General features: G+C 58.4%; 51 protein-coding genes, 1 tRNA gene and 6 pseudogenes (1 of these 58 cut by a window edge). 32 read left to right on the top strand and 26 right to left on the bottom strand.

All coding sequences use genetic code 11. The features are described from left to right. The 3 genes from FHX16_RS24705 to FHX16_RS24695 form a co-directional block, all read left to right on the top strand. On the top strand, window positions 1-856 hold the 3' portion of the coding sequence (locus tag FHX16_RS24705) for an FGGY-family carbohydrate kinase (protein WP_183757551.1). It extends 524 nt beyond the left edge of the window; the window shows 856 of its 1380 coding nt (coding positions 525-1380); the start codon falls outside the window, past its left edge; the stop codon is at window positions 854-856. A gap of 79 nt (window positions 857-935) precedes the next feature. After that, window positions 936-1700: a fumarylacetoacetate hydrolase family protein gene (locus tag FHX16_RS24700; RefSeq protein WP_183757552.1), complete on the top strand. Its 765-nt coding sequence runs from the start codon at window positions 936-938 to the stop codon at window positions 1698-1700. 322 nt (window positions 1701-2022) lie between these two features. Further along, window positions 2023-2214, top strand: a complete 192-nt coding sequence (locus FHX16_RS24695) for a hypothetical protein (RefSeq protein WP_183757553.1) — start codon at window positions 2023-2025, stop codon at window positions 2212-2214. A 95-nt stretch (window positions 2215-2309) separates the two neighbouring features. On the opposite strand, the gene FHX16_RS24690 is transcribed toward FHX16_RS24695, so the two are convergent. Continuing rightward, window positions 2310-2858 carry a cupin domain-containing protein gene (locus tag FHX16_RS24690; RefSeq protein WP_183757554.1) on the bottom strand — a complete coding sequence of 183 codons (549 nt, stop codon included), beginning with the start codon at window positions 2856-2858 and terminating at the stop codon, window positions 2310-2312. A 143-nt stretch (window positions 2859-3001) separates the two neighbouring features. Between FHX16_RS24690 and FHX16_RS24685 the strand changes: the two genes are divergently transcribed. Further along, the gene (locus tag FHX16_RS24685) at window positions 3002-4336 is read left to right on the top strand and encodes an aspartate aminotransferase family protein (RefSeq protein WP_183757555.1); all 1335 of its coding nucleotides are present in this window, start codon (window positions 3002-3004) and stop codon (window positions 4334-4336) included. A 171-nt stretch (window positions 4337-4507) separates the two neighbouring features. Here FHX16_RS24685 and FHX16_RS24680 read toward each other — a convergent pair whose 3' ends face one another. Then, window positions 4508-4972, bottom strand: coding sequence for an Lrp/AsnC family transcriptional regulator (locus tag FHX16_RS24680; protein ID WP_183757556.1), 465 nt, complete (start codon window positions 4970-4972; stop codon window positions 4508-4510). Window positions 4973-5102: 130 nt separating this feature from the next. Between FHX16_RS24680 and alr the strand changes: the two genes are divergently transcribed. Next, entirely contained in the window at window positions 5103-6227 is a 1125-nt protein-coding gene (alr, locus tag FHX16_RS24675) for an alanine racemase (RefSeq protein WP_183757557.1), read from the top strand. 29 nt (window positions 6228-6256) lie between these two features. Then, window positions 6257-7507, top strand: coding sequence for a D-amino acid dehydrogenase (locus tag FHX16_RS24670; protein WP_183863848.1), 1251 nt, complete (start codon window positions 6257-6259; stop codon window positions 7505-7507). 501 nt (window positions 7508-8008) lie between these two features. On the opposite strand, the gene FHX16_RS24665 is transcribed toward FHX16_RS24670, so the two are convergent. The 3 genes from FHX16_RS24665 to FHX16_RS24655 all read right to left on the bottom strand — a co-directional run bounded on the left by FHX16_RS24665 (window position 8009) and on the right by FHX16_RS24655 (window position 11052). After that, entirely contained in the window at window positions 8009-8392 is a 384-nt protein-coding gene (locus FHX16_RS24665; protein ID WP_259130882.1) for a VOC family protein, read from the bottom strand. 305 nt (window positions 8393-8697) lie between these two features. Next, entirely contained in the window at window positions 8698-9063 is a 366-nt protein-coding gene (locus FHX16_RS24660) for a hypothetical protein (protein WP_183863912.1), read from the bottom strand. 3 nt (window positions 9064-9066) lie between these two features. Then, window positions 9067-11052 (bottom strand): SUMF1/EgtB/PvdO family nonheme iron enzyme, encoded by a 1986-nt coding sequence (locus tag FHX16_RS24655; RefSeq protein ID WP_183863846.1) that lies wholly within the window; start codon window positions 11050-11052, stop codon window positions 9067-9069. 687 nt (window positions 11053-11739) lie between these two features. On the opposite strand from FHX16_RS24655, the gene FHX16_RS24650 reads away from it, so the two are divergent. From FHX16_RS24650 to FHX16_RS24640, 3 genes are read left to right on the top strand one after another with little or no spacing between them, the layout of a single operon-like run. Continuing rightward, the gene (locus tag FHX16_RS24650) at window positions 11740-12186 is read left to right on the top strand and encodes a hypothetical protein (RefSeq protein WP_183863845.1); all 447 of its coding nucleotides are present in this window, start codon (window positions 11740-11742) and stop codon (window positions 12184-12186) included. A gap of 10 nt (window positions 12187-12196) precedes the next feature. Then, the gene (locus tag FHX16_RS24645; RefSeq protein WP_183863844.1) at window positions 12197-13480 is read left to right on the top strand and encodes a hypothetical protein; all 1284 of its coding nucleotides are present in this window, start codon (window positions 12197-12199) and stop codon (window positions 13478-13480) included. A 2-nt stretch (window positions 13481-13482) separates the two neighbouring features. Next, on the top strand, window positions 13483-14952 hold the full coding sequence (locus tag FHX16_RS24640) for a Dyp-type peroxidase (RefSeq protein WP_183863843.1): 1470 nt from the start codon (window positions 13483-13485) through the stop codon (window positions 14950-14952). Between the two features lie 38 nt (window positions 14953-14990). Here FHX16_RS24640 and FHX16_RS24635 read toward each other — a convergent pair whose 3' ends face one another. From FHX16_RS24635 to FHX16_RS24625, 3 genes are read right to left on the bottom strand one after another with little or no spacing between them, the layout of a single operon-like run. Continuing rightward, a complete protein-coding gene (locus FHX16_RS24635; RefSeq protein WP_183757558.1) occupies window positions 14991-16169 on the bottom strand; it encodes a catalase family protein in 1179 nt (392 codons plus the stop codon). Then, window positions 16166-18001, bottom strand: coding sequence for a GMC family oxidoreductase (locus FHX16_RS24630; protein WP_183757559.1), 1836 nt, complete (start codon window positions 17999-18001; stop codon window positions 16166-16168). The genes FHX16_RS24635 and FHX16_RS24630 overlap by 4 nt, the downstream gene beginning before the upstream one ends. Window positions 18002-18011: 10 nt before the next feature. Then, complete coding sequence (locus tag FHX16_RS24625) at window positions 18012-20501, bottom strand: hypothetical protein (protein ID WP_259130881.1); 2490 nt, start codon at window positions 20499-20501, stop codon at window positions 18012-18014. Between the two features lie 263 nt (window positions 20502-20764). On the opposite strand from FHX16_RS24625, the gene FHX16_RS24620 reads away from it, so the two are divergent. The 3 genes from FHX16_RS24620 (at window position 20765) to FHX16_RS24610 (ending at window position 22653) form a co-directional block, all read left to right on the top strand. Continuing rightward, window positions 20765-21451, top strand: a complete 687-nt coding sequence (locus FHX16_RS24620; RefSeq protein WP_259130880.1) for a dihydrofolate reductase family protein — start codon at window positions 20765-20767, stop codon at window positions 21449-21451. Window positions 21452-21572: 121 nt separating this feature from the next. Next, window positions 21573-21728: a hypothetical protein gene (locus FHX16_RS24615; protein WP_183757562.1), complete on the top strand. Its 156-nt coding sequence runs from the start codon at window positions 21573-21575 to the stop codon at window positions 21726-21728. 91 nt (window positions 21729-21819) lie between these two features. Then, the gene (locus FHX16_RS24610) at window positions 21820-22653 is read left to right on the top strand and encodes a cyclopropane-fatty-acyl-phospholipid synthase family protein (protein ID WP_259130879.1); all 834 of its coding nucleotides are present in this window, start codon (window positions 21820-21822) and stop codon (window positions 22651-22653) included. Between the two features lie 283 nt (window positions 22654-22936). On the opposite strand, the gene doeB is transcribed toward FHX16_RS24610, so the two are convergent. The 10 genes from doeB to FHX16_RS24560 all read right to left on the bottom strand — a co-directional run bounded on the left by doeB (window position 22937) and on the right by FHX16_RS24560 (window position 32497). Further along, a complete protein-coding gene (gene doeB / locus FHX16_RS24605) occupies window positions 22937-23935 on the bottom strand; it encodes a N(2)-acetyl-L-2,4-diaminobutanoate deacetylase DoeB (protein ID WP_259130878.1) in 999 nt (332 codons plus the stop codon). A 6-nt stretch (window positions 23936-23941) separates the two neighbouring features. Next, on the bottom strand, window positions 23942-25123 hold the full coding sequence (doeA, locus tag FHX16_RS24600; RefSeq protein ID WP_183757565.1) for an ectoine hydrolase DoeA: 1182 nt from the start codon (window positions 25121-25123) through the stop codon (window positions 23942-23944). A 32-nt stretch (window positions 25124-25155) separates the two neighbouring features. Next, window positions 25156-26148 (bottom strand): ectoine utilization protein EutC, encoded by a 993-nt coding sequence (gene eutC, locus FHX16_RS24595; RefSeq protein ID WP_259130877.1) that lies wholly within the window; start codon window positions 26146-26148, stop codon window positions 25156-25158. Further along, window positions 26145-27146, bottom strand: a complete 1002-nt coding sequence (gene eutB / locus FHX16_RS24590; protein ID WP_183757567.1) for a hydroxyectoine utilization dehydratase EutB — start codon at window positions 27144-27146, stop codon at window positions 26145-26147. Before eutB ends, eutC begins: the two co-directional genes overlap by 4 nt. Window positions 27147-27150: 4 nt before the next feature. Next, window positions 27151-27930, bottom strand: coding sequence for an ectoine utilization protein EutA (gene eutA, locus FHX16_RS24585; protein WP_183757568.1), 780 nt, complete (start codon window positions 27928-27930; stop codon window positions 27151-27153). A gap of 1 nt (window position 27931) precedes the next feature. Next, a complete protein-coding gene (gene ehuD / locus FHX16_RS24580; protein ID WP_183757569.1) occupies window positions 27932-28591 on the bottom strand; it encodes an ectoine/hydroxyectoine ABC transporter permease subunit EhuD in 660 nt (219 codons plus the stop codon). A 2-nt stretch (window positions 28592-28593) separates the two neighbouring features. Further along, window positions 28594-29253, bottom strand: coding sequence for an ectoine/hydroxyectoine ABC transporter permease subunit EhuC (gene ehuC, locus FHX16_RS24575; RefSeq protein ID WP_183757570.1), 660 nt, complete (start codon window positions 29251-29253; stop codon window positions 28594-28596). 66 nt (window positions 29254-29319) lie between these two features. Beyond that, window positions 29320-30159 (bottom strand): ectoine/hydroxyectoine ABC transporter substrate-binding protein EhuB, encoded by an 840-nt coding sequence (ehuB, locus tag FHX16_RS24570; protein ID WP_183757571.1) that lies wholly within the window; start codon window positions 30157-30159, stop codon window positions 29320-29322. A 45-nt stretch (window positions 30160-30204) separates the two neighbouring features. Then, window positions 30205-30990 carry an ectoine/hydroxyectoine ABC transporter ATP-binding protein EhuA gene (gene ehuA / locus FHX16_RS24565; protein ID WP_183757572.1) on the bottom strand — a complete coding sequence of 262 codons (786 nt, stop codon included), beginning with the start codon at window positions 30988-30990 and terminating at the stop codon, window positions 30205-30207. Window positions 30991-31111: 121 nt separating this feature from the next. Continuing rightward, window positions 31112-32497 carry a PLP-dependent aminotransferase family protein gene (locus FHX16_RS24560; RefSeq protein ID WP_259130872.1) on the bottom strand — a complete coding sequence of 462 codons (1386 nt, stop codon included), beginning with the start codon at window positions 32495-32497 and terminating at the stop codon, window positions 31112-31114. Between the two features lie 100 nt (window positions 32498-32597). Between FHX16_RS24560 and FHX16_RS24555 the strand changes: the two genes are divergently transcribed. From FHX16_RS24555 to FHX16_RS24490, 14 genes and pseudogenes are all read left to right on the top strand, one after another. Next, window positions 32598-33095, top strand: coding sequence for an Lrp/AsnC family transcriptional regulator (locus tag FHX16_RS24555; protein ID WP_183863837.1), 498 nt, complete (start codon window positions 32598-32600; stop codon window positions 33093-33095). A gap of 120 nt (window positions 33096-33215) precedes the next feature. Beyond that, complete coding sequence (locus FHX16_RS24550) at window positions 33216-34712, top strand: NAD-dependent succinate-semialdehyde dehydrogenase (RefSeq protein WP_183863836.1); 1497 nt, start codon at window positions 33216-33218, stop codon at window positions 34710-34712. Window positions 34713-34758: 46 nt separating this feature from the next. After that, window positions 34759-36138 (top strand): aspartate aminotransferase family protein, encoded by a 1380-nt coding sequence (locus FHX16_RS24545; RefSeq protein ID WP_259130869.1) that lies wholly within the window; start codon window positions 34759-34761, stop codon window positions 36136-36138. 9 nt (window positions 36139-36147) lie between these two features. After that, on the top strand, window positions 36148-37245 hold the full coding sequence (locus tag FHX16_RS24540) for an alcohol dehydrogenase family protein (RefSeq protein ID WP_183757577.1): 1098 nt from the start codon (window positions 36148-36150) through the stop codon (window positions 37243-37245). Window positions 37246-37252: 7 nt separating this feature from the next. Continuing rightward, window positions 37253-37865 (top strand): annotated as a pseudogene (locus FHX16_RS24535) (STAS domain-containing protein); the annotation flags it as partial. Between the two features lie 153 nt (window positions 37866-38018). Further along, window positions 38019-38242, top strand: a pseudogene (locus FHX16_RS24530) (hypothetical protein). A 184-nt stretch (window positions 38243-38426) separates the two neighbouring features. Then, window positions 38427-38933, top strand: a complete 507-nt coding sequence (locus FHX16_RS24525; RefSeq protein WP_259130866.1) for a hypothetical protein — start codon at window positions 38427-38429, stop codon at window positions 38931-38933. A gap of 99 nt (window positions 38934-39032) precedes the next feature. After that, entirely contained in the window at window positions 39033-39947 is a 915-nt protein-coding gene (locus FHX16_RS24520; RefSeq protein ID WP_183757579.1) for a DnaJ C-terminal domain-containing protein, read from the top strand. A gap of 2 nt (window positions 39948-39949) precedes the next feature. Further along, window positions 39950-40282 carry a chaperone modulator CbpM gene (locus FHX16_RS24515; RefSeq protein WP_183757580.1) on the top strand — a complete coding sequence of 111 codons (333 nt, stop codon included), beginning with the start codon at window positions 39950-39952 and terminating at the stop codon, window positions 40280-40282. 855 nt (window positions 40283-41137) lie between these two features. After that, window positions 41138-41470 (top strand): helix-turn-helix transcriptional regulator, encoded by a 333-nt coding sequence (locus tag FHX16_RS24510; protein ID WP_183757582.1) that lies wholly within the window; start codon window positions 41138-41140, stop codon window positions 41468-41470. Then, complete coding sequence (locus tag FHX16_RS24505) at window positions 41463-41942, top strand: SRPBCC domain-containing protein (protein WP_183757583.1); 480 nt, start codon at window positions 41463-41465, stop codon at window positions 41940-41942. Before FHX16_RS24510 ends, FHX16_RS24505 begins: the two co-directional genes overlap by 8 nt. 15 nt (window positions 41943-41957) lie before the next feature. Next, complete coding sequence (locus FHX16_RS24500) at window positions 41958-42371, top strand: GFA family protein (protein ID WP_259130863.1); 414 nt, start codon at window positions 41958-41960, stop codon at window positions 42369-42371. Window positions 42372-42697: 326 nt separating this feature from the next. Further along, window positions 42698-42773 (top strand) — tRNA-Val (locus FHX16_RS24495). A 294-nt stretch (window positions 42774-43067) separates the two neighbouring features. Continuing rightward, the gene (locus FHX16_RS24490; RefSeq protein ID WP_028828150.1) at window positions 43068-43295 is read left to right on the top strand and encodes a hypothetical protein; all 228 of its coding nucleotides are present in this window, start codon (window positions 43068-43070) and stop codon (window positions 43293-43295) included. Window positions 43296-43809: 514 nt separating this feature from the next. Here the strand turns inward: FHX16_RS24490 and tkt are convergent. Then, a complete protein-coding gene (gene tkt, locus FHX16_RS24485) occupies window positions 43810-45840 on the bottom strand; it encodes a transketolase (RefSeq protein ID WP_183757587.1) in 2031 nt (676 codons plus the stop codon). 549 nt (window positions 45841-46389) lie between these two features. Between tkt and FHX16_RS24480 the strand changes: the two genes are divergently transcribed. Beyond that, the gene (locus FHX16_RS24480) at window positions 46390-46590 is read left to right on the top strand and encodes a hypothetical protein (protein WP_259130860.1); all 201 of its coding nucleotides are present in this window, start codon (window positions 46390-46392) and stop codon (window positions 46588-46590) included. 307 nt (window positions 46591-46897) lie between these two features. Here the strand turns inward: FHX16_RS24480 and FHX16_RS24475 are convergent, their stop codons facing one another. Continuing rightward, a complete protein-coding gene (locus FHX16_RS24475; protein ID WP_259130858.1) occupies window positions 46898-47752 on the bottom strand; it encodes an LssY C-terminal domain-containing protein in 855 nt (284 codons plus the stop codon). A 399-nt stretch (window positions 47753-48151) separates the two neighbouring features. Between FHX16_RS24475 and FHX16_RS24470 the strand changes: the two genes are divergently transcribed. Further along, on the top strand, window positions 48152-48379 hold the full coding sequence (locus FHX16_RS24470; RefSeq protein ID WP_183757591.1) for a hypothetical protein: 228 nt from the start codon (window positions 48152-48154) through the stop codon (window positions 48377-48379). 99 nt (window positions 48380-48478) lie between these two features. On the opposite strand, the gene FHX16_RS24465 is transcribed toward FHX16_RS24470, so the two are convergent. Beyond that, window positions 48479-49231 (bottom strand): hypothetical protein, encoded by a 753-nt coding sequence (locus tag FHX16_RS24465; RefSeq protein WP_259130856.1) that lies wholly within the window; start codon window positions 49229-49231, stop codon window positions 48479-48481. 185 nt (window positions 49232-49416) lie between these two features. Here FHX16_RS24465 and FHX16_RS31490 point away from each other — a divergent pair, with 185 nt between their 5' ends. From FHX16_RS31490 to folE, 3 genes and pseudogenes are all read left to right on the top strand, one after another. Further along, window positions 49417-50307: a sigma factor gene (locus tag FHX16_RS31490; protein ID WP_310503150.1), complete on the top strand. Its 891-nt coding sequence runs from the start codon at window positions 49417-49419 to the stop codon at window positions 50305-50307. Next, window positions 50274-50408, top strand: coding sequence for a sigma factor-like helix-turn-helix DNA-binding protein (locus FHX16_RS31650; RefSeq protein ID WP_405049317.1), 135 nt, complete (start codon window positions 50274-50276; stop codon window positions 50406-50408). Before FHX16_RS31490 ends, FHX16_RS31650 begins: the two co-directional genes overlap by 34 nt. A 131-nt stretch (window positions 50409-50539) precedes the next feature. Continuing rightward, window positions 50540-51044 (top strand): annotated as a pseudogene (gene folE, locus FHX16_RS24455) (GTP cyclohydrolase I). Window positions 51045-51862: 818 nt separating this feature from the next. On the opposite strand, the gene FHX16_RS24450 reads toward folE, so the two are convergent. The 5 genes and pseudogenes from FHX16_RS24450 to FHX16_RS24430 all read right to left on the bottom strand — a co-directional run bounded on the left by FHX16_RS24450 (window position 51863) and on the right by FHX16_RS24430 (window position 56702). Beyond that, window positions 51863-52102 carry a hypothetical protein gene (locus FHX16_RS24450; protein ID WP_183757593.1) on the bottom strand — a complete coding sequence of 80 codons (240 nt, stop codon included), beginning with the start codon at window positions 52100-52102 and terminating at the stop codon, window positions 51863-51865. 424 nt (window positions 52103-52526) lie between these two features. Next, a pseudogene (locus FHX16_RS24445) lies at window positions 52527-53021 on the bottom strand (ATP-binding protein); the annotation flags it as partial. Between the two features lie 204 nt (window positions 53022-53225). Then, a pseudogene (locus FHX16_RS24440) lies at window positions 53226-53549 on the bottom strand (helix-turn-helix domain-containing protein); the annotation flags it as partial. Window positions 53550-53922: 373 nt separating this feature from the next. Beyond that, window positions 53923-55911: a peptidoglycan-binding domain-containing protein gene (locus tag FHX16_RS24435; RefSeq protein WP_183757594.1), complete on the bottom strand. Its 1989-nt coding sequence runs from the start codon at window positions 55909-55911 to the stop codon at window positions 53923-53925. 299 nt (window positions 55912-56210) lie between these two features. After that, a complete protein-coding gene (locus FHX16_RS24430; protein ID WP_259130853.1) occupies window positions 56211-56702 on the bottom strand; it encodes a hypothetical protein in 492 nt (163 codons plus the stop codon). A gap of 104 nt (window positions 56703-56806) precedes the next feature. Here FHX16_RS24430 and FHX16_RS24425 point away from each other — a divergent pair. After that, window positions 56807-56976, top strand: a pseudogene (locus tag FHX16_RS24425) (transposase); the annotation flags it as partial. Window positions 56977-57280: the final 304 nt, after the last annotated feature.

Here is a 57280-nt window from a genome sequence, read left to right as displayed (position 1 = left end):
ACTCGGCTGCCATACCGACCTGTGGGATCCCCGTCACGGACGATATTCCTCGCTCGTCGATACGCTTGGCATTCGGGAGCTGATGGCACCGATCCGGTCTGCCTTCGACCCGCTCGGCATGGTCCTCCCTGGTGTCGCGCGGGAGATTGGCCTGCGATCGGATATTCCCGTCTATTGCGGCATCCACGATTCCAACGCCTCCCTGCTCCCGCACCTAGTGGCTCGTGCCGCGCCGTTCGCCGTCGTATCGACCGGAACCTGGGTCGTCACGTTCGGCGTTGGAGGTAACTTCGATCGTCTCGATCCCGGCCGCGATACGCTTGCCAATGTCGATGCCTATGGCCGCGCCGTTCCTTCGTCACGGTTCATGGGAGGCCGCGAGTTCGAAACCATATTACGCGAGATCGGAAGTACCAGCGAAGAATATGTTCGCCGCGCCGTCGAGCACGTGATTTCGGAGGGCGTCATGCTGCTTCCCAATGTCGTGTCGGGCTCCGGTCCGTTTCCGGGCAAAAAGGGCAGATGGCTCAACGCCGAGGGCGCCAGCGCCGAACAACGCTACGCGGCCCTGTGCCTGTATCTTGCTCTGATGAGCCAGACCTGCCTCGACCTCGTCGTCGCAGACGGCCCCGTCATCGTCGAAGGGCCGTTTGCCCTCAACGAAACCTATCTCGTCCTGCTTGCAGCGCTGACCGGGAGGACAATCGTTGCAATTCCCGGATCAACGGGCACGAGCCAAGGCGCGGCGCTGTTGACCGGCATCACCCCCCACCCCGGAACCGAGCGCCGCATCAAGCCGGCCACAATTCCCGGGCTTCTGGACTATCGCCAGAACTGGTATTCTGCCCTGGCATAACTGTCTTTCCATCGAGGCTCTCGCGCCAGCCTTTCTCGGCCGATAAACTCGCGACTCAGATCAAAATGGAGAAGACCACATGGCAGATCCAGCCACCACATTCGATCCACGTGCCCTTGCATCGAAGCTTCACGCGCTGCATCGCGCCGGAGACCAGGCGCCGACCTCGGCTTTCGTCCTCCCCACTGATCTTCGCCATGCAATGGACGTGCAGAATTTTCTGGCAGCCGATGAGGCGATCTCCAGTAATGCTTGGAAGGTAACCGTGTCACCCGATGGGCAGGCGGTCACAGCTCCTCTCCACCCCTATGTTCAGGGTGATTCCGGCGCGCAGATCCCGTGGAAGCGGGGTACGAAGTTCGAGGCGGAGATCGCCGTCCGTCTGGGGCATGATCTTCCGATCCGTGCTGCTGCGGACTACACACGTGCGGACCTCGTCGAGGCAATCGCTGCGGTGCATCTCGGCGCAGAATTTCTTTTGAGCGCCATCGAGGAGAGCGGGAAGGTTTCATTCCTGCTGTTCCTCGCGGACCGCCTCGGCAACAGTGGCTATGTGCTCGGCCCGAACGTTGCGAAATCTGTGATCGACACAGCCAGTGGCACGCCGCTTCTGGTGACGTTGAACGGCCAATCGATCTATGACGCTCCCGCCCAGCATCCAAAGGGCGACGTCCTGTCTTGGCTCCTGGACTATGCGAATGACAAGCTGCGGCCAGCGACATCGCTCAAGGCCGGCGCTGTCATCACCACAGGCACGCTTTGTGGTGCGATCGAGCTTCTTACACCGGGTGACATTGAAATTGTGCTCGATGGAACAACCCGTTTGGGCATGACGATCTCCTGAGGAGAAGAAGATCATGGACGATCGGCGGCTTTAGTCCGCCGCTTGGGCGGAAACGCGATGAAATCAGGGATAGTGGCAAGCAACCCGCCGTGATCGGCACGGCGTGGTATAGGTCGACGGACAACAGTCGACAACCAGAGCCGCGCCGGGTCTCGATCATCAATCGCGACAATGCTGTCTCCGCATCCACGTCGGCGCTGGAGGCAGGGTGCAAGTCGCAGAACACGGCAAAACTTCGTCTCGTGGCTCGATTGCGCCTTGGTCTGGTTGTAGACTGGGTCTGCAAAACGTTCGGTTCAACCTGTTACAATTGGGAAGATACATGCCGAATTTCATCGTAATAACAACGACGCTGGTGACCGCAAGAGATCAGCAGGAAGCCGCCGAAACAGCATTCGCCAAAATCGTCGGGGCCGCAAGCTCAGCCTTCGACGTCAAGACCGAGGAAGGTGAGACAACCCGCGTGGCATTGACGGTAGACCAGCGCAAGAAGTTGCTGAAGACGACCCCCTGATGATGCGGTTGCGCTGATGCTGACTCGAACGGCGCCGCGCTTGATTGAACCGGCGAGCAGTGAATGCCGCAGCTTCCGCTCGCTAACCATTTCCCTCAAAAGGTCGGCGGTGTGCATGCGCTTATCACCTCGCAGGCGACGGGACCGACACATCGGAAACTGTGTGGCCTGCGACTTTCGAAATAATAGGCGTCACCGGGCCCCAGGATACGGCGCTCGTTATCCACGGTAACCTCAAGCCGGCCTGACAGCACGATTCCCCCCTCCTCCCCCTCATGAACCAGCGGGACCTTCCCGGTGCCGGCTCCCGGTTGATAGCATTCCTTCAGAATCTGCAGGCTGCGACCGAACAGGTTTTCTCCTACCTGGCGATAGGAGATCGCACCCTTGCCGATCTCCACCAGCTCCTCTGCGGCATAGAAAGCCTTCCGTGGCGCTTCGGGTTCAAAGGCAAAGAACTCGGCAAGGCCGATCGGGATACCGTCCAGAATCCGCTTCAATGCCCCGACGGAAGGATTTGTGGAGTTGGATTCGATAAGCGAAATCGTGGAATTCGTCACGCCTGCCCGCTTCGCAAGCTCGCGCTGGGAGAGGTTGTGTGCCGTCCGGACAAAGCGAAGTCTATTTCCGATATCGACAGACACGCAGTTCTCCTGTTTCAGGTGTTCTATATACCGAAACATGTCGACTACATCGATCGGAAAAACAAGGCGTTAAATTTTCCTAGAAAAGGACTTGTTGGAAAATAAAAAATTACGCAATCCAGGCTATCTCAACGGAGGCAGCAATGGATCACACCCCCAAGTCAAATCGCCCGGCGCTCGAAAATTTCTGGATGCCTTTCACGGCAAATCGCCAGTTCAAAGCGGCTCCGAGACTGTTGGCCGGCGCTGACGGCATGTATTACACGGATGTGGATGGCAACCGGGTTCTCGACGGCACCGCAGGCCTTTGGTGCTGCAACGCCGGACATGGCCGCAAGAAAATCACACAAGCCGTTGAACGCCAGCTTTCGACGCTCGATTTCGCTCCCACCTTCCAGATGGGTCATCCAATTGCATTCGATTTTGCAACGAAGCTCGCAGCGATCGCGCCGGGCGGACCGTCTGCGGGCCTTGATCGTTTGTTCTACACAGGTTCCGGTTCCGAATCCGTCGATACCGCGTTGAAAATTGCGATCGCCTATCAGCGTGCCATTGGACAAGGTACCCGGACCCGGGTGATCGGCCGTGAAAAGGGCTACCACGGAGTCGGCTTTGGCGGCATCTCCGTGGGAGGTCTCGTCAACAACCGCCGCGTTTTCCCGCAAATCCCCGCCGACCACATGCGGCACACACTCGACCTCGACCGCAATGCCTTCTCGAAGGGGCTTCCCGCTCATGGTGTTGAACTCGCCGACGATCTCGAACGCCTGGTTCAACTGCATGGTGCGGAAACGATCGCAGCGGTGATTGTTGAGCCAATGTCCGGCTCGGCGGGCGTAATCCTGCCACCAAAAGGCTATCTCGAACGTATTCGGGCCATCGCCGACAAATACGGCATACTTGTCATTTTCGATGAAGTTATCACTGGCTTCGGCCGGCTCGGAAAGCCATTTGCTACGGATTACTTCGGAGTCATTCCCGACCTCGTGACGACCGCCAAGGGCCTGACAAACGGTACCATCCCGATGGGTGCCGTGTTCGCCAGCCGCAAGGTCTATGACGGCCTGATGACGGGCCCGGAAAACGCAATCGAGCTCTTCCACGGTTATACCTATTCCGGCCACCCTGTTGCCTGCGCAGCTGGCATCGCCACACTGGAAATATACGAAGAGGAAGGGCTCCTCACCCGCGCTGCCGAACTCGCAGGCGAATGGGAAGACGCGCTGCATTCCCTAAAGGGTCTGTCGCACGTGATCGACATCCGAAACCTCGGCCTCGTCGGCGCGATCGAACTGGCTCCTCGAAACGGAGCCCCGGGAACACGCGCCTACGATGTTTTCGTTGACTGCTTCAACAAGGGCCTGCTGATCCGGGTAACAGGGGACATTATCGCCCTGTCACCACCGCTGATCGTCGAAAAGGAACAGATCGGCACCATTGTTTCGGTCATCGGCGATGCCTTGAAGCGTGCAGCCTGATGGAAGGGGACTCCCTTCTTGGGGCTGGCCCCCTTCCATAGTGCCTTGCGGTTCGTTCGTCTGAGAGGCAGCGGTACTGACCGTCCGGATCCGGACGGGCCCTGGACAATCCTGACGGGTCAGAACGCCAGAAGATCAGCCAAGAGCACACTCTCGGCCACTCCCCGTTTCCTACGCTCTGTGCTTCGGCCGCGCGCCGAGCACATCGCGTATCGAAAAACTCGAGTGAATTCGGAGAACGCCCGGCATTCTGGCGAGGATATCCTTGTGTATCCGCTCGAATTCGACGGCATTGGCGACATCGACCCGCAGGAGATAATCGGAGCCTCCCGTCATCAGGAAGCATTCCCTGATCTCAGGATGCTTGCGGACTGCGGCCTCGAACTTGTCGAGGTGGTCTTCTGTTTGCCGTTCCAACGTGATGTTTATGATGACCGCGATCGTTGCTTCGGCATTGCCCGTATCAACAAGAGCCGTATAGCCGCGGATGACACCAGAGCGTTCCATGATCTTGATGCGCCGCAGGCACGCGGACGGCGAAAGGCCGACCTCTTCAGCGAGCTTTGCATTGCTCATGCGCGCATCGACGCGCAGGAGCCTAAGAATGTTGCGGTCGATCGCATCAAGAGCGGCCATGGTGATTTCGTGCAAATGTTGATCGAAAATTCGATCTAGCCGAAAATATTGCAATCATCCAGCACAAAACGCTCTGCAATTTCATCGATTATTTCATAGTCTGCCCTTCAACAATGGGGACATTATGAACATGGGCGGGAATGATGCGCGCGTCGGATCAGCCTCTCTGCAGCATTCACAGAGCGGCTATCTTACCATCGACCTCGGTGCGCTGGGGCGAAATTATGATCAGTTGTCCTCTGTTGTGGCTCCGGCGAAGGCCGCAGCAGTCGTAAAGGCGAACGCCTACGGCCTCGGCGCGAGGCAGGTTGCGAACGCGCTTTACGAAAGAGGCTGCCGCAATTTCTTTGTCGCGCAGTTTCCTGAAGCTTTGCTCCTGCGGGAATTCATCGCCGAAGACGCTGACATTTTCGTGTTGAACGGCCTGCAGCCTGGAGATGAGGGCGCATGTGCCGAGGCCGATATCGTTCCCGTCATCAACAGCCTGGAGCAGTGGCATCAATGGTCGAGCGCAGCGCGCAGCGCAGCGCGCAGGCTGCCCGCGGTTCTGCAATTCGACACCGGAATGTCGCGGCTTGGGCTGCCTCCCTACGAACAAGCTCAACTCGCGGGCCTGATCGGCGTCTCCGAGATCGATGTCCGCTTCATCATGAGCCACCTGGCCTGCGCGGACGATCTCGGCTCCTTGCAAAACGCTGATCAATTGCTTGAGATGCAGCGGCTGTCCGACGATTTCCTCGGCCACGACGTGTCCTTCGCCAATTCAGGCGGTGCCTTTCTCGGCCGCTCCTACCACGGCGCGCTCGCACGGCCTGGCATCGCTCTTTACGGCGGCGCGCCGTCTGCTGGTACGAAGAACCCGATGGAGCCGGTTGTCAGTCTCGACGTTGCGGTCGTCCAGACACGCGTCGTGCCATCCGGCACCAAAGTGGGCTATGGTGGCGCCTTCGTTGCAGGCCGCGAAATGCGGTTGGCCACAATAGGAGCGGGTTATGCGGACGGGCTTCCACGCAGTCTCAGCGACCGCGGAGCGGTTTACTACAATGGCATCCGCCTTCCGATCGTCGGTCGGGTTTCGATGGACAGCATCACCATCGATATCTCCGCCCTGCCTGCAACGTCGATAACCCACGGCACGCTCGTCGAGGTCCTCGGCCCCAATCAATCTCTGGAAGACCTGGCGCGGGATGCCGGCACCATTTCCTACGAGATCCTCACCGGTCTCGGAACCCGCTATCACAGGCAATATCGCTGACCCGCGGGGTCTGCAGTTTTGGAACGATCATGAAAGTCATTGTACTCGGAGCCGGCATCGTCGGCGTTACGTCTGCCTATCAGCTCGCCAAGAGCGGCCATGAGGTCACGGTCGTTGACCGGCAACAGGGACCAGCGCTTGAAACCAGCTTTGCCAATGCTGGTGAGGTGTCCTTCGGCTATTGTTCCCCCTGGGCCGCACCCGGTATTCCGATGAAGGCGATGAAATGGCTCTTCATGGAGCACGCACCGCTCATTCTTCGACCCAAGGTGGACGGGGCAATGCTCTCCTGGCTCGTGAAGATGCTGTCGAATTGTACGTCCAGGCGTTACGCCATCAACAAGAGCCGCATGCTTCGGCTCGCTGACTACTCTCGCATTTCCATCGCGGAACTACGGGCAGAGACTGGGATTACCTATGACGAACGCATGCAGGGTACATTGCAGCTCTTCCGCACGCAGGCCCAACTCGATGCATCGGGCAAGGATGTCAAGGCGCTTGCAGCCGATGGCATTCCCTATGAGGTTCTAGACCGCGACGCCTGCACGCGGGTCGAACCCGCGCTCAAGCATGTGCGCGAAAAGATCGTTGGCGGGCTTCTGACGCCAAAGGATGAGACAGGTGACTGCTATAAGTTCTCTGGCGCGCTTACCATGAAAGCGAAAGACCTCGGCGTGAACTTCCTCTGGGACACGACGATCAAATCGTTGGATGTTGAGGGCGATCGGGTGCGCGGTGTGCTTACCAGCAGCGGTTGGCTGGCTGCCGATGCCGTCGTCGTCGCCATGGGCAGCTTCTCCCCACTCCTGCTGAAGCGACACGGGATAAAGCTGCCCGTCTATCCGGTAAAAGGCTACTCCCTTACGATTCCGATCACTGATGCCACACGTGCCCCGGAATCCACGGTCATGGACGAGACCTACAAGATTGCCATCACCCGCCTCGGCGATAGGATTCGCGTCGGCGGCATGGCAGAGATTTCCGGCTACACCAACGATCTTGGACAGGCCCGTCGTCTTACTCTGGAACATTCCGTCATGGACCTCTTCCCGGGCGGAGACGCGCACAACGGTTCATTCTGGTCTGGCCTCCGGCCGATGACACCAGATGGTACGCCAGTGATTGGTGCGACCAAGATCGCCGGACTCTTCCTGAATACCGGTCACGGCACACTGGGATGGACGATGAGCAGTGGTTCAGCGCGCGTGATCGCGGACCTGGTCTCGGGCCGCAAGCCAGATATCGACGCTACCGACCTGGCGATAAGCAGGTACCACTGACGCAACGGGAGAGAGTTCACGTCCTGAAGAGCGGAGAGGACCCCAGTCGCATATGTTCCCCTGCGGCAAAGGCGCATGGCGAAAAATTGCCGCGCATCGATCAGCCGTGGAAGATCATGTCCATCGGAATGCGCGATTGGGCGCATCGGTCATAATCCGTGCACGTTGGTATAAGTTATCGTGCCACATGCATGGCACAGCACCAATCGCCAGTTCCCTTTCGGGATGGGTATCGATGTCACCAAGGTGGTCAGCGATGCGGTGGCCATGCGGTCAAGAGCCCCGCGCCATCCCCTCCGCACGCGCCTTACCTGACCGACGTGCCGCAGAAACTGACGGCGGCATTGCGCTCCTGACGATGAACCAAAACCGTCGAGGCCAATGAAAGCCACGCAGTCCGCTGTTGGCCCGTTGCTTTGGAGAGAAATACCGAGGTGGGTCATAGAGAGAAGCTGGTCTTTCCAATCAAACCTCTTGGACCGAAGATAGTCGCGCTTTCGTCTAGTTGCCCGATGGCTGAAACAACTCCACAGGATTGCCCGCGGGGTCGTCGACAAGGACCTGCTTGCCTCCAATTCCGGTAACGATTTCGTTGCGAAATCTGGCGCCCGCGGCACGCAAGCGTTCGACCTCGTCTTCAATGTTCGCAACTTCTAGCTGAATGCGGTTCCATCCGCCGGGTGCTGGCCTGCGTCCGTCCGGCATTGGCTGAGACGCTCCGCCTGGCCCCGTCGTTCCATTCAAGAGAAGGCGAAGATCCCCCTTTTTCAGCATCGCGAAGCTGGGAGCTGGATGCATGCCGAGTGCAAACCCGAGTGCATCCTTATAGAAGGCAATCGCCGCATCGACGTCTTCGACAATATAGCGAACGCTGACGGTAGACATATCAAATCCTCCTTCAGGTGACGCCAAGCGTGGTGACAGGGGATCCTTCGACACGACCGTTGCGACTTTATTCCAGGCCGCAACTGGAAAGAAGACCGCCATCACCGTCGTCACCCAGCGATGCTCGATACTCGCGCTATTCTTTTCACCGCGCAAGACGCCCGGCCGTCAAGCCCACTCGCTTCAATCCGACTGATGCTCGATCGGATGATTCATGTCGAAGCCGGTCGTGGTCAGACATTACGCACGGCACGTCGCAGAATGGTTGTGGCGCCGACAGAGGAAAGGGAAATCGGGGCGAACAGCTACGAACCGGAATTCGGCTTCGCTGGTGCAGCGCTGCCATTGTTCCGTTTGAACGTCATCTTTATGGCCCCACGCCCGCCGCCGGTAGCACCGCTTCCCAGCAGGCTGACTTTTCCCTCGGCTGTTATTTCGACCGAGAGCTCGACTTCGTCGAGTGTGACTGCAGGCGTCGCCCGATCGAACACGTATTCGACAACTTCGACCAGATTGGAAAATTGCTCGCGCAGCGCGTCTGCGCTGACCGCGACCAGCTTCATTCCCGTACTCGCGATGGACGCGCCGAAGCCGCCGCCAATGTCATCCCCGCTCCTGGCGCCGACCTGAATAGGAACGGTTTCAGTTTTGATGAATATTTCCTTGTCCATCAATCAATCTCCCTCAAGTTCACAAACCACACGCAAGCCCACTCGCCCCTCCCAGCCACTCGTCGTCTCCGCCATCCGATCGCGTGAAGCAGAGCGACAAAGGGCCGGATTGTGGGACCAGGCCCCTCCCCTGAGCACCCGCAGGTCGGTGCCTCCGCTCCGGAACGGTCCTCCGTCATCGGGCAGCCGATCAAGGTCCGGTGCCCAGTTGTCGAGGCAATGTTCCCACACGTTGCCGTGCATCTGGAAAAGACCGAACGCGTTTGGCGGATAGGTGCGGACCGGCGTCGTCTTGCCCAGGAAACCACCTGTCGGTCCATCTCCATAACCACCATCCGGATATTTCACGCCGTCATAATCGAGGCTCGATACGTCGCGTGTGAAGCTCGAGCCGCATACCGCGCCGCCCGTGCCACAATAGTTGGCGAGCGTGTCGGTCAGGGTGGGGCCAAAATGAAACGCCGTCGTTGAACCCGCGCGACAGGCATATTCCCACTCGGCTTCCGTCGGGAGCCTGTATAGCCGTCCGGTGATAGCGCTTAGCCGCGAGCAGAACTCGGTCGCATCCTGCCAGCTTACGGTTTCCACCGGAAGATCGTCACCTTTGAAGGAGGACGGATCGGACGATATCGGCCACTCGACCGTTTCGGAATGAAGGTCCTGGACGGCAAGCCATTGTTGCTGGCTGACAGTCGTTCTGCTGATCGCAAACGGCCTGACACGCATCGGCGAAGCCCGTAGTCTTTCCGAAACCTTGTTGGGAAACTCCCCGATTGCGGATCCCATCGGGAAATCTCCGCCTGGCAGAAGGCTTAGCTCCATGCTGGCGTTGTGACCGATCGGCTCGACAAAATAGCTGATCTTGCGGCGTGCAATTGGTTGCGGATTCCCGCGCGAATCCACGGTCTCAACTGTCACGAACTCTGTCTGTCTTTCGAAAGGTTTAGGGCGCCGGCCTCCGATCGCCTCCCATGCTCGCCAGCCACCGATGCCTCCGGCAACGACCAGGCCACCGCCTGCGATGGTGAGCACTTGCCGGCGCGTGATCGATTGCCACCATTGTTTTTTCTCACCGCGCTCCCTGAGGTCTTCGCCAACCCGCTTGATTCCAGCCCGAGCGTCCATATCGGCCGGATCGACCGCCAGGATTCGCCACCACAGCTGCTCTGCCAAGAGAAAGTCGTCGTTTGCCTCGGCCTGAAAGGCGTCGAGCTTCAATGCTTCAATGTCTTCAGCGCGTGCAGCCGCCGGCAGGAGAATGAAGTTCCGTTTCGACAATGGTTCGGCGAAGGTGCATGGGGTCTGGACTGGCTTTCCGTGCAGTCGGCAGATCTCCGGCACTCGTGTCTGGAGGTAATTGTCCAGCCGTTCGACCGTCGCACAGCTGCTCTTGCCCTGTAGCTGAAGCGCTTCGAGCAGGCCATACGTAAAGGCGCCGTGCGCTAGTTCTTCGATCTCGTAGGAAAATTCTGCCGCCGAACAGGAACTCAAGGTCACAGTGCCCTTGAGCTTTTCGAGGCCAGCTCCCTCGCCGTCACGCGAGCCTTCGTTGCGGCACGCATCGAGAAGCAGGATAACGTTTTCCGCGCCGCTTCTGCGCAACCGTTCGACGACGTACCTGACGGGTATTGCGGTCTCCTCGACATTTCCCGGATCAACGTCCAGGGGAAGCAGGTAGTCCTGCTCTCGTACCCGCTTGCCATGACCAGCAAAGAAAAACCAGATGTTGTCGCTCGGCTGCAGAAAACGCTCTTCGAAGCGGACCCGAAGGAACCGCCTCAAATTGATGAACGTCGGGCTCGACTGCAACGGCTGGCCAAAGTCCGCGGTGATCGGCGGTGCGTCCTCGGCAAAGGAATAGACACCTTTGAACCCAGCCGCCTTCCTGAAGAAGTCGGCAATGGCCTCAGCGTCCTGCCTCGCATACGCCAGAGGCTTGATGTTGTCATAACGGTTGATGCCTACGCAGATTGCCCAATTCTCACTCATGTCCATCGACACAGTTTGCGTGGCATTGGCGATCCTCAGTTCATGGGACTGGAATTGTCGCCGCCCATTGGCGACGACGAACCACCCATCGGCGAATTTCCGCTGTCTGGCGAACTTGTTGATGAACTTCCTGACGACGTCGACGAGGATGACTGACTACGGTTTCTGCTGTCATTGCTGTTGCGGTTGCCCTCAAAGCCACGCGGCTCATTCGTTCTGCAGAACGTTCCGTTGAAAAAGGCGATCAACGTATTCTTGCATTTGATGGTCACGATTGGCGGGCGCTCGTCAGCCGTCCCATCGCCGACGCTTTGGCCTGGGACCTGGGCGCCAAGACCAGCAACAATGACCAGACTTGCAACCATTGATGTGCTTACGCTCGACAACATAGCCCCCATCCGCAGATTTATCTTAGCTTAGTCTAATATATCAAAAGGTGGTAGTACATAATTGTCGACCTAACCTGGTCGTGTACCAGACATCAGCAAAGGCCGTCAGACTGCAGCGTCAATGAGGGCAACGCCACAACGGCACTCCGGGCCGGACAGCTTTACATTTTGCACACGATGCCTCGAAGCTGCTGATATGTAGCGGCGATTTATGCTATCTTAGATTTACCTCCAGTCCTTCGCGATCTTTCCAGACTTTCATTCCGGGATAACAGGGGAAACAAGGAGCTTGTCGACCATGCCATCAGTTGCAGATGCCTACACAGTTCCTCGGCTGCTCGAGATGACACAGGCCGAACTCGACACTCTCTTCAGTGAAAGCGAGCCCGGGCCAATCCCGGACGGCGAAGGAGCCGGGACGGCGATCGTTGCTGCAGGCTCATCGTTTACGCCCGAGATCGCGAGTTTCATCAACCTGTTTGCCTGGCAGGGAAAGATTTTCGATGCCAAGTCGGGCTTGTTACGCAACCGGATTCTGCCCTTCGGACTAAGTGCGATCATTGCAAAGGTCTATGTGGCGCCGAGCTGGCTTGATGAGAAGGACTGCATCGTTCTCGACTATTCGGAGACATCGCTCCTTGCGCACTGGATTCGTGACGAGATTCGCTTGATCGGACCCAACCTCTATCTGGGAAAGGTTTATTGGGGAAAGGACCGCCTAATCGATTTCGCCTTGCAGTTTTGAGGTCGCCGAGATGCCTGTCTCGTCCACCTTCATGTTCGTTTCGCAGCTTGATCCACATCGCCGGGAGGCACTTGAGCTGCTTCTGGCGACGATGACGTCCGAGCCAGGACTAGCAGATCCGAACAATTCCGAGCTTCCGTTCGCGCGGCTGCCAGGCCTTCATTTCGCTCGGATCGTCATCCTTGACGACAATACGGCTGCCGACAACGCGTCCTACGGCGTTTCGACAAACCCGGCCGCTCCAAAGATCGCCTTTCTTGGCGACATCGACGGCAAGAGGGAAGACTTCGTCAAGGACCTCGTGGGGATTGCGGGACCGGGCCTTTCGAGGATCTTCGCCCATTGCCTAGACTTTAACCCGGCTGTTCCGCTTGACGCCTGGCTTACTGCGCACAATATCGAGCCTGTCGTCAACTACAGCAACTGGCCAGGCCGTACCGTCCGCCAGGTCCACGATGAAGCTGCGCTCCGGGCCGCCCTGATAAGCTACCTGCCGCAGGAACGCCCGCTGGCGGCATCTCCTTTGGATCTTCACCGGCGTCTGCGGGACAGGGTGATGAACGAGGGGCCGAAGCCGCCCGCCCCGCAGTCAATATCGCTCGAGGAACGATTACGCGACGCACTCGACCTCGTCACTAACATTGTCCTGCTTGTGCTGCTTTCGCCCCTCCTGCTGATCGTTGCGCCTTTCTTTCTGCTCATTTTGCGGCGTCGGGAAACAACGGATGCGAGCGTGCTGGCGCGACCATCCGACGAGCATCTGAAATCGCTCGTTGTCCGCGAGGACTTCGAGGTGACCAACCAGTTCAGTGCCTACGGTACGGTCAAGCCAGGCCGGTTTCGGTTGTGGACCCTGATCTTCGTGTTCTGGGTGCTTGGTGTCACGACACGCCATCTCTACACCAGGGGAAGGCTCGCGCGTGTCGGCTCCATCCACTTCGCGCGCTGGGTCTTTCTCGATGACCACAAGCACCTGTTTTTTGGCAGCAACTATGACGGCAGCCTGGAGGCCTACATGGACGACTTCGTCAACAAGGCTGCTTTTGGACTGAATCTCGTCTTCAGCAATGGGATTGGTTACCCGAGGACGCGCTACCTCATCCTCGATGGAGCCAAGGACGAGCAGGCGTTCAAGTATTACATTCGACGTCATCAGCTGCCGACCGCGATCTGGTACAAGGCATACCCCGGCCTGACGACCGCTGATATCGCCCGCAACGCCCGCGTCAGGCAGGGTCTTGACACCACAAGGATGAGCGACGCGCTCGCCCGGCAATGGCTGGCGGAGCTTTGACTATGGGACCCCGTTCGCCAGTCACCACCGGAAAGGTCGAACTCGAAGATGTTCAGGGGATCGTCCGGTCGGGATACGGCACGCTCCCCGAGGCGGTGTTCCTAATCCTGACGATTGCCGACCCGGCATCCGCCAAGGCATGGCTTGCCAGCGCGCCGGTTACGAATGCCGCGTTCCAAAAACAAATTCCAAGCGCGCTGCATGTCGCGTTGACGTCCGGTGGCCTTCGCCGCATCGGTCTTTCGGAAGAAGCGCTTGCATCGTTTCCAGCCGAGTTCAAATCGGGAATGAGTGGTGATGAAAGCCGGACCCGCAGGCTCGGCGATCTTGGGCCAAGCGCACCGCAAAGCTGGACCTGGGGCGGTCCGGAGAACGCCCCCGTCGACGTCGTGGCGATGCTTTACGCAGAAGCCGGCGCACTTGTCGATTGGCGTCGACTGGTCGAAACGCCGTCCTTTTTTGCAGGCTTTCACCTGGTGCGGGAGCTGCGGACCGGCCTCATGGATGGGCGCGAACCTTTCGGCTTTGCCGACGGATTGAGCCAGCCTTCCATCGACTGGATCCGTGATACGCGATCGCAGGAGAATGACGAGTATCATTATCGCGACCGGATCGCCGCGGGTGAAATGGTGCTGGGATACACCAACGAATACGGGCTGGTGACCGACCGGCCGTTCGTGCCGGAGCAAGCCGATCCACATGGCGTGCTCCGGGCGTTTGTCGGTGACGACAGGCGTGACCTGGGCGCAAACGGGTCCTACCTGGTGATCCGGCAGCTGGAACAGGACGTCACAGGTTTCTGGCAATTCCTGGAAAGCGTTGGCGGTTCGCGCCAGGCGGCCGAGCAGCTTGCCGAAAAAATGGTCGGGCGAGCAAGATCCGGTACGCCCCTTGCCGCCGTTGAAAGCAAGGCCTCGACCGTCCATGAACCATCCAACGACTTCGATTTCGATGGTGATCCGGATGGGATCACCTGTCCCCTCGGCGCACACATTCGTCGCGCCAATCCGCGCAACGCCGACATCCCCGGCGGTACGCAAAGTCGGCTGTCCGGCCTGCTTCGTCAGCTGGGGCTTCCCAGGCCGCTTCCACGAACAGACGTGATAGCATCAGCACGCTTCCACCGCATTCTCAGGCGGGGGCGCAAATATGACCCGTCGCAGGAGACCGGCGACATGTCGGGCGGCCTCTACTTCGTCTGCCTCAACGCCAATATTGCGCGGCAGTTCGAATTCATCCAGAATGCATGGCTGGAGAGTTCGAAGTTCGGTGGGCTTTCCAGCGAGTCCGATCCGATTGTCGGCAGCCGTGTGCCTCTGCTGGATGGATCGCGCACCGACAGTTTCACCTGCCAAACCAACGGCGCGCCGAACCGGATAGAGAGCCTCCCGAGTTTTGTCACCGTGCGCGGCGGAGCCTATTTCTTCCTGCCCGGACTGAGGGCGCTCCAATATCTGGCTGCATTGCCCTGAGAATACCTATTTGCATCGGTTGCCCGAGGTAGACACACTCAAATGAATGTCTCGGAGCCGGTCGGTTCGACATGCGGCACAGCATTCATCGTCTGACGCAGGGTCGACAGTTCCTGGTAGATGCGCTTGCGCGCACGATTCTGGTTTCCGAGCGGCCTGTGCTCGGCCAGCGCATGCCAGGGGTTGAACGAAAGTCGATCGGCAAAAGCAAGCTGGGCGGGACTGTCGAAAACCTGGCGCTCAAGGACAAGCGCTGCCGCCGGTATTGGCGGCGAAAGGCTTTGCGACCAGATGATCGAGGCGTCCTCGATCGGCATCGACGACGGATCCGTCTGCACCTGGATGCGGAATTCAAAACTGGCCGGCCCCTCATTCAGCGTCGCAGCCATGGCCTCGCGAAGGTAATTGTCAGGCGGTCGCCCAGGCAGGTTCGGAACGCGCGTCCGGCTGGTACGGACAGGGTGGATCGAGTAGCGCATTGCCTGACCGGCGCCCAGAAGATACGGAACACAGCTCCAGTATTCAGTCTCGAGAGGGCTCGTCTGCGTTCTCGCCCAAAGTCCCTGCATGACTGCGTCGAGAAGATGTGGATCGCCTGGATTGACAAAATAAAACAGCGGCAGACCGCGATTGATCCACGTCTGCAGCTTGGCATTTTCAACCACGTTCGGGGTGGTGAAGGTTGGCGTGCTGATGCCGGTAAAGTCCTGGGTGAATTGTTCGTCGTCAAGACATTTCGCTCCATCGACCCCCATCAGCTTGATGCCGAAGCTCAGCACACCGACATCGTCAATATCAGGAGGCAGGCCCGGACCGGGCCCGGCAAAACGGACCCAGGCCGGAAACTCCCGCGGCGCGCTGAAAACCCCCTGGCGCATCGCATCAGGCAGATCAGGCCGGACGATGAAGCGACCGCGAACGACACCGTGGGTCTTGGTGTTGCCTGCGCGCTGGTAACCGCCCGGGCGATAGTGCGTGGACATATATGCCGACATTTCCTTTATGATCTTCTCGACGCATTCGTCCTCCCCGGCAAGGGTCTTTTCCATCGCCGGCATTGACGGTGCGCGCCCGCGCGTAGCCCTCAACCAGGCCTGGGCCAGTCCTGCGATGGGTGGACGCAGCAGCCTGTCCACGGGTGGGCGAATGAAAGGATCAATTCTCCGTTCGAGGTTGAGAAGCCGTACCAGGCCATCGTGCAATTGCTTCCACGTCAATGCCTTGCCTCCATCCGGTGACTTGCATCCTCCCGGATCATTTCGGCTGCCTTCTCGCCCACCATGCACACGGCGCTCGCAATGAAGAAGCCAGGAATACGCGGAAATACCGATGCATCGGCCACATAAAGGCCCTTCGTGCCGTGCACGCCAAGTCGTCGATCGACAACACCGCCCTGTTCCCTCGTTCCAATCGGACATGTGCAGGACGCGTGGTGACCCCAGGCATTGGCGCGCACATGCTGGATGAGCTGCTCATCGCTCTGCAATTCCTCTCCTGGCGTCTCCTCGGCCACGACCAGCCCGAATGCCTTCAGCAGGCGTGAAAGCCTGCGGGCAAAGCGAATGCCGGCAACGACCGCCGTCAAGTCAGAGGCAGCGTTGCCGCTGCCCTCCTCGAAATAGCGGAAGTCTACAAGGGGCGTATCGCGGGGATCAGAGGATCGCAGTGTCACCAGACCGGCGCGGTTCTCCGTGTGAGCTTTCAGGACGGCCCAGGTCAGGACATTGTGCCTGCGCGCGACGAGTTCGGAATAGCCGGGAAAATAGCCTCGGAAATCGCCAAGAAGTGCCATCGCAAAGAGGTCCGGAAGCTTCCTGTCCGGAGTGGAGCGGCGCACGACCGCCATCGCGGCACCATTGGAGGTATACATGCCGCTACGCTTTTTGAGCCATTCGCCATACAAGGGATCGCCGCGCTTGAAGCGCGCTCGCTCGAGGGCCTTCCACGGCCACCGTATCCGATTGACGACGCCGATCTCGTAGCGATCCTGCAGGTTCCGTCCGACGCCTTGAAGGTCGACGCGCACGGGAATGCCGTGCTCCCTCAGATGCTCGGCCGGACCGACGCCAGACAGCATGAGCAGCTGCGGCGTGTTGAACGCTCCGCCGGCAAGGATCACGCCAAGACGGGCATGCGCCTCGTGATGGTCACCCGCATCAGTGCACGGCACCGGACCCGCGCGGTAGAGTCCACGTCCCTTGAGGAATGAAACGCCTGTAGCCCGATTGTCGACATCGAACAGAACCTGTGACACGAGGGCATTCGTTTCAATGCGCAAGCGGGATGGATGATCACTTGCCACCTTGAGCAAGCGCTCGCGTGTTCCGACCCGCCTGTGGCCGGCGGTCGAAAGCGGCGTATAGAAAAGCCCCTCAGTTCCGCGCCTCACCATGGATCGGTCGTTAGCATCCGCTCGCCCGCCCAACAGGGCGCGCAATGCTGCCAGGGGTCGCTTGCTGATGGCGATCGCGGCCACCGCCGACGTGAACAAGGTCACCCTGAGGAGGCCGTCCATCACAGCCTGCAAGGGCAGTGCCCGCTCCGTCTGCAGCCAACCGTCCCAGCCGTGACCGGTCTTTGCAATTCCGATTTGCGACAGGGCCCGCCAGATTGGCCGGTGACGGCAATTCTCGATCATCCCGAAGTAGCGCTGCATGGCGTTTGCCGACCAGGTCTCGTCCCCGGTCAAGGCTGCAATCCCGTCCCAGTCCGCGTCGTGCGGCTGAATGAAGATCATCGCGTTGTGAGCCGTACATCCGCCAATCGCGCTCGCGCGGGGATAGAGCACGTCTTCTGCATCCGAAGAGTGTCTGACCCGAAAATTCCAGGCGATCGCCGGGTTCTCAGAGGCGAACGGATGGAAGGCGGGAACATCGTATTCATCCGCAAGCCTGTCGCCTCCGGCAGAGCGTGGATCCTCTCCAGCCTCAAGAACGAGAACGCGGCATCCGGCCTCCGCAAGGCGCGCGGCAACCGTTCCGCCGCCGGCACCCGCTCCGACGACAATATAGTCGAACTCCTCGCCACCCATGCTGCTCGCGGCTTCCATCTCAAACCCATCAAAAGGTCTTCAGGAATTCGATGAGGGCGCGCTTGTCGTCGTCGCTGAGCGGTGGCTCGCTACCAAACGCCTTCTCGTCATCACTGAGCCCGTCGACGTCGTTGAAGGCCGCTGTTCCGAAATAGTGGCCCCTGTTGACCTCGAAATCGGTACACTTGTCGAGCGCCAGCATCGCAGGCCCATGTTCGGCGAAATGACGACGCAGTTCCTCGTCACTGGCGTTGTCAGGCACCGAGGCAAGCGAGGCTTTGAGCCCGTGCAACAATCCGACAAGGCGCGCGGTATGGTCGACGGCCTGGACTGGATCGTGCGTCTCTGCCAACGGCCGAATATTGGCGATAAGATTGACAGGCACGCCCTGGGGAATGGGTCCGATGGTGATGTCTCCGCCTTGCGTCACCAGCCATGGCAGCCAACGATGGAGAGTGCCTTGGAGCGGTCGCAGGATCTCCGGCACGAAACCCTGCGGCAAAGTTATGAGACTGCGTGCGGTCGTACGGTCGATCCTGTAGACCCCGTCCTTTCCAAGCACAGTGTCCTTCACCCGTCTTTCAGGCCATAGCATCTGCTCGATCGAAGCCTGGAAAACCTTCATGCGGGCATCGACCGAAGGACTTTCATCGAATGGTCCGACGGTATTGTTGAGGAGATACGGACCGGTCGACCACAGGCTGACCAGCGAAGGAACACGGGTATAACCGCGTCCTCCGTCGGGCATTGCAAAGGGTCGGCGCTGACCCTGAAACGGATCTCGTACGGTGATTGTCCCGACCGATGGCAAGTGCTTGTAGGACTGTGACGAAAAGTTGTCCCATATATTGCCGGCAATCGCGTTTGTCGCCAGCGGGCTGCAGGCGTTGGTCCTTAGCAGCGTCACCGGGATGCGCAGTTCGTTCGACAGGAAATTATCGTCGAGGAAGTCAGGCTGAAGCACAATCTGGGTCATCTGCTGCTTGTAATCCGCAGTCTTCGTCCAACCCCAATAGGACTTAAAGCAGTCGATGTAGCCTGGACCATTGCATTGAGCCAGATTGAGACCCGCGGGCAATGGCGGCATCTTGCTCGAATGGCAGCGGGCACACGTGGTCGCGAAAACCGACCTCCCGCGCATGAGGACAGCTTGGTCATTGCTGAGGTAGGCAGCGCCCCCGGGGGCATCCTTCAGAAGATCCGGCCGAGTTGCCTTCAGGAAGAAGAGCGCAGTGGCAGGTGTCATCATCTCCGTGGCCTGCCAGTAGCTCGACTGCTTCTGGGCATCTGCGATCTTGATTGGCGAAATAGGCTTGCCGCCGACCACTGCATTGAAGTGCAGAAGCCATTCCTCACTGAAGAGGCCGATGTTGAGATAAACGCGATTGAGTGCTCCAAGCGCTCCCACTGCGTCCGATCCATCCTTCAGCACACGCGGGGTGAACACTGTGTCGGGCGCGACAAAGGACTGTATCAAGGGTCCCTCATGCAGGTAGTCCTTGAACTGCTTGTTATCCTGTTCGCCCCCGGCAATCGTTTCCTTCCCGAGTTGCTGTGCCAGCGCCAGGCGGTTTGATACGTTGTAGATCGCATTCATGGTGCGTGGATTGTTGATATAGTCTGTGGACACTAGGGACGTATCCATCGCCCCGGGGCGGTAGGTATGGACCAGCTGGAACATGAAGTTCGACTTGTCGGCCGAGTAGATGAACAGCCTGTCGACCCACATGTACTGGGCACCAACCGTCGAGCTCAGGTCCGCCCATTGCGGATGTTCTGGATCTGCCGGAGGGTGAACCGGGCTTGGCCCGATATGGCAGAAGCCGCAGGACATGCCGACCCGATACGGACGCACGAGGTTCTTGTCGTTATAGTAGGTGGGGTCGTTGTAATAACGATTTCCGTCCCATCGCTCCGCTGCGGCCTTGTCGAATTCGGGATTGGGAAACAGTCGCAGGCCAACGATGCCGGACGGCTCTCCATAGAACGAACCAAGTGGGACGCTGTTTCCGCGCGCGCCGATCGCAACACCCGGATACTTCTCGGCGTTGGCGAACGGATCGGGCGGACAATCGGATCGGCGCACATCGAGCCGCAGCCCGTATTTCGGATCTGGCGCCGTGGCCTTGTCGAAACATGGTTCGTTCAGGAGGCCAAGAACCTTCCATCGCGTGTCGCGATCAGAGCTGACGATCTTGAGGAGATCGAAGCTTCCGAAGGTGGCCTTGGTCATGCCATCCCAGAAGCGGTCGTTGCCACCGGACCAGACGATCCAGGCATTACGCCCTTTGATCTCGTCTCCTGTCAGGGCAACGCCACGGTCCATGTCATGAAAATAATCCTCATCCGCAGCTGGGAACGAAGCCGCATTGCGACCGGCAGCCTTCGCCTCGTCGGCAACATTGCCGGAGCGAAACGGCGGATACCACCAGTCATGGATGACCGGATAGAAAATGAGCGCGACCGACAGGAGAACGATGACACCCACGCCAACAAGGATGCGAAAAAGCCACTTCACGTCACGCCCCCCGGTATCAGGCGCGTGGTGTAGGGTCTACCCCCTTAATGCGCCCGCGCTTTCATCTGCTTCATTCCGGTCCGCATTCGCATCGACTTCTCTCCAATGTAACGAAGTTCGCCATGAAGTAGAAGAAAATTTATCGCGACACTTGAAGAACCCCCCATGCCAGCGTGCGCCACCGCCCCAGGTCCCTCAGGCGACTGCCCTCGTCCCGCTCGTTCGACTGGCACTCGCTCCTGGCTTTCGCTCGTGCTTTGGGCATGTTGACCTCGCCGGACGGGAGCCTTCATCCAAGCCGCTGGACGAAGAGCCCCGATGGAAGGAAGGCTGATTGGTCGTCTCTCTATGAGAAGGTTCAGAAGGAACTCGGCGGAAACGCCTGGATGGTTGGGCGCGTAACGATGGCCGAAATCTCGAAAGCGACGGCTCATCCCCCAGCCGTCCCAGCAAGCGCCAGGCGGCCCACACATTTTGCCAGGCCGGATGCAGAAAGCTTCGCAATCGCGCTCGACCCTTCCGGAAAATTGCATTTTGCCGCCGGCGAACTCTACGGCGACCATGTCGTCGTGCTGCTCGGCTCCGACGTATCGGATAGTCACCTGGCGGAACTGGCCGCTTACGGTGTTTCCTATGTCGTTTCCGATGGACCTGATATTGATGTGGGCGAAATGCTCGATGTGCTCGGTGAAGAACTTGGTGTTGACCGCATCGTTCTTGAAGGCGGGGCGCGGATCAACGGTTCGCTGATGACGTCGGGTCTTGTCGATGAACTGAGCTTGATCGTCGCCCCGGCACTGGAATCAAGGCGGGGAAGCGACAGGGTCATCGAGTTTGGCGAGGAAGGTCTGGCGGGTAAGGTCGAGCTGTCGCTGATTGAATGCACTCCCCTCGGGAACGGTGCGCTTCATCTTCGCTATGCGGTTCTGAAGCAGAGCGGCGCAACCTAGTCGATCAGCGAGCCATTGGGTCAATTCAGGCAAGCGCCCCTGTTGCCTTGATAGAGGAAGCCTGACAATTGTCGGGCTCCCGTCGGTCCGGCATGATAGAGACAGCGAGATCCCCTCAACATTGGCAAGCCAGTTCCCGCATCGCGTCGCGCGCCACGTGAAAGCTGCCAGCAGCGTCAGCGATATCGTGAAGGCCTCCGTACCGGAAGAACTGGAATCCTACGGCGTGCGTGCAGCAACCGGTAGGGGACTGACCGCGACACGCGAACCGCGCTGAGGGACGCGACAATCGACCGGATTGACCTCACCCAGTCTGCCGGCTGTATATTAGCCGCACTGAATGTTGTCGTGACGCATTCGGGGCTGCCATGAGCAAACAGGACGCCAGTCAGACAAGCGATGGAAGCGGATTCTATGGTCCGCAATATTCCCGTACACACGGCCACCTTGCAGCGGAAATACGCCGGGAGGTCTTCGGCGACGACATCGGCCAGGAGAGTTGGCGGTCCAGCGCCGAGCAACACGAAATTGGCAATTTCCTGGCCCTTAATGGTGAAAGCCGTGTGCTCGATGTTGCATGTGGTGCCGGCGGTCCATCCTTGGCGCTTGTCGAGCATTTGACCTGCAGCCTGGTCGGACTCGACCTCGAAGCCGAAGGCGTCGCGCACGGCAACGCGCTTGCCAAGCGGCGTGGCCTCGCCGACCGGGTTACCTTTGCGGTATGTGATTGCAGCTCCAAGCTGCCGTTCGAAGACAGCAGCTTTGACGCTATTCTCTGCATCGACGCGCTCTGTCATCTGCCGAACCGTTTTGAGGCGATCTCCGATTGGGCCCGCCTGCTTTGCGGCGCCGGACGCCTTGTCTTTACCGACCCGTTCGTGGTTACCGGTGCGCTTTCCAAGGGTGATGTCGACGGGCGTTCGGCATTGGGGGCAAACCTTTTCTTCGTTCCGCCGGGGCTGAACGAGGAGGCGATAACCGCAGCCGGATTAAACCTCCTCAACAGGCTCGATCGCGCCGATGCAGTCGCAGTGATCGGCTCCCGCTGGCATGACGCTCGACATCGCCGGGCCGATGTTCTCCGCCGCGAAGAAGGCGACGCGTTTTTCGAGCGACGCCAGTTGATGCTGGCGACAGCTGCAAGGCTCGCCCAGGACAAGCGCCTGTCGCGCTTCCTTTACGTCGCCGAAAAGCCGCTATGACGTTCCGGAAGGAACGCAAATTCCGGCGAATGACGACAGCAACAAAATGCACGCCGGCCGCCACCGATGCGCTAAAGCTTCATATTTGCGCCGGAGGCACCGCGCCAGCATATGGCTTGCAGTGCCAGGCAATGGCCTTCATGCGGTCGGCGATGCATGGCGCGTCTGCCGCCAGCATGTCATCATGGGCGCACTGGTCGTGTACCATTGCCAGATTGTCATCAGGCGTTCGCGGCCATTGCGACCGTGCCCGGTCAAGCCTCGCACGAGATCAGGCTCCGGCCTACTGCGCGATAACCGCCGCGCAGTCTCCCTGCTTGATCAAGCCTGGAAAATGGCGAGCGGCGAGAATGCCATCGATCTTTGCCACCAGCCCGACCGGCGGCTCGCCTGTCCTTCCGACAGGATGAATCTTGACGACGACGTCGCCTTTCCTGACGCGCTCACCGAGGTCAACGGAGAACTCGGCAAGGCCCGCGCTCTCGCTGAAAATGAAACAGTCGCTATCCGGCATATCGAGCCATTGTGTCGGTTTATGATCAATTTCGCCGCTCACGACGCCCGCCCGTTTGAGCACGTTCATGACGCCGCGCTTGGCGATCGCGGCGCTCAGCGCCGTTGCCGTACCGCCACCCCCGAGCTCGGTCGTAACGAAGATCTTGCCCATCTCCTCGGCCGCAGTGTCGTACATGCCGACCGCGTCGATCTCCAGCATCTTCATCGAGTATGGAGCGCCGAAAGCTTCCACGAATTCGAAGCCCTTCCTCTCCTGATCCTTGTCCTGAAGGATGTGGGCAGCGCAGAACGGCAGAAAGTCAAGCGTCTTCCCGCCGGAGTGAAAGTCAAGAACGATGTCGGCAAGCGGCAAGAGCGTGCGCTGGAAGTAATCGGCAATCTTTTGCGTAACCGTGCCGTCCGGTCTGCCCGGAAAGCTGCGGTTCATGTTGCCCTTGTCGATTGGAGATGTCCTCGTTTCGGCGGCAAACGCCGGATAGTTCATCGCCGGAACGATTATGACGCGACCGCTGACGACCTCAGCCTGCAAAGTCCTTGCGAGATCGAAGAGCGCAATCGGCCCTTCGTATTCATCACCGTGATTGCCGCCCGTCAGAAGAACCGTCGGCCCTTCCCCGTTCTTTATGACGGAAATCGGAATCATGACCGACCCCCATGCCGAGTCATCGCGACTGTAGGGCAGCCTGAGGAAGCCGTGCTGGATGCCCGCGGCATTGAAATCGACCGTCGCGCTGATCGACGACGGACGCAAATTCGTCTCACTCATCGCCGATCAATCCTTGACCATCAACTTGCGCGGAACATTGGCGAGGCACTCCACACCACTATCGGTGATCAGGATGCTTTCCGTCGTCTCGAAACCCATGTCCTCGAGCCACAGGCCGGTCATGAAATGGAACGTCATGCCGGGCTTCAGCTCGGTGCGGTCGCCGGGACGAAGGCTCATCGTGCGCTCGCCCCAATCCGGCGGATAGGACAGACCGATCGGGTAACCAGTGCGGTTATCCTTGACAATGCCGTACTTCTTCAGAACCGCGAAGAAAGCGTTGGCAATGTCCTCGCAGGTGTTACCAGGCCTGGCGACCGAAAGACCGGCTTCCATTCCCTCAAGCGTTGCCTTCTCGGCGTCGATGAAGGCCTGCGTTGGCTTGCCGAGGAAGACCGTGCGAGAGAGCGGCAGGTGGTAGCGATTGTAGCAGCCGGCAATCTCGAAGAAGGTGCCCTCGCCACTCTTCATGGGCCGGTCGTCCCAGGTGAGATGCGGGGCCGAGGCTTCGACGCCTGAGGGCAGCAGCGGCACGATCGCCGGATAGTCCCCGCCAATACCATCGACACCACGCGTGCCGGCATCGTAGATCTCGGCGACCAGATCGCACTTGCGCATCCCGACCTCGATCTTGTCGAAGATGCGCGCATGCATGGCTTCGACAATGCGGGCGGCATTGCGCATGTACTTGATCTCGGTCGGGCTCTTGACCGCTCGCTGCCAGTTGACGAGTGCCGTGGCATCCACAAAGCGGGCGTTTGGGAGATGCTTTTGCAATGAGGCAAATGCAGCTGCCGAGAACCAGTAGTTATCCATCTCGACGCCGATCGAAAGCTTTGCGAAGCCACGATCAGCGAGGATGCCCGAGAGGTAATCCATCGGATGTCGCTCGGTCGATTGCACGTAGTGGTCAGGATAACCGATGATGTTCTCATGGCTGAGATAGGCGGTCAGCTTGGCGCCGTTGGCATCTTGTCCGCGGCCGAACCAGATTGGCTCGCCTGACGGCGGAACAATCACGGCCTGATGGACGTAAAAGGACCACCCGTCGTAACCCGTCAGCCAGGCCATGTTCGAGGGGTCGCTGACAATCAGCAGCTCGACGCCCTTTGCTTCCATTGCCTTGCGGGTCTTTTCCAGCCGAAGGCTGTATTCGTCGCGCGAAAATTTAAGATTCGGTTCACTCATGCTCGTCCCTCCTTGTCCGGTGCAGCACCGGATCAGCTTTCGAATGTCATGCCGGCCCGGGCGGCTGCAGCCCGCGAAAAGGCGAGCGTGGCGATGGCGGTATCCTGGATCCCGGTCCCGGTCAGGTCTGCAATGGTGATGCCTGAAGCGTCGGTCCGACCGGCCACCCGACCGGCAATAATCTGTCCGAGCTCCGGGAATTCGGCATACTCGCCGACCAGACCGATCGAGATTGCGTGATGCAACTCTCCAAGCCGACGGGTCTGCTTCAGGCTGTCGGCAACATAGGGTGACGCCATCGCAATCGCCGCAGGTTCGACTTCGTTCTTATGTTCGGCATCCGACCCCATGGCCGTCAGATGCTGGCCCCGCTCTAGCCATTCAGACTGGATGATCGGCCGTTCCGCAGGAGTGGTCGTCACGATAATGTCGGCGCCGCGAACCGCGGTCCTCGCATCGACGATCGCCTCGACCCCAATTCCGAGCTTTGCCGAACACTCGGCCGCAACCGCCTGTGCCTTTTCGTGATCGCGCGCCCAGATGCGCGCATTGGTGATGGGGCGGACGAGCGTCAGCGCCTCGAGCTGCAGTTTTGCCTGCATGCCGGCACCAAAGATGGCCGCGACCGTTGAATCCTCGCGCGACAGATGTCGCGCCGCCACTGCGCCCGCAGCAGCCGTTCTCACATCCGTCAGATACCCATTATCGAGCAGCAGAGCTTGTACGAGCCCCGTCCGGCTCGAAAGCAACACCATCATTCCGTTCGTGCTCGCCAGGCCGATCTTTGGATTGTCAAAAAATCCCGGGCTGATCTTGATCGCGAAGCCGTCGACACCAGGGACATAAGCCGTCTTCACATCGACCTCGCCCCGATGCTCGGGAATATCGAGCCTCAGGATCGGTGGCATCGACACGGCCTTCGTGGCAAGCGCCCTGAACGCGTCCTCGACGCAACCGACGGCCTCCAGGTCCAGACCGATGATCTTTCTGAGATCAGCTTCGCTAAGAATCACCATCGAGCTCATGCGGCGCACCTCCCCGAAAGAGCCGTTGCACCGTTGATCACGCGGCGATGCAGGTCCATGTCAACGTTCCTGCCAGAGAGAATGACGACGATCGGCCCGGATGGAGTGATCTTGCCCGCCAGGAGAGCGGCGATCCCGACAGCGCCGGCGCCCTCCACTATCTCGCGCTCAGCATCGTAGGCGTGAAGCATGCCCTTTGCGATTTCGCTCTCGGACAGCAGAACGACATCGTCGAGCAGATCGCGGCACATGGCAAAGGTCAGCCGGTTCGTAAGGCCTATGCCGCCGCCAAGCGAGTCCGCAAAGCTCTCTTCCTCGATAACCTCGACGGGCCTGCCGGCATCGATGCTTGCCTTCATGGCAGCGCCGTGCTCCATCGAAATTCCGACAAGACGGATCGCCGAATTGATGGTCTTCAACGCAGCAGCCACTCCCGATGCAAGGCCGCCACCCGACAGCGGCACGAGAACGGTGTCCACATCCGGGCAGTCCTTGAAAATTTCCAGGCCGAGCGAGGCTTGACCGGCGATCACGCGCTCGTCGTCGAACGGAGGGATCCCGACGAGCCCCTCTTCGGCGACCAGTCGGTCGACCTCACATTGGGCGTCGTCCTGCGAGTTACCGACGATGCATATCGTCGCGCCGAGGCGGCGGATCTCCGTGATCTTGTTTTCCGGTACGAGCCGCGACATGCATATGGTCGTGGCAGTTCCTGCTGCTCTGGCGGCATGGGCAAGGGCTCGCCCGTGATTTCCCGTCGACGCGGCAACGATCCCACGCGCTCGTTCCTCTGCGGTCAGCGACAGGACGGCGTTGGTTGCCCCCCTGAGCTTGAAGCTACCGGTCGTCTGGTGGTGCTCGAGCTTCAACTTCACAGGGCAGCCGGTGATCTTGCTCAAGGCATTCGATGAGACGAGCGGCGTGTTGCGCACGTGCGGAGCGATACGTTCCGATGCGCGCATGATATCCTGAAAACTGACCGTGGACGCAGCGGGCATGGCATCAGTTTCCCGGAACCGGAAGCGTCATCAGACTGGCGAAGCCTCGATCGGCCCTCTTGTCGCCGCACAGACTGAGGCACGCCCATGCCGTTGCAAGATTACTGCTGACTACCGGCTTTCCGACTTTCTTCTCAATGCTGCCGGCGACCCCGGCGGCGCGAAGGGCCGTGCAGGAAATGAACAGGGCATCAGACCCCGGCGCCATCGCTTCAACAGCGAACGCTTCAATCTCGTCCGGTGCAATGCGTGCCATTTCCCTGTCGTCGGAGAAACCGAGGCACGTAAACCTGTCGATCTCGAAGCCGAGGCCTGTGAAATACTCCGCCATGGGAACGGCTGTCTCGGCGACGTAGGGCGTCAGGATCGAGATCCTTCGAGCACCGAATGCCTTCAACGCACGCACCGAGGCTGCCGTCGGCGTCACGACCGGAACGTCGGGCTTTGCGGCATTGATCGCCTTTTCGATCTCGCCGTCACCGATCACCACGGACGCGGACGTACAGGAATACATGATGGCGTCGAGCGGCTCTCCAGGCAGGATAAGGCCAGCACCTGCCGTCAGGGCCGGCTGCATCTTCAGGAGATTTTCTGGCGTCGTCGGATTGGCATAGTGGATACGGCTCACGTAAATGCCAATGCGATCACTGGCGACCATGCGCTGGAAGTCGACTTCCGTGGTATGGTCGGTTGCCAGGATGATGAGCCCGATCCGCTTTGCAAGCGGCCGATCGTCGAGACGCGGACGGCGGGTTGCCATGGTGATGTCGTTGTTCGTCGTCATATCAGTCGTCCATCCGGGCATAGCGTTCCTCGAGCCAGCGCAAGCCGATCACGGAAATGAGGCTGATCACGAGGAAGAAGACGCCGACGAGTGTCATCGGTTCGATATAGCGGTAGTTGCTATTGGCAATACTCTTTGCTTGGTTCATCAACTCGAGGACGGTAATGGCCGACAGCAACGGCGTTTCCTTGAACATTGCTATGAAATAGTTGGCGAGCGCCGGGATCATCGGAGGGATTGCCTGCGGCAGGATCACATGGATCCAGGTCTGGCGTTCGGTGAGATTGGCCGCCTTGGCAGCTTCCCACTGTCCCCGCGGCACATTCTCGATACCGGCGCGATAAACTTCCGCAGTATAGGTGGCATAGTGCAGCCCAATGCCGATCACGCCGGCAACCAGCGGCGCAAGGCGGATCCCTATGTCCGGAAGAACATAGAAGATGAAATAGAGCTGCACGAGCAGCGGTGTGCCCCGAATGAATTCCGAGAAGAAGCCCACACCGCGCGACAGAGCCGTGATCTTGGACCGGCGAGCAAGCGCGATTGCAAGGCCGAGGACCCCCGCCACGATTGCGCCGAGCACCGTCGCAAGAATTGTGATCCTGAAGCCTTCGAGGAGGGTCGGCATGATCTGCCAGACAAAGTCCCAATCCCATTCCATTGCTAGGCCCTCACGCCATCAAGACCGCGCGTCATGCGGTGTTCGAGCCACCGCATGACTGCTGAGATCGCGAGCGCCATGAGGAAGTAGAGAACCAGAATGGTTGCAAACGGGATCAGCGTGCTGCCGGTCTGGGCCCGTACGACCTGCGCCTGGAAGGTCATGTCGGTCAGCGAAATCAGCGAAACGACAGCAGTTCCCTTGAGAAGCTCGATGGCATTGTTACAAAATGTCGGTAGCATCAATGGCAGTGCCTGCGGCAGGATGATGTAGCGCATGCGCTGGAAACGGGAGAGGTTGAGCGCGATGCAGGCCTCTGTCTGCTCGCGTCCGATTGCCTTGACTGCACCGCGAACGACTTCGGCACCATATGCCCCGACATTGAGCCCAAGCGCCAGGACGCCCGCCTGCAGTGGCGTCAGTGTGACGCCGGCAAAGGGCAGGACGAAGTACACCCAGAAAAGCTGCACGAAGATCGACGTTCCACGGAAAAATTCGATGTAGGCCGTGGCTAGCGCCCGTACGGCAAAAAACCGTGACAGTCGCGCCAGTCCCGCGATGAACGCCACGACCAGGGCCAGCGCTGATCCCATGAAGGTGAGTTCGACCGTCACCACAGCGCCTTGAAGTATCAATGAGAGGTAGCCGGACCATACCGACATCAAGTCGCATTCCTTGTTGCTGTCCTTCGAAACCGGCTCCGCAATGCGGAGCCGGTGCGACCGAACTTACTTTGCTGCGCAGAGCTTATCGCGGGTCGTCGACATTGCGGCCGCAGCCGAGAAGCCATAGGGTTCGATGATCTTGGCGAACTCGCCGGATTCCTTCAGCTTCTTGAGCTCGACATCGTAGGCATCGCGTAAGGCGACATCCTGCTTGCGGAACGCGGCTCCGTCACAATAGACGGGAGCGCCGACAACAGGGGCAACCGTTTCGAGGTTCGCGTCATTGGCCTTGGCGATCAGATCATGGATCGACAATACCGGCAGCGAGTAGGCATCGATTCGACCGTCCTGCAACATCTTGATGCCGCTCTGGCCGTCCGGCACGACGATGACGCGATCGCGCGGAACACCTGCTTCGAGCGCCAGCTTTTCTTCGGTGCCACCACCTGGCGCGCCGATCTTCGCATCCGGATTGCTGGCAATGTCCTTGAAGCTCGAAAGCTTAAGCGGATTGCCTTTCTTCACCGCGAACGCCTCCGCGTCGCATAGCATCGGTTCGGAATAGGCAACTGCGGCACAGCGCTCGGGTTTCATGAAGAGACCCGCGGTGATGACATCGTGGCGGCCAGCCTGCAGGCCCGGGATCATCGCGCCATATTCCGAGATGGAGGCGACGACGTCCTTGACACCGAGACGCTCGAAGATAACCCGCGCGACATCGGGTGCAGCACCCGAAACCTTGCCGTCTGCGCCGACCGCCGTGAATGGCGGCTCGTTGGCGATGGCGATGCGGGCAAAGCCCTGTTCCTTGAGCGCCTCAAGGTCGGCCGCGTGGGCCGGTATTATGGCTGCACCAAACGCCGTGGAGAGCGCAACGGCACCTAGGATAATTGTTTTTCTCATGTTCCCTGCTCCTGGTTTCTTGAATTGTCGACCTTCGCATGGCGGTCAGATGCGGTGTCCGGCCGCTATGATCTTTCGCAGGAAGCTTTGCGTGCGCTCCTGCGTGGGATTTCGGAAGATGTCGTTGGGCTTACCCTCCTCGACGATCCTGCCTCGGTCGAAGAACAGGACCCGATCGGCAAAGTCGTGCGCAAAGCCCATCTCGTGGGTGACGAGCAGCATCGTCATGTCGGTTTCCGACGCAAGGCGCCTCATGACGTTCAAAACCTCCTCCACAAGCTCGGGGTCGAGTGCCGAGGTGATTTCGTCGAACAGCATGATCTTCGGAGAGAGGGCGAGCGCACGCGCAATCGCAACGCGTTGCTTCTGGCCGCCGGACAATTGGGCAGGAACGCTTCTGGCCTTGTCAGCCATTCCGACCATCTCGAGGAGTTCCATGGCGCGACGCTCCGCGTCTGTCCGCTTGATCCCCTTGGTCAGCATTGGAGCGAGCGTCACGTTGTCGAGGACGCATTTGTGGGGAAACAGGTTGAAGTGCTGAAAGACCATGCCGATACGTTCACGCATCTTGTGTAGGTGGCGTTCGTCGGCCGCCACCAGATCCTTGCCGCGCGGCATGTGATAAAGCTGTTCGCCGTCAACCTCGATATGACCGCCGCTGATCGATTCCAGTGTCATCAGGATACGCAGGATGGTTGTTTTTCCCGATCCTGAAGGACCGATCAGGGCCAATTTCTCCCCCGGCATGACCTCCATCGATAATCCGTCGAGCACGGTCAGCGGACCGTATCTCTTGACGATGTTGTCGATGCGAATGATCGGGGTCGGCATTCATGTCTCTCCCTGTTGAGACAGCAATGCGCTAACGATGGAGATGGTTCCAAATCATGTCAATTCGCAAAATAATATCATGACAATTATTCTGCAATCGCCCATTCGGAGGGCAAATAACTCAAATTGCGAGCAGCAGGGCCTCAGGACTTCCTTGTGCAAGGGACGCGACGATGCCAAGCCCCGTTCGCAGTTCGCTTTCGTTGGTCGACCCGAGGGAAATGCGCACGGCCGGCGTCCATCCCTGTTCGGCTGTGCGGAATGAAGTGCCGGGTGCAATCGCAACGCCGTGGAGGCGCGCCTGGGAAACGAAGGTTTCCTCCACGTGGCCGCCGATAAGTGGCAGCCAGACGTGAAGGCTCTGCGGATGGTCGCGATAGGACAGGCCCGACAGCATCTCCGAAGCGATTCTGTGCCGGCTCTTAAGTGCCTGACGCTGCCAGTTGACCAGGTCGAGTGCGGTTCCGTCGCTGACCCAGCGCGTTGCGATCTCGGCAATCGCCGGCGTCGCCATCCAGTTCGAGACGAGATGACGATTCGCAACGGCAGCCACGTAACGATCCGGAGCTGCGAGGTATCCGATCCGCAGTCCCGGCACTGTTATCTTTGTGAAGCTCGTGACATAGAGCGTCCGCTCCGGTGCAAAGGCCGCAATGGGGGGCGCTCGATCTTCCACCATCGGACCGAGAATGTCATTTTCTATGATGGCAATGTCATGCCGGGCAGCGACTTCTGCGAGCTTCCGGCGGCGCGTTTCGCTCATCAGCGCCGCCATCGGATTGATCACCGAAGGCTGCAGAAACACGGCACGGATCGGCCCCTTGCGGCATTCCTCGTCAAGAGCATCGGGAATCATGCCCTCTTCATCGATCGCAAGACCTTCGAGATGAAGGCCGAGATAGCTTGAGAGTGGCACCAGTGTGTGGTGACTGATCGCTTCGGTTGCGATCGTCGATCCCGGAGGCGCGACGCTCATCAGGGCAACGGTCATGCCTGACGTGGCGCCGTTCGTCAGGCTGATGTTCAGGGGCGATACCTCAAGCCCGCATCGGGCAAGCCATTCGGCGGCGACGACACGGTGGCGCGGAAAGATCATGTTCGGACGGAACGAAAGGGCCGAGCTCGATGGCAGGTTTTCGGACAGCCAGCCGAAGGCCTGGCGCATCTTTTCGAGATGGATCTGTTCGCAAACCGGCTTAAGGATCGAGAGATCGATCACCTCTCCGAGGCGTTCCGGCAGATAGGGAGGCTCTGGCTCGCGTGGTCGCGTCTGCACGAAGCTCCCCCGACCGATCTCTCCGGAAAGCAGTCCGCGCCGGATCAGTTCGTCATAGGCACGGCTGACGGTTTGAACCGAGAGCTTCAGGTCGTCGGCCATCTTCCGATGAGGGGGAAGCCGCGCGCCGTCGACCAGTTTGCCGTCCGTAATGGCGCTGGCAATCTGCTCTGCAAGCGAAAGATAAGCCGGCCTTCGAAGCTGGGACGGGTCGGGGCGCCAGTTTGTCATGATTTAGACAGTGATAAAAATCAGTTCAATTGACAATGGCAAAATGCACACCCATTGTCTTTTCCTCACCTTTGGAATGATTTAAGCGGCATGGGACAACATGAAACTGGACGCCGTCGACCTGCGTATTCTCGATGCAATCCAGCGTGATGGGCGCATCACCAAGCTTGCACTCGCTGAAAAGGCAGGACTTTCGCCGACACCTTGCTGGATGCGGTTGCGCAAGCTCGAGAAGGCGGGGATCGTCACCGGCTACCACGCACGCATCGCGCTTCGCCGGATTGCACCCGTGGCAAGCGTCATGGTGGAGGTAACGCTTAGCAATCACCGCCAAAGCGATTTCGAGCGTTTCGAACGCGTTATCGCCGGTATCCCGGAAATCGTTGGCTGCTGGTCGGTCGGCGGCGGGATCGACTATTTCCTGAAGATTGTGGCGCCCGATATCGACGCCTACCAGCGCCTGATCGACGGTCTCCTGGACCGGGAAGTCGGGATCGAACGCTATTTCACCTATATCGTCACCAAAACCGTCAAGGACGAGGCGGTTTTGCCCATTGTAACCCTCGTTCATCCAGGAGACTCCAGAGACGGGACATAGACAGATCATGCCGTCAGCGGCCTGGTCATAGACAGTCTCTCTCTTTGAACACCCGTCAAAGGACAAAATCTCGCTTCTTCTCGTGAAAGACTCCGGGCATCGGCAACGAGGAGACAGGTCATGACCGCGGTGTTTGCCCGCCCAGAATTCCACACTGCGCTTTCCCGGATCAAGGACAAGCATCTGCTGCGCGATCTCGCCTATGTTGGTGGCCGATGGTCTGCTGGCATCGATGGTCGGAGCTTCGAGGTGACGGATCCGGCTACCGGGATGACAGTTGCATGGGTGGCGAGCCTTGGCGCCGAGGAGACCTCACTCGCCATAGATGCCGCCACGCGGGCCATGCCGGCCTGGCGTGCCTTGCTGCCCCAGGAACGCGGACGCATTCTGCGGACCTGGTATGAGCTGATGCTCGCAGCGAAAGATGACCTCGCACTCATCATGACCCTGGAGCAGGGCAAGCCTCTTTCCGAATCCCTTGGCGAAATCGACTATGCCGGATCCTTCATCGAATGGTACGCTGAGGAGGGAAAGCGGCTGAATGTGGAATCGGTGACCAGCCACCTGCCCGGTGCCGAGATGATCGTGCGAAGGGAAGCGCTCGGCGTCGTGGGCATTGTGACACCCTGGAATTTTCCATCAGCAATGGTCACCCGAAAGGCGGCCGCAGCGCTTGCCGCCGGATGCACCGTCGTCGCGCACCCCTCCTCCGAAACGCCCCTCTCCGCCCTCGCCCTTGCGGAGCTTGGCGAGCGCGCGGGCATTCCGAAGGGCGTTTTCAATGTCATCACCGGCGAGGCAGCCACCATTGTCGGCCGCATGTGCGCCGACGACCGGGTGCGCGCAATCAGCTTCACCGGATCGACCGAAATCGGCCGGCTGATTGCCGCAAAATGCGCGCCGACGATGAAAAGGCTGGTCATGGAACTTGGCGGTCACGCACCTCTTATAATCTTCGAGGACGCCGAGATCGAGCAGGCCGCGAAGATCGCCGTGGATGCGAAATTTGCAACATCAGGCCAGGATTGCCTCGCGGCCAACCGTGTCTTCGTCCACCGTTCCATCGCCTCCCGTTTCGAGGCGGCCTTTGCGCGACGCATCAGCGAGCTGAAAGTCGGCGACGGTCTGTCCGCCGGCGCAGAAGTTGGTCCTCTCATGCATGAGCGAGCCATTGCGAAGGTCGAGCAACACGTGGCGGACGCCCTGAAGCGTGGCGCCAAGCTCGTGACCGGCGGCAAGCGGCACACGACCGGCAGGCTGTTCTTCGAACCGACGCTCCTGACCAATGTGTCGGACGATGCCCTGATAATGCGTGAAGAGACCTTCGGACCCGTCGCCGGTATCACCGTGTTCGATACCGAGGAAGAGGTGGTCGCTCGGGCCAACCATACCGAGTACGGCCTCGTCGCTTACGTTGTCACCGCCAATGGCGCCAGACAGATGCGCCTCGGCCGCGCGCTCGAATACGGCATGGTCGCGATCAATCGCGTAAAGATCACGGGCGGGCCGATCCCGTTCGGCGGCTGGAAACAGTCCGGCCTTGGCCGCGAAGGATCGCGCCACGGCGTCGAGGCCTTCACCGAACTCAAATATCTCTGCATCGACACCGCCGCCTGATGGCGCCGGTAAAAAATCTCTGACGACCGACATCGAGGACACTGCCATGCTGAACAGAAACAACGAGCTCAACGCCTGGGATCGCGACCACTTCTTCCATCCCTCCACGCATATGGGCATGCATGCCCGCGGCGAAACACCGACGCGCGTGATCACATCGGGCGAAGGCGCCTATATTACCGACGCCAACGGGCGCACGAGCCTGGACGCCTTTGCCGGTCTCTATTGCGTCAACGTCGGCTATGGGCGCCAGAAAATCGCCGACGCCATTGCCAGCCAGGCAAGCGATCTTGCCTATTATCACGCCTATGTCGGCCACGGGACCGAAGCCTCGATCACGCTGTCGAAGATGATCATCGATCGCGCTCCCAAGAACATGAGTCGCGTCTATTTCGGCTTGTCCGGCTCGGATGCCAACGAAACCAACATCAAGCTGATCTGGTACTACAACAACATCCTCGGCCGGCCGGAGAAGAAGAAGATCATTTCACGCTGGCGCGGTTATCACGGCTCCGGCGTCATGACAGGCTCGCTGACGGGTTTGGAGCTGTTTCACAAGTCCTTTGACCTGCCGCGTGCACCGATCCTTCACACCGAAGCACCCTATTATTTCCGCCGTCCGGATCGCTCGATGGACGAGCAGCAGTTTTCGCAATACTGCGCAGACAAGCTCGAAGAGATGATCCTGACGGAAGGACCCGACACCATAGCCGCCTTTATCGCGGAACCAATCCTGGGCACGGGCGGCATCGTGCCGCCGCCGTCGGGATACTGGCAGAAGATCCAGCAGGTGCTCGACAAATACGACATCCTTCTTGTCGCCGACGAGGTCGTCACAGGTTTTGGTCGTCTTGGCACCATGTTCGGGTCGGACCACTACGATATGAGGCCCGACCTCATCACCATCGCGAAGGGCTTGACGTCGGCCTACGCTCCACTGTCGGGCACAATCGTGTCCGACAAGATGTGGCACGTGTTGGTGCAGGGGTCGGATCAGATGGGCGCGATCGGACATGGATGGACCTATTCAGCGCATCCGATCTGTGCTGCGGCCGGGATCGCCAATCTCGAGCTCATCGACGAGATGGACCTCGTGAAGAACGCCGGTGCAACGGGTGCCTACTTCCGCGAGGAGCTTGCAAAGGCTGTCGGCTCGCACAGACACGTCGGCGAGGTTCGGGGCGACGGGCTGATGGCGGCGGTGGAATTCGTGGAAGACAGGGACGATCGAAGGTTCTTCGACGCTTCCCGAAAGATCGGACCGCAAATCGCAGCAGCACTTCTAGCACGCGGGGTGATTGGCCGCGCCATGCCGCAGGGAGACATTCTTGGCTTCGCGCCACCGCTCTGCCTGACCCGCGAGGAAGCAGACATCGTCGTCAGGGCTGCGGCTGAAGCAATCGAAACCACGTTCAAAACGCTCTGAGGACCTCCGATGACAATCCTGCCTAAAACCATGGCGGCGGTTCAGCTTGTGGGTCATGGCGACCTGGACAAGCTCGTCTATCGCACCGATGTGGCCGTTCCGCAGCCCTCTGCCGGGGAAGTTCTGATCAAGGTGTCGGCCTGCGGAATGAACAATACCGACGTCTGGGTCCGCCAGGGAGCCTACGGGACCGAAGACGATCCCGCGGCTGTCTCCACCTGGCGGCGGCAAGGCAACACGTTGAGTTTCCCGCGCATCCAGGGCACCGACACGGTTGGCCACATCGTTGCCACAGGTAAAGGTGTCGCTGCAGCACGCATCGGCGAACGGGTAATGGTCGATTTCTCGATCTATAACCGGGAAGACGACAGCCTTGCCGATATCGACTACATCGGACATGGCAGAGATGGCGGCTATGCCGAGTACATGGTGCTGCCTGCCGAAAACGCCCATCTGATTGCGACGGATCTCAGCGACATCGAGCTTGCCACATTCTGCTGTGCCTATCTGACAGGCGAACGCATGCTGGAGCGGGCGCGGCTGGCAGCTGGAGAGCGGGTCCTCGTGACAGGTGCATCCGGTGGTGTTGGCTCAGCCATCATCCAGCTTGCGCGCGCCCGCGGTGCAATCCCGATTGCATTGACCGCAGCGGGCAAGGAACAGGCCCTGCTCGATGTCGGCGCCGAGGCAGTCGTCACGCGCGGCGGTGACCTGGTTGCCGACGTTCAGAGTGCAGCAGGAGGCAAGCCTATCGATGTTGTCGCGGACCTGGTTGGCGGCTCTATCTTCAATGACCTCCTCAAGCTTCTGAAGCCCGAGGGACGATACAGCACCGCGGGTGCCATTGCAGGGCCTGTCGTTCAACTCGACCTGCGCACCATGTATCTCAAGCAACTCGAACTGCATGGCTCGAGCCAGGGAAGTCGCGCCGATTTCCGGCGGCTGGTAGGCTATATCGAGGACAAGAAGATCCGGCCTATTGTCGCCGGCACCTATCCACTGTCGGAATTCCATCGGGCTCAGCGCGACTTCATGGCGAAGAACTTTGTGGGCAAATTGGTCGTTGTCCCTGACCGGAACGACACGAAGACCGTAGGGCCGTCATGATCCACTCGTTCAGCGGGGCGGGCATCTGCGCCGCCCGACATTGTTTGCGGGAGCCTTGCTGCTCGTCTTGATGGTCCTGCTCAAACCATGGGTTTCCCAGGTTGCTGTTGCGGCGCTCGTGGCCATCATGGTGATGGTCTCTATCGACACGTTTGACTGGTCTTCATTGAGGACGTTACTGGTTCACCCGAAACTTTCGAGCGTCGTCATGGTCGCGACCGTGCTCGTTACCGTGCTCCGTTCGAATCTGGCTCTGGGCGTGACGGTGGCGTCCTCCTCAGCGGTGTGTTCTTCACGCTCAAGGTGGCCCGACTACTTGATGTCGAAGTCTAGAGGAATGTGGCTGGTGTCGTTTGACCACCGGGTCTCGGGCCAAGTATTCTTCGCCTCGGCAGCCATATTCGTGGACGCTTTCGATATTGAGGAGGCAGAAGGCATGGCCGTTCTGATTGACGTCTCACACGCTCACTTCTGGGACGTTACCGCTGTCGCTGCTCTCGACAAGGTCGTCGACCGGGTCAAGTCTCATTCGATTGCCGCCAAAGTCCTGGGCATGAATGAAGGAAGTGCAACGCTGATCAACGACCTCAATGGTTCGAGTGGTCCTGCAGGAAGCATAAGTCGTCAACCAGATCCGGGCGACGGGCGGAAAACTCGATCGCCTGGCGGCACCAGATCGACCGGCTTTCTCCCGCGCGCCTCGATCGGACCAAGGTCCGTTCTGCCGATGAGCATCCGTAGCTGACTGTTCAAATTTCAATGGTGCTGGGTGAATGGGTACGACGTACTGGCCGAAGATCCCTTGTTCGGGGACGACATGAATGTGCTGACCTCAATCTTGCGGCGGTGGTGTGGCAAACATCAGCGCGACTTCAGCGGCGAGGAAAGCCGGGCGAAGGCCCGCGAACTCGTGGAATGGTTTGGGTTTGGGGTGAAAGATCCTGTTGAGATTGCCGAACTGATCGAAGGCAGGCATTGGCAGCTCGAACGAATTTGACCCAGAAGCCTATCTCGGGCAATTCGTCGGCAAGCACGGGCTGATCTCCCGCATTTTCCCATGAGACGACCGCCGGCCCCTTGCCGGGCCAGCATCGACGGACCTCCATACTCCCGGATCTGGTCGAACCCGGAACTTTGAGGCATCGTGGCGCATTCTTTGTTATCCCGAGGGAGAGAACGCCATGAAGTGCTGCCTCTACGCCATCGTCGCTTTGATTTATTACGGGATCACTGCAGCGGCATTCGCCGACGAAACACCCTTCCTCCAATCTCTAGCTGGAGATTGGATTGGTGGAGGGATGATGAAGCGATCTACGTCATCGCCGCCCATCAACCTAGACTGCAATTTCAAGACTCAGGCTAGTGGAGTTGCGCTTTCGATGAAAGGGACATGCCGGGGCATGATCGTCGTCACGCGCGCGGTCTCAGCAAACATCAAGGCCAATGGTACGCAATACGCCGGGACTTACATCGGGCCGTCCGGCGGCGTATCAGGTTTACAAGGCAGGCGAAACGGTGACGCGATCAACCTCGCCGTGCAGTGGTCCCGCATAATCAACGGCGATCGAAGCGCAACCATGACCATCCAACGCGTTGACGACAACGCCATAAGAATCCGAACCGTCGATAAGGACCCGGCGTCCGGCCAGCAGGTGGTTACAAGCGAAATCAACCTTCGGCGCAACTGATGCAACTACAAGAATGTAACCACTCGTCGGAGCAGCAAAGCCAACCTATATATTGACGCAAAGCCCGACGATTTCCGCCGGCATAAACCGGAGATATAGATGAGCCGTGATCCATACGAGCTTCTCGGCGTAAAGAAGGACGCCTCGCAGAAAGAGATTCAGAGTGCATTTCGCAAGCTCGCAAAGAAGCTTCATCCCGATCTCAACCCGGGCGACAGGAAGTCGGAGGAACGGTTCAAGGAAATCTCGACCGCCTACGAGTTGCTCAGCGACGAAGAAAAGCGCGGTCGCTTTGACCGCGGTGAAATTGACATAACAGGTACCGAGCAGGCACCGCGCAACTACTACCGGGATTACGCCTCCCAGCCAGGTACGGGAAATCCCTACCAGAACAGCGCGGGTTTTGCCGATTTCGGCGACCACGACGATATCTTCTCCAGTTTCTTCTCCAACCGTGCCCGGTCCGGCGAATTCCGTGCGCATGGCCAGGACCGCAACTACTCGATGGAGGTCGATTTCCTCGACGCGATCAACGGAACGAAGACCCAGATCAGGCTCCCTGACGGGCCTGCGCTTGATCTTCGGATTCCCCCAGGCACGCGCGACGGTCAGACCCTTCGATTAAAGGGCAAGGGGGAGCCCGGGATCGGTGGCGGCCCCTCCGGCGACGCCTATGTGGAAATCAGGGTGCGGCCGCATCCATTCTACGTTCGAGATGGAGACGACATCCGTTTCGAACTGCCGATTTCGCTTCGGGAATCCGTGCTCGGTGGCAAGGTCCGGGCGCCTACTCCAACCGGGGCGGTCAACCTCACCTTGCCTCCGCATTCGAACACGGGGAAAGTTTTGCGCCTGAAAGGAAAGGGCGTTCCGAAAAAAGGCGGAGGTGCCGGTGACATCTATATCTCATTGAAGATCATGCTGCCGGATTCACCCGACCAGCAACTGACCGATTTCATGAAAAGCTGGACGGCGGGTGAAGCGCAGGATCCGAGAAAAGGCATGGGAGAATAGCCATGGATGATCTTGAATTCCGACGTTTCCTGAAGATCGACCTGACGGTACTTGAGGTCTGGGTCGAACAGGGATGGCTGCTGCCGCAGACCCGGGATGGTGCACGCAACTTTCGTGACACGGATGTCGCTCGTGGGCGCCTTATCCTCGACCTTACGCGGGATATGGGTGTCAACGAGGCGGGCGTCGACCTGATCATGGATCTCATCGACCAAATTCACGGACTGCGCGGGACACTGCGAGATGTGCTGGCTGTCATGGACGAACAAGACGAGGACGTAAAGCGGAGATTGCGCGGAAAGCTGGATGAGCTTTCCGGCACTGTCGGCCTTTGACAAGGCCCCCAAAACCCACCTGTCCAACCGAATAAAGGTGTTTATTCACATCTTTGCGCTGGTTATCTCATTTGCCTGATTAATACATCGCCCTCACCACAGGTTGGTTGTTGGCGGCAGTTCCTTTCCGTGAAAAGCACGTCGCTAGGCTGCAAAGAGACACAAGGTTGGCCGGGACACCCTGCCAAGAGCCATCGCCGTGCTCCTGGGGTGCCAGACCCACTCTTCTGATCGCAATCGACGCTTTTCCCTCAACGACTGCACCCTCGCGGCGGCAGTCGGTTCACGGACAACAGCAAATGACAGCACAGCAGAGCAAGCAGTAGGGTGAGCAGAACGGTGCGCGTTTCTTTCCCCACGGGCCGCGCCGCACGCACCGATTCAAGCCCGCAGCCCTAACGTTGGAGGCTTTTGTTGCCAGAAAGAGTTATCTCTGGAGGCGGTTCCTTCGCTCCATTAGAAGCTCATGCTCGACCAGTTGCTTACCTGCTGGGCTGAGACTAACGCCATCAACCACGTCCTCAGTGACATTCACTTCTTTGAATCTGCGGATCTGGTCGTTCGGGATGTCAGCGGTTTCGTGCCGATAGAGATGCAAGAGCCAGCTCCATTCTTCGTACGTGAAGTCCCTCCGAGCGATCATGCCAGTGTCCTCCGACCAGTGTTGACGAGACAGGAGCCGAAGCTCCCGACAAGCAAGCACTGTGCGCCGTCTTGGTCCCTCGCGTCAAATGGCATGCTAAGACCTTACCTGCGTCGATTGTCGTCCGTCCGTTTCCGTAGACGTTATCCTTCGCGGAAAAAACAAACTCAATAGCGTTGACTAATCAATTAGTATGAACTAATTGCTATGGAATGTCTGAACCTGAAAACATCACCGTTGTTCTGCGCGCCCTCGCCGACCCGACCAGGCGCGCCGTGTTCGAACGGATTGCCAACTCAGACGAGATCACCGTCGTCGAGTTGACCCGGGGAAGTAACGTTACACAAGGCGCCATCTCACAGCATCTCAAGTCCCTGAAGCAGGCCGGCCTCGTCAGTGAGCGACCGGAGGGACGTAACGTCTACTACCGTGCCCAGCGAGGTGGCCTTGAGCCACTGGCCGACTGGATGGACCATTACCGCGTTTTCTGGCGTGAACGTTTCACCGGCCTCAGAGATCTCCTAAAGGAAATTGACCATGAATGAAAAGCTGAGACCGCGAGCTCAAGCCATTGTTCTCGATGAGGTTTTCCCGCACGCCCCGGAGGTTATCTGGAAAGCTCTGACAACCGGGGACTTGATCGCCCGATGGCTAATGCCGCCAAAAGGCTTCGATCCTGTTATCGGCAACCGTTTCACGTTCCAAACGAACCCGTCCGGTGAATGGGACGGTGTCATCCGTTGCGAGGTTCTGGAAGTCCTGCCAAATGAACGGTTCTCCTTCGCCTGGAAGGGTGGCCACGAGAGTAATGAAGGCTATGGATCGACATTGGAGACGGTTGTCACTTTCAGTCTTTCCAAGGCTGGGGACGGCACTCGCCTCCACCTTGTTCATTCAGGTTTCATGCTTCCCAAGAACGACACAGCCTATCGCAACATGAGCGACGGCTGGAGGAAGGTGGTCACAAGGCTCGACACTGTGGTCGCCGAAGAGACGTCTTCGCAAACACTGCACTAGAACGAGGAAATCGGTATGAGCAAACCCTACACCGGTGGCTGCGCCTGTGGCGCGATCCGCTATGACGTCGCCGGCGAGCCGGCGGTCATGGTTGACTGCCAGTGCCGTCAATGCCAGCGGGACAGCGGAACGGGCCACCAATCTCACCTGACATTCGTCGCCGCAGAGGTGAAACTCGAGGGAAATGCGTCGCACTGGCAGACAGTGGGTGACGGCGGCACCGTAAAAAGGCGTGGCTTCTGCCCGACGTGCGGTTCGCCTGTCTACCTTGCATTTCCTGACATGCCGGAAGTGTTCATCGTCACGCCGGCGAGCCTGGACGATCCAAGTCGCTTCAATCCACAATTTGTGTCTTGGACCAAAGCTGGACAAGCATGGGACTATCTCAATCCGGCCCTACCGAAATTCGACAGGATGCCGACGACGTGACGTAAGCGGCCTTTTGCAAGGTATGACCGGACAACATCGGGGCATCCATCGGTTTTCCTCTCGTTAGGCTGCGACCGGTGAAGGTAATCCGTGATTGGTTCACATGGAGGTTGTCGATCACCTTTCTTGGGGCGCCGGGTGATTTCTCGCCCAGATCCGCACAAAGTGGTTTCCCAAGACGGTGCGGAGAAGAGCCGTTTAGTCGTGCTTCCTGTTAGCATCTCAGAAAAAATCGAAAATTCTTCACAAGCACCCTTCCGTTCTGTCCCCGATCCGCATAGATCACGGTCACAGACGTGGCGGACCGAACCGGACCGATCTCGCGAGGGCGATTAGCTCAGTTGGTAGAGCGCCTCGTTTACACCGAGGATGTCGGGAGTTCGAGTCTCTCATCGCCCACCATTCTTCTCGCAACCCTTTGCTTACAAACGGTTTTGCCATTAACCGCGCCATGCATTTCGTGCACCCGCGACGCTTAATGTGTCATGATCAGCTTTTTAATGCCCTTGGGGACGCGACCTTACACCGAACACACCTTTGACTGAGCGGCCGAACCCATCTGTCGAGCAATGTCTCAGGCTCCGCTCGAAGGATCCCAAATACGCGGGGTAACCAGATCAAGGGAATTTGGAGGAGTTGGCCATTGAAGATCGCCAATCCGGCCCTACTTCACTGTGTCGCGAAGGGAGGCGGCAAATGCAAGACACCGATCTTCTTATTCTCTCGAGGGCCGTGCAACAGTGGTACCGGTATTACGACGTAGATCCGGACGAGCAGGCCTCGACCTTTCTCAACCACGCAGCAATCAAGTTTTTCGATCAAGGCTATCGCTCGGTTGAGGGCATCGCCACGATGTTGATCGATAACTACGTCGGCGAATGGCCGATGAAAAGTAACGCGCCGGGCACGAATACGCTTCAGTAGCCCGTTCTCGAGCGGAAAAATCCTTTCGCTTCGGTCTCGGCCTCGCGCCGAACTGTGTCCCGGGGTCAGTCTGACCCCGGGACCATTCGCGGTGACATATATTGGACGACGAAGGCAGTTCGACATGGGCGACGCGCCGGCCAATGGCGCGGCGAACGCTTCGATGGCAACGAACGCGTGCTTTCCGCGACCGCCGAACCCGTTGTGACTGATCTGGCGGTATGCCGCTCGCAACAGTCGCGATCTCGAGAAATCGACGCCGCGGGTTCGGTCGTGCCGCCACGAAGCGCCTGTCCTACAGGGGTCGACCGTTTTCGCCACTATTTTGGCGTTCACGAGACGACCGGCACGCGGTTCTGTTTCCGAACGGCTGGAACATTCCCGGTGACCTGAAGTTCGATGATCGCAGCATTAGCCCTCAACGCTGCGATGGCTGTTGCCCAATGGACAGCCGTGATGGCCCGGCCCTGTCCGACACAGTACCGAGCTTTCTCTTCCGCGCGAAGACATGCCATCAACGTGCATTGGCAGTCATGGCCTCCCTCGCAGCCCGCACAACGGCATCGGTTGTGATGCCGAACTTTTTGTAGACGTCGCCAATCTTGCCTGATGCACCAAAGCTGTGCATGCCGACGAACCTGCCTTGAAGTCCTAAATAGCGGTCCCAGCTGTCCTGAACGGCCGCCTCCACTGCGACACGCGCAGTGCCCTCCCTCAACACGTCGCGTTTGTATTCCTGCGACTGGGCCTCGAACAGTAGCCTGCATGGCATCGAAACGACCGCGGCCCGGACCCCCTCCGTTTGGAGTCTCTCCCGGGCCTCTACAGCAATATGCAATTCCGAACCCGTCGCCATAATGGTGAGCTGCCTATCCCCGCCCTCCGCCTCAATCAGGACATAACCACCCCTCGCCGAAAGGTTTGCCTGTCCGGGGATCCGACGTAACAACGGCATCGGCTGGCGAGACAATGCAATTAGAGCAGCCTGTTTGGGAGCAGCGAGGATGGCTTCCCAGCACTCTGCTGTTTCGATCGGATCGCCGGGGCGAAAGACAGCAAGGCCTGGAATGGCACGCAGCGCTGTCAAATGCTCCACTGGCTGGTGGGTTGGGCCATCCTCACCCAGCCCGATAGAGTCGTGGGTCATGACGAAGATGGATCTTACCTGCATCATCGCTGCAAGCCGAATGGCTGGCCGTGCATAGTCGGAAAATGTAAGGAATGTCCCACCATAAGGTATGAGGCCGCCATGGAGTGCGATGCCATTCATTGCCGCAGCCATTCCATGTTCGCGAACGCCATAATGAATATATGACCCATCGAACTTGCCCGGTGTGATTTCGATTTGTGATTTTGCCTTGGTATTGTTCGACGGGGTGAGATCAGCCGAGCCCCCAAGCAGCTCCGGCATCGCCAACGCCAAGTGGTTCAGGACGACGCCACTGGCTTGCCTTGTCGCCAGATCCTTCTCGCTGGCGAGCAGCTCAACCTTCGCTGCCTCGATCGCCTTCTTCCAGTCAGTCGGCAACTGCCCTTTCATCCGTCGTTCGAAATCGCCCCCAAGGTCGTCCTTTGCGGTTTGGACGCGGACAGCCCAGGCCATGCGTTCGTTGCGTCCGCGCGCGCCAATGTGGCGCCAGCTATCGAGCAGTTCTGAAGGGATCTCGAACGGTGGCGCCGTCCACTCGAGCAGCTTTCGAGCTCCCGCGATTTCCTCTTCCCCGGGAGCGTCACTATGAGCCTTCTGGGTTCCTGCCTTGGTCGGAAAGCCAAAACCGATGATTGTCTTGCAAGCTATCATCGAGGGGCGGTCGGTGGCCTTCTGCGCTTCAATGATGGCCGCCCTTATCGCGTCGGTGTCATGGCCATCAATTTCCTGAACATGCCAGTTGGCTGCGCGGAACCGGGCGGGCTGATCGTCGGATTCCGCAAGGCTCGTTGCACCGTCTATCGAGATGGAATTGTTGTCCCAGAACGCGATCAGCTTTCCGAGCTTCAAGTGACCGGCAAGCGTTATGGCCTCCTGGCTGATACCCTCCATGAGGCATCCGTCGCCGTTGAAGACATACGTGTAATGGCTCGACAAATTATCTCCGAACCTTGCATTCATGATGCGCTCAGCAAGAGCAAGACCCACCGCGTTGGCGAGACCCTGCCCGAGCGGGCCGGTCGTGGTCTCGATGCCGGTCGCGTGGCGGTACTCCGGGTGTCCGGCGGTTCTGCTGTCGATCTGGCGGAAGTTCTTGATCTCTTCGATTGTCATGTCCTTATAGCCGGTCAGATACAACAGGCTGTAAAGCAACATCGATCCATGGCCGTTCGAGATCACAAAGCGGTCGCGATCGAACCAATATGGATCGTCGGCGTCAAACTTCAGGAATTCGGAAAACAGAACGACGGCAATGTCGGCCATGCCCATTGGCATCCCGGGATGCCCACTATTGGCCTTCTGAACCGCATCCATGGACAAGAAGCGAATGCAGTTGGCTAGCTTTCGTAGATGCTCGTCCTTCGCGGCTGAAACTGGTACCTGGGAGTTTGTCATCTGTATCTCCGAAAAAATCGCTGAACGGCAAGGCCGTCAGCTGTGCTGGCAGGCACGAAAGCCCTTTCCAAATGAAGCTCCTGCTTCACCGGCCTGATAGCGCGCGAAAGGTCCCATCTTTTCTCGGTCTTCAAGCCATCGACGGGGCGCCGTTGGTTCCCATCGCACCTGCCAATAGGCTCGACAAAAGGTGACGGGCGTCACCGCTGCGCCGGTCTGCCTCGGGGAAGGGTTGCCTTTCTGAAACATCTCGAATCAGTCGGAAGGTAGCGCTGGCCTTCGAAAAGCAAGCCATAAACTCTACGAGGCATCGACGGTCCGACGACCTACGGACATTTCTCCTTTTAAATAAGCGTTTCCTACTATCCTGCTGTTAATCCATCCATTTTCCTGCGTGGTGCGGATTCTGCACTATTGCCGATCTGCAACGGTCGGGTTCTATATGTCGGCAAATAAGCATTTTCTCATATTCTCACGATTGCCAGTCCGATGTCGGATTTCATAGGCTCCGGCCTCGAAACGACGGGCCTATGAAATGGATATTTGTCTATGACTGGTCTTAAATCGACGATTACAGAGCTAATTGATCGCATCCTCGGAGATTGGTGTGCCGAACACGGGCACAAGAGAGGAAGCATTGAGGCAAGCCGAAGGGCGAAAAGCCTGACGCAGTGGATCGAATTCGGCGTGACCGATGAAACCGAGCTTTCAGACCTCATTCGCGACGATATCGTGATCAGCGTTGGTTAGGTGCGGTCAGTCGACCGGACAGGGCGTCTTCAAGCGCCCGCCCAATGGTGCGGGTCACACATGCATTATTCTTGTTCGAGCATCGCTTCTTTTCACCCCAATCCTGCGGCGTGCCTGTCGCAACCTACGATGCAAACGACCTGTCAGATTCAGCACCGAACCAATTTTGCATGTCGCCCGACAGGAGCAGGTTTCAGAACTCACGCCGCTAACGTTCTGAATTTATACTTACTGCCGTAAGCGTAAGTATTCTCCGCTCGATCCACGGTCGTCCTTATCGCGCGGCCAGTTCGGACCGACATTCCCTTCATCCGGCAATCGGAACGCTCGTGGTTGCGCCACTGGTTGTCAGGTTGGCAAATGCGATCTCACCGTCCGTAATGTAGTGGTTGACCTTTCCGGTCACCAAGCGCGAGCCTGACTGGTGCAATGCGACCTCCCCGATAACGCACCTTTCCTTCAACTCGTTGACGATGTAGTCGCGCTCGGCATTCGTATCGGAATCGGTTGCGTGCGTGATCTGGAAGGTTAGCCGGGTCAGAGAAAGCCCGGTATCCCTCGTACCCGCCCCAACCCACAGGACTCGTTCGTCTGGCGATGGCCTCTCCGTGTTCAACCAAAAGCTCGGTTCGCCCATGTCGTCCTCGGAGTGAGTGAGACTGAGCGCCCAGAAACGGATGTGATGGCGCTTGCGCGGGCTACCGTCTATCGGCTCCTGAAATCCGATGTCCTGCCGCCTTCCAAACAGATAGAAAGTACTGAACGGAGCCGTCGGATAGGCAGAGTTCAACAGAAACGCTCGCGTCATTCGCAGGGAGCTTGCCATCCCCAAGCTGTCCGCCTCGTACCAACCCGCTGCTGCAAAGGCGTCCTTTAGTTGTTGGATGGTACCGATGAGGACGAAATTGATAGGGTCGCCGGGAAGCCCGTCAGCCGTTATCGTGTATCGCGGGATCAATCCACGATGAAGCACCTTCAGACCCACGCGGACGACGTTCGGCAAAATGACATAGGCTGCCAAACCATAGGTGAGGCAAACCGCGAAAAGCCAAGGGAGCCTGTGATCGGCGGTGTCGAAAACAACAAAGACGATCAGCCAAATGCTGATCGCGCCCAAGCAGAAAACGAGAAATCTCTGGAAAAGGCGCGTCAGCAATCTCACAACACTCTCCCTCATCGAGCGTCAGATGAACTCGCCGTTCGTTCTCGCTATTTTTACACCGAAAAGCTCCAATTGGTAGCGCCGTCGCGCTTTCCGTTGATTTAACTTTTGCCGTGCCAACAGCGTGCCTGGCGCCACGCGTCGGCGACCTTTGCCAGAAGCTCCGGTTATACCCACGGCTTCCAAGGCGACGACATCTCCCTCTGCGACAGCTCGGTCTTGTCCTTTGCTGGCTTCGAACTGCAGTGCCCCTGTCGGATCAGGTGGTCACGCGTCCAAAGCGCGTTTCCACTCTCGATCCGGCGGCTCGAAAACGTCCGGTATCGTACGCATCGTCTGAGGTATATTCATTTTTAGGATTTCTGCTATCTTCCACGCCTGTTGTGGGAAGGAGACGTCATGTTTGTATCGAGTTTGGTGCCGGGCGCGTTTTATTGGGCAAGATCCACCGGAAACGCCGAGGGCAAACCGACTGTCGTGCAGGTCTCCACAGTGTTCGGCGAAGATCCGGAGTATTGGACTTTCGCGGTGGTCGGCTCCGAACAGCACCACATGATCGGCGATTTCGAGATAATTTCCCTCGTGGAACCTCCAAGCATGCATCAACTGCGCCAGGCGGCCGAGTAGTGACTCGCGGGCACACCACCCGTCGGTGACAATTGCAAGGTGGAATCCAACCATCGGGCATGCCCGTCTGGGGCGCTCCGACTTGGCAACGAGAAGAACCTATGGTTTCATCCTATAAAGGGTGAACACAACTCGCCCACCGGCAGGTACCGACTTCAAAGGCTCCCCGGCCGCACTGCCCTTCAGGGAATAAATGCCCAGTTTCGAGTTGATGACGACATATCCGTCGTATCGCCTGATGGTGTCTCCAGGGGCGAGACGAAATTCCGCTACTGATCCCAATTTGCCGTCGTTTGACAACATGATCCAGACCGTCGCCCCGTTCTCGTCACCAGCCAGTTGCCGGTGCCCGCCATCAGGCCCTGTGCACAAAAGGCCATAGCCGTTCGCGACCCAATCCTCGTCGCGGTCCCCGTCAAGATCCGCCCCTGTCACGAACCTGTTCGAAAGATCAACTTCAGAACCGTCGTTTCGGGCATTGCACGTGTCCTGCAGCCGGGCAAGAGTTTCGAGCATCCGCGCGGGGAACAGTCCTTCCCATTTTCGAACGTATTCCTGAGAGTTGATCCTTCTCGGCTTCCCCCCCTTCACCACCCTGGGCGCCGTCGAGGTCGGCCGGTTCTCATTGGTCTTTGTCAGGAAAGCCTGAAGCCTCGAGCGCAGTTCAACCTCGTCGCCATCGGTGGGCTGCCTGAAAAAGAGGAGAAGCGAACGGGAAACAGCTTCAGGAAGGTAGATGGGACTGACCCTTTCGGGCTTTCTTTGGATCGCCACACAGCTGTCGCCGTCCTCGAGAAGATAGAGGACCTGAACTTCCAGTCGGTTTTCAGCATTCGTCTTGGTCCCGAACACGGCCCATCCCCTACCGTCTCGGATCGTTTGCTCAACCAGGCCCCTCGCCACTTCCGGAACCCCGGCGAAAACTCCCTGCGTGTCGTCAGCCATCTGTCCGGCGAATACCGACCCATCAGAAGACATATGGAGTTGCGATGTAACCAGGTTCTCGAATGCCTCCGATCCCATTTGGAGACATTTTGGTGACGGTCGTTCCATCGAATGGGCGTCACCCGCCGCCACGAAGCAAATCGCAGCCACGCAGCACTTGTAGCGTGCTAGAGTCACGCGATCTCCCCTTCGCCTACAAACGGCTCTATCACCGCCAGACATCCTTGCAGAAGGTTTCACCGAACCAGATAGTTGCAATAAGATTATTGCAGAGTTGGCCCATTGCAAAACCATGCATCGCATTCACCGAGCGATTGTCAAGTAGCGCTCATTTTGAAGGTACCTTCCCGCGCCGTTTGACGGCGCTCAAACTGGGCGCTGCAGCCGTTCCAAACGAAAAACATATAGCAGAGGTTTCGCGTCGAATTGGTTTGGTGTCTCTCACCGGAACTTTTTCGCAGGACATCAAATGCGTATGGAGGAGCCGATGCCGGAACACAAGGAAGGACATAACCGCGCCTGAACTGACCCAATCCGATCCGGAGCTTCTTGCATTGGCTCGCGTAGGACAGCCGGTTGCATTTCGCCTGATCATGCGTCGGTGTAACCGTCGGCTCTATCGTATTGCCCGCGGTATCGTCCGTGGCGATACGCTGGCGGAAGAAGTGGTTCAGGAAGCCTATCTGCTGGCTTTTCGTCATCAAGACGACTTCAATGGAAGGTGTGCCTTCTCAACCTGGCTCACACGCATCCTCATGAACGAAGCGCTTGGACGTTTGCGCAAAGCAAGCCGGACATCCGAAGTCCATCTTGGCGCCAGCGGCTTGCCAGGGCACGTCCTCGACTTTCCAAACGGTGCTGCTCTCGACAATCCGGAAATTACGATGGCCCAGAAGCAGATTTTGAAACTGGTAGAAGCTGCAACCGATGGCTTCCGGAGGAATTTCGCATGGTCTTCATTGCCCGTGTCATCGAGGAAATGATGGTCGAGGAGACAGCAGAACTTCTCTCATTAAAGCCCGAGACGGTTCGGAGTCGCCTCCATCGAGCACGCGTTTTGGTCAGGGGGAAGCTGGATGGATAATCGGTCCGATTGCCGTCGACGCATTTCCCTTTGCCGGTTGGTAATGGGAACAGCTTGCCGAACGGGTCATGGAGCGGCTCTTCCCCCGTTAACTGCCCCCCTTCCCTTCACCAGCTATGGATCGAAGAATGTTGAACCAGATCTTCCGCAACCTCGACGCCACTCCCGTCGATCAGGCTGAAACATTGCCTGTGACACGCGAACAGGCTGAACAAGCCGTTCGCGTGTTCTTGCGGTGGGGAGGCGATAATCCCGACAGGGAGGGCCTTCGCGACACACCTGCTCGTGCGGCGCGAGCCTATAAGGAGATCTTCTCGGGATACCATATCGATCCCGCCACGGAGCTCGCGCGGACGTTCCGCGAGGTCAGCGGGTATCCCGAGATGGTCTTGATCAAGGCGATCCCGTTTCACTCTCATTGCGAGCACCATCTTGTTCCGATCATTGGCCAGGCATTCCATCATGGGCAGTCTCGCTCCGAAAGGAGCGGCCGTCCTTGTCGAAGCGGAGCATCTCTGCATGGCGATGAGAGGAATTCAGAAGCAAAGTGCGTTGGCGATCACCAATGCGTTCGAAGGCGATTTCAAGCTCGATGCGGGCAAGCACGCGCAATTCATGATGGTGGTACGGGCATAGTGCCAAAGCCGCGGTTGCTTCAGGTGCTTACCAGGGTGGGAAGACCAGGTGTTCCAGCACAACTGCCGACGGCAGTCTGGAACCGTGATCTTGCCGGACGAGATTTCAGGTGCGCGAGCAAGGTCGGATCATCATGAGTAGCCCGACCACCTCGAATTGCGGAATGAAAGAGACTCAAGACATCGAGCTTCAATCGGCAGCAATTGCCATTAGCCGGGCAACCGGGCTCTTTTGTACGGTATCGCACGGGACCTTAGTCCGGCTATCCCGGCATATGGCACAGGAGTTATCTTGAGAATGCCCAAGCGTTAACGGACAGTGGAGGCCCCGGGGGGAGATAGCGCCAATCAAGCCCCTCGGGACCTTCTACCTATCCATCAACCCTCGGCCAGACAGACAATCGACGCCCTCGGCGTTGGCTGGCTCTTCGATAACCCGTCTATCCGGCTATTCATGGCTTCCAATGCAACGCTATGAGATTCATGAAATTGAGAATGGCATGTGGGCCGTCGTCGATCACGATACCGGCAAACCGCTCGTGGACAGGAATGGCTTGAGCGAGAGAACCAGGCTGGAGGCTCAGGCGTTGGCTGATTTCCGTAACGGAAGGTGGCATCCGCCTCGGGAACGGGTTACATCGCCGCTTCACTGGATACGCGCAGCCTGGATGCTGCTCAGCGAATTAAGCCGGGGCGGCGGCAGGTCAGGCGGCTAGTGGTTCGCGCTTGACCACTTGGGCGAAACCGTAAGAAGCGATGTTGTGCTAAGCGCACGCGCGCGGAAACACTCAGCTCAGACCCGACGACTATTCATTATCACTATGGAAATTCCTGAACGGCAAGTGGATGCGCTTTCAGCAGCGCCTGTTTGGCCATTTCATCCAACTCTTCCTCCCGTTTGTTCAGAGCTTCCTTTTGATCCTTCCGTTCGCTATGAACCTGGTCGACTATTGGGGGCGGTTGCTCGACAGGCTGGCTGCTCACCATTTGTGCCAGTGAACAAGTGAATGCAATGGTGCAAAGCATCGTCTTCAGAGCAAGCTTCTTGCAGTCCGACATGCGCTCCCTCCATCGCCGTCGTTTTGTTAGTGCTATCACAGTATCAAATTTAAGTCGTCGCTAAAAAGGCTTCCCCTGTTTTTGAAGCATTCGTTGCCAACGCCGAAGCCAATCGCCAGGTTGAATGGAAGCGCATTAGGCCGCGAGGCGGGTGTTGACAAACGCCACCATAAGTCAATGGCTTGGCCACTCGGGGCTGAACGTAACGATGCGCTACGCGCGGGCGATATCGATATGATGCGCCAAGCGCTCGAACAAATCTTTCCCGACGTGATGTCATCGGCAGATCATCGCTTATGATGGCGGGATATTGGGCTGGCTGCGCCGCTTATAGACGCTCAGTTATGTGGAGTGGTATCACGGGAAGATTGCGAGTTGCAGGCTCTTGCGGTGCTGGCTTCACATCTCTTCGCAGTGCACATTAATCAAGGATCAGCAGATTGAGGCGAACCAGCGTCTCAGCGATCTGGCCTGCCTTCCCTTTGGCCTTCTCCTGCTCGAGGACGTTGGCCAATTCGATGGTCGAGAAGAAGCGGATCTTTCGGCGATGATGCTCGATCGCCTGAACGCCGAGGGCGGCGGCACGCGTTTTGCCTGTGCCCGGCCCGCCGATGAGGACAATGTTCTGTGCTCCCTCCACGAATTCGCATGGGGCAGTTGGCGCACCGTCGCCTCGTTGATCTCGCTAGCTCGAAGTCGTATCCGGAGATGTCCTTGTAGGCCGGGAAGCGGCCGCCTTCATGTATTAGGCAATCGAACGGGCCTCACACTCAGCCATCTCGGCTTTCAGCAACTGAAACAGGATCGGCACGGCCGCATCGAACGCTGGGGCTCCTTGCTCGATCAGGTCCGTGGCCGTTTGGGCCATGCCGCTACGCAGCATGATGACGACGGCGGCGCTGGCCGGATCATGACGCATGGCGACCTCCTACGATCCGGACCCGCAGACCGTCATAGCGTTCGACGTTGGCCCTGGGTTCACGCAGCAAGGTCAGCGCCTGTGGCGTGTCGATATCTCGGACCGTCGGTGGTCTTGCCGTGTCTCATCTTGGTTGTCGCGCTGCAGAACACCATAAAGTCCTCTTGCAGACGGGCGGGCCAAACGTTTTTAAACTCCATCCGCGCCTCGCAGCCAGGCACCAAGTGCACTCCGACTAGTGCTCACCTGCCGCTCCGCACACAGACGCTCGACCATTTCATCGAGCGGTCACGTCCTTGCGATAATCGATCATCTCGACGATGAAATCCTCTCGTGTGCATCCAAGCTTGAGGACCTTCGCCAACCCTGCGGCCGTGATGTCGGTTCACTACCGCTGGCTCTTGCGATCCAGCGGATTGCCGTCGAAATCCTAATCCCAAACCGGGCGGCAGGCTGGCGTGCCGACATGCCTGCCGCAGACGCCTTCAATACGCGTAACCGAAGATCATCGCTCAGTGCTCGTGCTATCATCCACCTTTTCGTTGTCGATGTTGAATAAGCTTCGCCGCGCCACGTCACCTCACACAATCGATTCATCGATCACAGGACCTGCTGTAGTCGACTTCCCGACCCTCGGATCGCAATCCTCTGTCATCTGCCAGGGACCCTTGCCAGGCGCAGGAGCCTCCCCGATTGTCCCGCTCATAAAGCGAACAACGTCTGAATGAGGGCTGCCGGAGAGTCTCGGCCGTCATCGATTGTGTTCCAGTGGCACCGTCTCAATCGAGGTGGGTGGGTTTCAGGATGGCACTATGTTTCGGCGCTGACGCCCGACCGGTGTTCACCTTTCACAAAAGCCGCATTGCAGTAGATCCTCCTGCCAATGACGGAGCGTATCGTGCTATCCCAACACTTCGTCGCCAGGCATGACGGCTGTAACGAACCGATACGAGTGATTCGCAAGGTAACGAGGATCGGCCTTTATCATCTGCACGAATTTCCGGTGGCCATCCTTTGTACGCCCAACCAAGCAACCTGCGCTCGTCCGACCAAGGTCGTCTTTCGGAGCGTCGTAGCCCCAGTGCTGGTTGATGGCGAACAGTCCGGTATCCAGCTGATCTCCCGTTCGCTTGAAATCCTTGTTCAGGTCGCGACACACGGTAACCGGCTCAACCTGAACTAGGGCCTCGTGCGCAGAAGCCGAATTGGGACGATGCGTACCGACCACCCACGCCTTATATTGGTTGAAGGCAATCCGAGCGGCACCCATAGGGTTCATTGGGTTCACCGTCCAAAATTTGCCAGGCTCCGTGGTCCCGTCCCATATCGCATTCTGGAGGTTTAGCCGTCCGTCCTCTCCTACCGAGAAAACGATACGGATATCGTTGAATTTGTTGGGGGCGTCGTCGTTCAACGTACCGTCCGGGTTTACGCCTTCCAGATACACAATGTTCTTGCAGTCGGGATGCCGACATATGAAATATTTCTTGCCCCGCATATAGCCGATAACCTTGTCGAACCAGGTCCCGCTCGTAGCAATCTCGGGAAGCATATTTGATGGAGAGACCAGGCGATCCGCCACCGCTCGCGTGAACCCGTCCCTCAGTGACACATTGTTGCTTTGGCAGAACTCGGACAAAGCCCACGTTGATACCGGGCCGAAACTTCCGTCTGCGGGAGGATCGAGGTAGCCTAGCTCAGATAGCCGCCATTGGACCGCCTTTGCCAACGGGGTATAACGGCTCATCTCAGAAAGATCGATGGGCGTGCCATCGAATTGGGCGAGCGCCTTCGAGGCGTCACTTCCTATTAGAGGCGCCGCCGCAACGTCAGCTGGCTTCCTGTAGCGCTCCGGTTGGATGTGCTCCTGGATGTAACTGTTGAGCCAGTTCCGGTAAGCTTGAGTTGCGTTTCCCCCGGCCGCGTCGATAAACCGCTGCGCCTTGGCCGCCCCTACTTGCGTCGCTAGGTCGCTAAATGTGTACCCCGTGCTTCCGCGCAAAAATGAACAAGCACCTCCCAACCCTTCGTGGTGAGCAAGATATATGAACTGAGCTTTCTCGTCGTCACCTGTTTCCTCGTCGACAAGTCCGTTTGCAATTAGTGACTTCAGGTTCGCAGCGCCGTACTCCGCTGCAGCGACTATCGACATCTCGGGATCAAACCGTAGTCTCAGGAGATTGTCTTCATCGCCCGGGGAGACTGCGTTTCCGTTTGTGATAAGACCTTTGGCTCTCGCGCGTTCGTTCAAATAGGTCCCGTTCTTTTTGGCCTCGCCAAGCCATGTCGCGGCAAGGAATTGGGTCAACCCGGCTGCCGAGCTTGTCGACGCTTTGCTATTTCGGTCCCATTCACCATTTGACAGTTTGGCAGCCTCAGCGTTGATCACTGCCGCGAGGGCAGCTGCATCAATTTCGGTGCGTTCTTCTGCAAGAAGCAAGTGTGGCCGGTAAACGTCGTTCACTCCCAAGACAAGTTCCCCAACGGCTTCTGGCTTGGCTGGCGCTTCGATCTTGGGCCCCGTTGGCGCGACCACGGTACTGGTGTCCACCCAGCCCGATTGCACCGTTCCGTCGTCGACCAGAACGTCCACTTTTTGCCACGGTGTTAAGGTCAGCTTTACCCTTGAGATGGACCCATTGACAGTTTTCGATTGGCCCTCCGGCTCATCGAAAAGTACAATTGGTATCCCTTCCGACTTTTTCAGAATGTCGGAGTGAACCCATCCGAGAACCTGCCTTCCGTCACGAAGAAGAGCGATCTTCATCCACGGTCCTATTTCCCGGAGGCCTGAGACTTTCTCACCTTCGAGGAGCGAAGCGACATTAATCGACGCATCATCAGGATCTGGTCGCAAATTTGTTGCTTGGGAAAGTGTATAGTCAACCATAACCATCCCCCCGGGCGCCCATAAGGGGACCCAAGTCGTGTCTATTCACACTCGATATGGTACTTTTTACAACTTACTCGCACCGGTTATTATTGTCATCCAGAATTAGTTTCGATTACTTCATTATGTGCTTGCACAACCATGCGAAAAAGTAGGTTCTCGGCAGATCCGTTAATCGACAAGCTTATGATGATTTGCGCTAGTCGCTTAACCCCACTGTAAAGGCGGAATTGATACCAGGATCCGCGGCCTGGCATTCGTCGGATTAGGCCACGGACGAAACCAGCATTGCGTTGGCTTCACAATGTCAGTGTCAACTGCTGCATGGTACCTGCGGTCCAGGGCTCCAGCGAAGACATGGTCAGTCCTAGCAGTCGAACTCCTTTACGTGTCGGAAATGCGCTTTCCAGGAGCGCGGCAATAGTTTCTTCGATCGCCGCTGGCGATTGGAAGCCCTGTGCTATGCTCTTGGAGCGCGTGATCTGGTTGAAATCTGAATACTTCACCTTCAGTGTCAGGGTCTTTCCCGAGATGCTGTTCGCCTCGCAATAGCGCCAGACCTTGGCGATCAATGGCTTCAAGCCTTCCAGTGCAAGCTCGTAGGAGTGGCTGGTCGCGTTATTCTTTTGGTTTTGAACGTGATAGTTGAAGACTTGCCAGGGAAAAATTCCGGGTGAGTAAGGACCTGAATTATGACCTGCCCTTTGCGAATGACGGATTGGGCTCTTGACGCAATTCGCGGCTGCAACCGAGCTCACGATTGAGCAAAGATAGGTCGTGATTGAGTTCATCGCACCAATCGGGCTCGGTCGAGAGCTGGCTCAGGAAACTTGGACAGCATGGATAAGTGGAATTTCTGACTGACTTCGGCTTAGATGCGGGAACAGGAGATACCATGACGAGACGACCGCGCCGCAACATAGCCCGGCCTTCAAGGTGGCGCTTGCGCCATCAGGGGTGAATAGACGCTGGTGGAATTATCTCTAGTAGTTCGACGTGCACGCCAATCAAATCAAGCAGTGGAAGGAGGAGCTCCTTGAGGGGGCGACAGGCATTTTCGGCGATTCCCTTGCGAGAGCGAAATGTCTGCTGTCTTGCAGAATTCGGCGGGCGTAAGACTGAGATTGATAGCGAGGATGAAACTAGGGGCGGTCCAAAGATGCGTTGGCCATATCATTCGCCTACCAAAGGTTTTCCGCTAAGTAAGCCAAACGTTGAAATCGAAAAAAACGAAGATAAATGCTTAATTGGTGCCGATTTTCACAGGGTGAAGGTGAACTGCACCCCAATTCGACCGGACACTCAGCATAAGCAGGAAGGCTCAAGCACAGGCTTGAGGATAGGCTTATGTCTAACGAGTTTCGACAGG

The sequence above is a fragment of the Rhizobium sp. BK661 genome, from assembly GCF_024808825.1.
Taxonomy (GTDB): Bacteria; Pseudomonadota; Alphaproteobacteria; order Rhizobiales; family Rhizobiaceae; genus Rhizobium.
The sequence above is the reverse complement of the archived record's forward strand: the minus strand, read 5'-3'. Positions and strand labels throughout refer to the sequence as shown.

Coding starts and splice junctions, on each gene's coding strand:
- FHX16_RS24700 (WP_183757552.1), top strand. CDS start 936: ATGGCAGATCCAGCCACCACATTCGATCCACGTGCCCTTGCATCGAAG.
- FHX16_RS24695 (WP_183757553.1), top strand. CDS start 2,023: ATGCCGAATTTCATCGTAATAACAACGACGCTGGTGACCGCAAGAGAT.
- FHX16_RS24685 (WP_183757555.1), top strand. CDS start 3,002: ATGGATCACACCCCCAAGTCAAATCGCCCGGCGCTCGAAAATTTCTGG.
- FHX16_RS24680 (WP_183757556.1), bottom strand. CDS start 4,972: ATGGCCGCTCTTGATGCGATCGACCGCAACATTCTTAGGCTCCTGCGC.
- alr (WP_183757557.1), top strand. CDS start 5,103: ATGGGCGGGAATGATGCGCGCGTCGGATCAGCCTCTCTGCAGCATTCA.
- FHX16_RS24670 (WP_183863848.1), top strand. CDS start 6,257: ATGAAAGTCATTGTACTCGGAGCCGGCATCGTCGGCGTTACGTCTGCC.
- FHX16_RS24665 (WP_259130882.1), bottom strand. CDS start 8,392: ATGTCTACCGTCAGCGTTCGCTATATTGTCGAAGACGTCGATGCGGCG.
- FHX16_RS24660 (WP_183863912.1), bottom strand. CDS start 9,063: ATGGACAAGGAAATATTCATCAAAACTGAAACCGTTCCTATTCAGGTC.
- FHX16_RS24655 (WP_183863846.1), bottom strand. CDS start 11,052: ATGAGTGAGAATTGGGCAATCTGCGTAGGCATCAACCGTTATGACAAC.
- FHX16_RS24650 (WP_183863845.1), top strand. CDS start 11,740: ATGCCATCAGTTGCAGATGCCTACACAGTTCCTCGGCTGCTCGAGATG.
- FHX16_RS24645 (WP_183863844.1), top strand. CDS start 12,197: ATGCCTGTCTCGTCCACCTTCATGTTCGTTTCGCAGCTTGATCCACAT.
- FHX16_RS24640 (WP_183863843.1), top strand. CDS start 13,483: ATGGGACCCCGTTCGCCAGTCACCACCGGAAAGGTCGAACTCGAAGAT.
- FHX16_RS24630 (WP_183757559.1), bottom strand. CDS start 18,001: ATGGAAGCCGCGAGCAGCATGGGTGGCGAGGAGTTCGACTATATTGTC.
- FHX16_RS24620 (WP_259130880.1), top strand. CDS start 20,765: ATGTTGACCTCGCCGGACGGGAGCCTTCATCCAAGCCGCTGGACGAAG.
- FHX16_RS24610 (WP_259130879.1), top strand. CDS start 21,820: ATGAGCAAACAGGACGCCAGTCAGACAAGCGATGGAAGCGGATTCTAT.
- doeB (WP_259130878.1), bottom strand. CDS start 23,935: ATGAGTGAGACGAATTTGCGTCCGTCGTCGATCAGCGCGACGGTCGAT.
- doeA (WP_183757565.1), bottom strand. CDS start 25,123: ATGAGTGAACCGAATCTTAAATTTTCGCGCGACGAATACAGCCTTCGG.
- eutC (WP_259130877.1), bottom strand. CDS start 26,148: ATGAGCTCGATGGTGATTCTTAGCGAAGCTGATCTCAGAAAGATCATC.
- eutB (WP_183757567.1), bottom strand. CDS start 27,146: ATGCCCGCTGCGTCCACGGTCAGTTTTCAGGATATCATGCGCGCATCG.
- eutA (WP_183757568.1), bottom strand. CDS start 27,930: ATGACGACGAACAACGACATCACCATGGCAACCCGCCGTCCGCGTCTC.
- ehuD (WP_183757569.1), bottom strand. CDS start 28,591: ATGGAATGGGATTGGGACTTTGTCTGGCAGATCATGCCGACCCTCCTC.
- ehuC (WP_183757570.1), bottom strand. CDS start 29,253: ATGTCGGTATGGTCCGGCTACCTCTCATTGATACTTCAAGGCGCTGTG.
- ehuB (WP_183757571.1), bottom strand. CDS start 30,159: ATGAGAAAAACAATTATCCTAGGTGCCGTTGCGCTCTCCACGGCGTTT.
- ehuA (WP_183757572.1), bottom strand. CDS start 30,990: ATGCCGACCCCGATCATTCGCATCGACAACATCGTCAAGAGATACGGT.
- FHX16_RS24560 (WP_259130872.1), bottom strand. CDS start 32,497: ATGACAAACTGGCGCCCCGACCCGTCCCAGCTTCGAAGGCCGGCTTAT.
- FHX16_RS24555 (WP_183863837.1), top strand. CDS start 32,598: ATGAAACTGGACGCCGTCGACCTGCGTATTCTCGATGCAATCCAGCGT.
- FHX16_RS24550 (WP_183863836.1), top strand. CDS start 33,216: ATGACCGCGGTGTTTGCCCGCCCAGAATTCCACACTGCGCTTTCCCGG.
- FHX16_RS24545 (WP_259130869.1), top strand. CDS start 34,759: ATGCTGAACAGAAACAACGAGCTCAACGCCTGGGATCGCGACCACTTC.
- FHX16_RS24540 (WP_183757577.1), top strand. CDS start 36,148: ATGACAATCCTGCCTAAAACCATGGCGGCGGTTCAGCTTGTGGGTCAT.
- FHX16_RS24525 (WP_259130866.1), top strand. CDS start 38,427: ATGAAGTGCTGCCTCTACGCCATCGTCGCTTTGATTTATTACGGGATC.
- FHX16_RS24520 (WP_183757579.1), top strand. CDS start 39,033: ATGAGCCGTGATCCATACGAGCTTCTCGGCGTAAAGAAGGACGCCTCG.
- FHX16_RS24515 (WP_183757580.1), top strand. CDS start 39,950: ATGGATGATCTTGAATTCCGACGTTTCCTGAAGATCGACCTGACGGTA.
- FHX16_RS24510 (WP_183757582.1), top strand. CDS start 41,138: ATGTCTGAACCTGAAAACATCACCGTTGTTCTGCGCGCCCTCGCCGAC.
- FHX16_RS24505 (WP_183757583.1), top strand. CDS start 41,463: ATGAATGAAAAGCTGAGACCGCGAGCTCAAGCCATTGTTCTCGATGAG.
- FHX16_RS24500 (WP_259130863.1), top strand. CDS start 41,958: ATGAGCAAACCCTACACCGGTGGCTGCGCCTGTGGCGCGATCCGCTAT.
- FHX16_RS24490 (WP_028828150.1), top strand. CDS start 43,068: ATGCAAGACACCGATCTTCTTATTCTCTCGAGGGCCGTGCAACAGTGG.
- tkt (WP_183757587.1), bottom strand. CDS start 45,840: ATGACAAACTCCCAGGTACCAGTTTCAGCCGCGAAGGACGAGCATCTA.
- FHX16_RS24480 (WP_259130860.1), top strand. CDS start 46,390: ATGACTGGTCTTAAATCGACGATTACAGAGCTAATTGATCGCATCCTC.
- FHX16_RS24470 (WP_183757591.1), top strand. CDS start 48,152: ATGTTTGTATCGAGTTTGGTGCCGGGCGCGTTTTATTGGGCAAGATCC.
- FHX16_RS31650 (WP_405049317.1), top strand. CDS start 50,274: ATGGTCTTCATTGCCCGTGTCATCGAGGAAATGATGGTCGAGGAGACA.
- FHX16_RS24450 (WP_183757593.1), bottom strand. CDS start 52,102: ATGTCGGACTGCAAGAAGCTTGCTCTGAAGACGATGCTTTGCACCATT.
- FHX16_RS24435 (WP_183757594.1), bottom strand. CDS start 55,911: ATGGTTGACTATACACTTTCCCAAGCAACAAATTTGCGACCAGATCCT.
- FHX16_RS24430 (WP_259130853.1), bottom strand. CDS start 56,702: ATGAACTCAATCACGACCTATCTTTGCTCAATCGTGAGCTCGGTTGCA.